Genomic DNA, 57,671 nt, shown 5'->3' with positions numbered 1-57,671 from the left:
GTAACCTTGTACGCATCGGCAGCCTGCTTTTTGGCGCCCGCTCCAAGCCCTGAGATCGACCATTTCTACCGATTCATCTTACAATAGCACGCAACCACCGAATAAATTATACATACCGCCCCCGAGGCGGTATTTTTACTATGCAATCAGGATATAAGATAGTGTTTTTCATAGGTTATTGATTAATGGTTAAGGGCTGTGTCTACAGCTCTTTTTTCTTTTTATACCCTCCTGGTACCATCTACTTAATACCCTTTACAGGGCCGCGCTATTGACTTATGCAGGTATGATTTTTACAAAAACTACGGCTTTGGTTCATTCAACGCAGATAAGATGGCAATCATCGAATAGATTATAGAAGCGCCTCGTTGATGTGTAATTTTACGGTAGATATTAAAGGTAAAAGATAGTGTTTTTCATAGGTTATTGATTAATGAATACAGGGGCTGTTTCTACAGCCCTTTTTTAATGGGATAACCGGGAATGCCGGCTCCCAATACGATATCACGCGTAGCGATCAGCAGGTCGTTGCGGTTGCTGGTGCGCACAATGCCACTGCCGCCATAACCAGGCTGTTTAGCCCGTTCTTCTGGTGTCAGCAACGGATCATCGTCAAACAGCCACTCATCGACATAATACGGTTGCATATCTGCCTCCCGGATAACAGGATGGATATGGGCAGGTATCTTGTCATTCGGGTAGGCAGCCGGTCGCAACGTGTAGAACGCATAACGTCCATCTGCACCGGTGCGGATCCATCCCCGGATATACCCATGCCGCTTTACCCAGCCTGTTTCGCCCCCACGCGTAGCATACAAGCCCCGTTGATCGGTATGATAAATATACAATACCACATTGCGGGCCGGCGTCTTACCATCGTATTCATAGATCACACCCGTCACCAGCATTTTGGGGCCAGCCTCCGAAAAGTCGGGCAGGGTGTCGACCGCATTGAGTTGTTCGAAAGGTACCGGCGATTCATAAATGGCTTCGCAGCCCTCGCAGGGCATGCTGAATGCTTTGCGTTGGGCAGGTTGTGCACAGGCCGATAGCCCGAGCAGTTGGGTCAACAGGAAAACATAGAAGTTGCGCATAGTATAAATAGTTGAAGGTCCTCAAAGAGAAGTCAGCTGGCCCGCCTGGCGAAATGGATTACACGACCTGCCGCCGGGCCTTGATGAACCGCTGTACAGCAGCCCGGGAAGGCGCCGGTTGCGCGGTGTGTACAAAAGGCGGCCCTGGCTTTGCACGTTCGCAAAGGCGATGGTGTAAACATGACCGACCGCCAATCTGCAGTTCATGTAGCCGGCACACCGGAAGGTGTAAGAAAAAGCACCGGCCGGTTTTTGTATATTTAATTTGCGATATGCAAGAAGTTTCTTTTTTCAGGCGCTATAAATTGGACCATCTGCTGGGCTGGCTATTACTGTTTGCAGGCTGGCATTTCTTTCGTTACCAGGATTACCCCCGCAATACGGGATGGATCATTACCGCCCTCAAAGTGGCCGACCTGGCGTTGATGGTATACATCACCAACTACCTGCTCATCCCTCGCCTCCTGTACCGTAAGCAATATGTTTTGTTCGCGCTGGTATTCCTGGTCGTCGTCACCGCCTGCAGTTGGTTGAAATTGTACCTGGAAGGGCAGATCATGCACCGGCCAGCCCTCTTCAATGTATTCAACGAAACCAAGCGGCGCTTCTACGACAATGTCATACCGCATATCCTGCTCGTGAGTACCGGTGCCGCCATTAAATTGCTGGTAGATTATGCCCGCGCGCAACGCAGGCTGGGAGAGGTGTCGAAAGAGAAAGCAGAAGCCGAGCTCAATTTCCTCAAGTCACAGATCAACCCACACTTCCTGTTCAATTCGCTCAACGCGATCTATTTCCTGATCGATAAGCAAAACACCACGGCGCGGCAAACCTTGCTGCAGTTTTCGGACCTGCTGCGTTACCAACTGTACGATTGTAATGCCGATACCATCGATATTAGTCAGGAAGTGGCCTACCTGCAGGATTATATTCGTTTGCAGCAATTGCGAAAAGACGAGCAGTATGAGGTACAGGTAACGGTCGACCCGGCCGTGCAGGGGTTTTCGATAACGCCCTTGTTACTGATCCCATTCGTGGAGAACGCATTCAAACACTTGTCGCATTACCCGGACCGGCGCAACTTCGTACACCTGCACCTTTCCAAAGTCAGGGACCGTTTTCACTTTTCGATCGTGAATTCGAAAGAGCCCCACCAGCGCAGTACCGAGCCGCGGGGTGGTATCGGGTTGAACAACGTGCGGCGGCGCCTGGAACTGTTGTACCCGGGTAAATATGACTTGCAGATCGAACACAATGATGCTACCTTTACCGTAGCGCTAAACCTTCAAGTGTCATGACACTACAGTGCCTCATCATTGACGATGAACCGATGGCCCGCACCGGGCTGAAGGAGTATATCCAGGATGTTGCTTTTCTGCAGCTGGCCGGCGAGTTCGACAATCCCATGAAGGCCATCGATGTACTACAGCAACTGACCATCGACCTGCTCTTTCTCGACATCCAGATGCCGCGGATGACCGGCCTGGAATTCCTGAAGACGTTATCGCATCCGCCCCTGGTGATCTTTACCACGGCCTATCCCAACTATGCCGTCGAGGGATTCGAGCTCAATGCCGTCGATTACCTGCTGAAGCCTTTCTCGTTCGAACGGTTTTGGAAGGCTGTGACACGCGCCAAAGCCCTGCGCGAACAGGCCGCCGCAGGCAGTGCCACACCCGCGAACGCCGATGACGACTATTTCTTCATCAAAAGCGATAGCAAGCTCATCAAGATCCGTTACGATGAGATCCTGTTCGTAGAAGCCCTCCAGAACTACGTGGCAGTCTATACGACCGACAAAAAATACATCACTTACCTCACTTTCCGCAGCGTGGAAGAGTACCTGCCCGCCGGTCGGTTCGTACGCACCCACAAATCGTACATCGTGGCTGCCGGCAAAGTCGAAAGTATAGAAGGAAATGATATACGTATCGGGCAGCACCACATCCCCATTAGCCGCACCGAACGGGACGCCGTACTGCAGCAACTGCTCCAAAACCGCCTGCTGAAACGCTAATATTTCGTACATTCGCCACCACCATATGCCACGGGCGTCGACCGACCGTGGCATCTTTGTAAATACGGCACCATGACTGAGATTAAAAAGACAGAAGAAAAAAGCCTCAATTTCATCGAAGAGATCGTCGAGGAGGACCTGAAAGCGGGCAAATACAAATCCATTGCTACCCGTTTTCCGCCAGAACCCAATGGCTACCTGCACATTGGTCACGCAAAAAGCATCTGCCTCAACTTTGGGTTGGCCCTCAAATATGGCGGTACCACCAACCTGCGCTTCGACGATACCAATCCTGTAACAGAAGACACAGAGTATGTAGACAGCATCAAAGCCGACGTGCAATGGCTCGGATTCCAATGGGCCAACGAATTATACGCCTCCGATTATTTTGACCAGCTGCACGGTTTCGCCGTAAAGCTGATCGAAAAGGGACTGGCTTATGTAGACGACTCGACTGCCGAAGAGATCGCCAAGCAAAAAGGAACACCTACCACGCCCGGTAGCCGCAATCAATATGCCGACAGAAGCACGGAAGAGAACCTGCGTTTGTTTGAGGAGATGAAAGCCGGAAAATACAAGGATGGAGAAAAAGTATTGCGCGCAAGGATCGATATGACTTCGCCCAATATGCACTTCCGCGATCCCATCCTGTACCGCATCAAACATGCCCATCACCACCGTACCGGTGATACCTGGTGCATCTATCCGATGTACGATTTTGCACATGGTCAAAGCGATTCGATCGAGCATATTACCCATTCCATCTGTACGCTGGAGTTTATTCCACACCGCCCCTTGTACAATTGGATGATCGAGCAACTGGAGATCTTCCCGTCTCAACAATATGAGTTTGCGCGTCTCAACCTCAACTACACCGTGATGAGCAAGCGCAAGCTGAAGCAACTGGTGGAAGAGAAACACGTAACCGGCTGGGACGATCCCCGTATGCCCACGATCAGTGGTTTCCGCCGCCGTGGTTATACCCCCGAGTCGATCCGCGATTTTTGTGATCGGGTAGGGGTAGCCAAAAGGGACAATATCATCGAATATTCCCTGCTCGAGTTCTGTATCCGCGAACACCTCAACAAGATCGCTCAACGACGGATGGTGGTATTCGATCCGCTGAAGGTAACCATCACCAACTTCGTCGCGGGCGAGGTAGAGATGCTGAAGAGTGAAGACAATCCTGAAGATACCAATGCTGGTCACCGCGATGTACCCTTTTCCAGCGAACTGTACATCGAGCGGGAAGATTTCATGGAGCATCCGCCCAAGAAATTCTTCCGCCTGGCACCCGGTGCCATGGTGCGCCTGAAAAGTGCTTATATCATCAAATGCGATGAGGTGGTGAAGGATGAAGCCGGAAATGTGGTAGAACTGAAATGTACCTATATTCCCGAAAGCAAGAGTGGTTCCGACACCTCGGGACTGAAAGTGCAAGGCACCTTGCATTGGGTCAGTGTAGCACAGGCCATCAGCGTAGAGGTAAGGGAGTATGATCGTTTATTCAAAGTGGAAGATCCCGCCAGCGAAGAAGGTGATTTCAAGGAGTACATCAATCCTGATTCACTGCGCGTGGTGGGAACTGCGTATGCAGAACCTGCTTTAAAGACAGCTCGCTTTGAAGAGCGTTACCAATTCCTGCGCAAAGGGTATTTCTGCCTCGATCGCGATACCTCCGAAGAGCGCATGATCTTCAACCGCACCGTGACCCTGAAGGACGCCTGGGCAAAGGAAGTAAAGAAAGCAAAGTAAATTACTGTTTGTAATAGCAAGTGGGCCCCCTGAACAGGAGGCCCGCTTTTTTGTGACATGATTCATCTGCTAACTTTCTTCATACCGGAATATCGCGGCGATATCGGAGCGCTCCGGCATCTTCCTCCGGTCAATGTAAAACACTTCACCACCTGTCATGAGTGTATGGGTAATGGTCAGGTCAAGCAGGTCTTCATTGCTGCCCGTACTCGTCCCCTCGATATTCAATACATTCGTTTCTTTGTCGAAACTGCCCCATAGCGGTTCTTTGCCGGCAACAAACAAGTGCGAGATCCTGCCATAATGAGCGGCCGGAATGATCTCAGCCAGGTTGACCGAGGCCAGCGCTGTCACCGAATGGTTGCGGTATAATTGCAACGCTTTGTTTTCACGCTCTTCGAACCAGGGCTGCATCAGGGCACGTGCCTTGGCGTACAGGCTGCCCGTCTCTTCTTTTTCATGGCTGCCGGTAAGTGCTGCTTGCCACAGGTGTGGGTAGTCGTTTACGGATCGATAGATCGGCAATACGGAATCGACACCTGCCAGCAGCAATGGCACCTGTTCATTGTTGAGCACGGCGGTTTTCAATGCGTCGTTGACCTGTTTAAAAAACTGGTGGGTATCGGTGGAAGAACCGCTGATGCCGTAGAATTCACTCTCAGCAATGGGGCTTCCATCGGCAGCCGACCACGGCACGGCCACATCGCTGCCGGGCAGGTTGGCTACTGGCACATACGACATACCATAGTCGTCGGCCCGGAACAGCTTCGCCTGCTTTTTACTCATGACCAGCAGGTAAAAATATTCGGCGCGTGGAAGTTGCCCGATTAGCGGGGCCAACGAAAAACTTTTATTGATATAGGCCTTCTCAACCGGTGCCTGCTGCAGGTGAATATAACTGCAGAAGTTATCGCCGGCAAACAGGGCCAACCCCTTGTTCTGCCGCTTCCAGAAGGCGGTATCCTGGTAGAGTTCATAGGCAGGCTGCAGCCAGGAAGTAATGCGGTCGTCCTTATATCCAGCCTTTTTAAGTTGCTTCGTGGCATCCTGGAGCAGGCTTTTAAAGCGAATGGCATCCTGCTCTTCATTGACGGCCATGCCCGATGGGTGGGTAGGCATATAGATCGAGATGCAGGCTTCGCTGCTGATGGATTGTAGTTGAGTCAGTATTTCTTTGTTAAGAAGGGGAGGCAGTTCTATGGCGGATGATAACCGCGTGGCTATCTGGGCGTCGTTTTCGCCGTCTGCTGGCGGTTGTTGACGGTTTTTGGTATTGTCGCGCGCATTGTCGGCGCCTTTATTGACGTTTCTATTTGGGTGGCGGACGGTTATGTTATTGGTCAGCTCATCCGAATGGGTGCGGTGTTTGTCAAATATTGGTTTGCTCATACGGTACGATTTTACCGGAATGGGAACAAACAGCATGCCCTCCGTTACACCGCCTGAACCGTGCAGCGACTGTGCAACACGTTGAGGATAAATGCCCCGGTATGGGGTGGCATGCCTCAGTCGCCACCACCACAACCACCGCCGCAGCCGCCACTGCATCCCCCGTCGCCGGAACAACCACTATGGCTGTCGCTGCCGGCGCACCCTCCGCCGCAGCCACCGGAGCAGCCCGATCCGCCCTGGCGGTTGCGGTTAGGGGTCAGGATCACGAATCCCACAAACCCCAGGAGGACGAATACGCCGAAGTTGGAGAACAGCCAGGCTAATACGATGCCTGCAAGGATCAGCCAGATACCATGGTAATTCCGCTTCCACGCTGGTTTGTGTATGAGCCAGTGTGTGCTGGTATTGGTTCTTACAAAATGGTTGTGACTAAATCTTATTTCGCTGGGCGGCCATATGTCGTCGGGCGGTGTCTCGTTGAAGGTGAGCCGGTAAAGCTGGAGGGTGGCTTCGTAGAGGTCGAAGAATTTCTGTCGCTCGGATGGGCCGCCTTCTGTAGGTGTGTGGTGAAGGTCTTTTTGGAGAATGTCGCGGCAGAGATCGTTCCAGTAGGATTTGGTGTACACAAGGTGCAGGTGCCAGGCCTGGTCTACTTCATCAGAGGGCGTCACGGGGTGGGGACTGATCGTGCAAAGGAATAAGAACTTTTTGTACTCGTTGATGACCCGTTCGGTAAGGTGCGGAGACCAACCATTTTCCCGGGCCAAACGCTGCGAAAAGGTAAGTGCGTCATTGGGGTTGTCTGGAGAATAAGCTTCCAGCTTACTCCACAATGGGGAATCTTGCATTAACATAAAGAACTCTTTTTCAAAAATAGCTCGCCAGTATTACCCCAATGTTAACGGAATGATCTTTTTAGAACTAATGCAGATCAGCATTCGTGCCATCAATCTTTTACATATTGTTTCGAGTAGAGCAGTTGTCCTGATTGGTATTTTTCTACTTTTAGCGTATCGCCATGTTTTGTAAAGTAAGTCCAGGTGCTGTCCTTTTTGAAGGCAGCTTCTCCCTGCGTAGCATAGTCCAGAGAGTCGGCTATGAAATACTGTACCAGGTATCTTGGCTGTTTGGACGATGAATAATTCCAGGACCCCACCTTATATATTTTTCCATTTCGGGGATGATAAGCGCTTGAGGGGGACCATGTTGTGGGTTTAAATTGAATGGCTACTGCCAACAAAGGAAGGGGCGTGCAAAAAAGCAATGTCAATATTGTCCACTGTGTCATTCCCTTCCTGAATAGCTCCCGGCGTCGAACAATCGCCAGGACGATCGATGCCACTGCGGTTGCAATAAAAACAGCGGGCAGCCAAATCACCGCAAATGCTAAACCAAGTCCTGATCCCCCTGGTTGACTGGCCGCATACCCAAAGAAGGCCAGGATCAATAGATGGGTCAAGATGGCAATAATCAGCAAAGGCAGGAGTCTCCTCATTTCTTGCCGGGGTTTTGTACACCGGCGCCGCTTTTCAACCGCGCATAATCAAACACGAGCTGACAAAATCCCTTCACGCCTACATCTAACCGGCTGTCGTCGATAAAGAAATCGGGTGTATGGTGGGGCGGCGCTTTCTGACGCTCAGTGCCTTTGGGGCGACCACCAATGAATAAAAAGAAGGTAGGGGCTTTGGTAGTGAAATATGAAAAATCCTCCGACCCGGTCATCCATTCCCGCGCACTCACATTGTCTTTGCCGGCAGCGGCTTCCAATGATGGAACCATCATCTTGACCAGCTCCGGGTCATTGTAGGTCACCAATGTTTTGGTATCGATGCTGACTTCTGCCACAGCGCCCATGGCGTCGGCCACGGTAGTAGCTACTTTGCGGATGCGGTCATGGGTTTCCTGTTGCATCTTGCTATCGAGTGTGCGGATCGTGCCTTCCAGGAGGGCTTCTTCCGGGATGATGTTGTTGCGTACACCGCTGTGGAATTTACCCACAGTGATCACCACGGGCCCCTTGGTAAGCTCCGATTGACGGCTGACGATGGTTTGAAGCGTACTAATGATCTCGGTACTGACGACGATCGGGTCAATGCCTTTCCAGGGTTGCGAGCCATGGCTTTGCTTGCCCTTCACCTTGATGGTGAACCAGTCGGAACTGGCCATAAACGCACCGGGTTTGTATTCGAATTTGCCGACCTCGATGTCGGATTGAATATGAAAGCCAAATACGACGTCTACTTTGGGATTGTCCATCACGCCCTCTTTCACCATCAGTGGAGCACCGCCTTCTTCAGTGCCGGGCGGACCTTCTTCCGCTGGTTGAAAGAAGAACTTCACGGTGCCGGGCAGGTCTTTCTTCATCGACGCCAATACTTCCGCAGCGCCCATCAGCATGGCCATATGGCTATCATGGCCGCAGGCATGCATCACAGGTACGGTTTGGCCCAGGTAGTCGGCCGTTACAGTTGATTTAAAAGGAATGTCCACACGCTCCTGTACCGGCAATGCGTCCATATCTGCCCGCAGGGCAATCACCGGCCCGGGTTTGCCACCCTTGAGTATTGCAACGATGCCCGTTTTGGCAACACCGGTTTGCACTTCCAGTCCCAGTGACTTTAGGTGGGCAGCCACATATTCGGCGGTCTTGAATTCGCGGTTGGATAATTCCGGATGCTGGTGCAGGTAACGCCGCCACTCCACCAATTTGGGTTGCAGTGCCGTCGCTTTCTGTTCGATGGTGGCAGTAAGGTTTTGAGCAAAGCCCGGCAAAGAGACCAGCAGGAGGGCGGTTAGTTTGGTAGCAGCGCGCATGAACGAATGTTTATCCATCAATATAGTCAATTACCGCCAATCCCACACCACGATATTCCAGGTGTCGATGGCATCGGGGTAAGTATAGATCGTTTCAAAACCGACCCGCTTGTGTGCCTGGATCGACCGTGTGTTGGAAGTGCTGATCTCGGTAATGATAAAATCGAACCGTGGACTATAGACTGTTTTGTGGTGGGCATAAAGCTGGTCAAACAGGCCCTGGCCGCGGTGCGCCTTGCTGACGCACACCTGTCCCATCACGTAAAAGGAGTAATCGTGCAGGGGTTTGCCTTTCCATTGGGCCTGGTCGAAGCTGGCAAACATCGCATCGATCTGTTTGTACAAAGGGCGGCTTTCGAGTAACACGGTCATCGCATAGGCCACCACCTCGTCCTGGTGCTTAATGATCACACTGGGTGCAATGGCATGCAATTGCTGCAGTAGGGGCAGGTCGAATTGCACGGTGAGAAACCCTTGCTCTTGCTTCTCTTCGGGCGAAATAAATTGCTTAAGGTTCTGGCGCTGCAGTTCGAGGATCTGTTCCAATTCCTGGTCAGTGCTGACGGTAGTGGCGGTGTACATGCTGCAATATACGAAGACTGGTCCGGCGTAAACGGGCGGCGGCCTTCCTACTTGTACTCACCATACACCTCGCGCAACGTATCGGCAATTTCGCCGAGGGTGCATTTCTGCTCAACCGCTTCGATAACGGTGGGCATGATGTTCTCGTCGCTGCCCGCCTTATCAGACAGCAACTGCAGCAACTGATCGCATTTGGCATGATCGCGCTGGTGCCGCAGGGTAGCGAGTTTTTCGCTTTGTACCTGACGGATGGAATCGTCGATCTTGAAGGGCGGTGGGGTATTGGTATCTGTTGACTGGAACTTGTTGACGCCTACAATAATTTTTTCATTACGCTCTACCTGGCGTTGATAATCATAAGCGCTGCGTGCAATCTCGTCCTGGATAAATCCCTGCTCAATAGCGCTCACGCTGCCACCCATCGCGTCGATCTTGCCGATGAGTTGCCAGGCGGCTTCTTCCACTTCTTTGGTCAGTGCTTCTACGAAATAAGAGCCTGCCAGCGGGTCGACCGTATCGGCTGCGCCGCTTTCAAAAGCCACGATCTGTTGGGTGCGTAAGGCGATGCGGGCCGCCTCTTCGGTGGGCAGGCTAAGCGCTTCGTCGTACCCATTGGTATGAAGCGATTGGGTGCCGCCCAATACGGCAGACAGGGTTTGGACCGTTACCCGGGCGATATTGTTCAGGGGTTGCTGGGCCGTGAGCGTACTGCCACCGGTTTGGGTATGAAAGCGCAACATCATGGCCTTGGGGTCGGTAGCGCCCAGTTCCTTCATCATGGTAGCCCACATGGTGCGGGCTGCGCGGAACTTGGCGATCTCCTCAAACAGGTTGTTGTGGGCATTAAAGAAGAACGACAACCGTTTACCGAATACGTTGATATCCAATCCCTTTTCAAGGGCTGCTTTAACATAGGCTTTACCATTGCTCAGTGTAAAGGCGATCTCCTGCACGGCCGTACTGCCCGCTTCGCGGATATGGTAGCCGGAGATGGAGATGGTATTCCACTTGGGCAGGTCCTGGGCACACCACTCAAAAATATCGGTGATGATGCGCATGGATGGTTTGGGTGGATAGATATAGGTACCGCGGGCGGCGTATTCTTTGAGGATATCGTTCTGGATGGTGCCGCTGATCTTTTTCAGATCGGCGCCCTGTTGTTTGGCCAAGGCTACATACAGGCTCAGGAGAATGAAGCCGGTGGCGTTGATGGTCATGGAAGTAGAGACGTCTTCCAGCTTAATGCCTTTGAAGAGGGTTTGCATATCCTCGATGCTGTCGATGGCAACGCCTACTTTGCCCACTTCGCCTTCTGCCAGGGCATGGTCGCTATCGTACCCGATCTGCGTGGGAAGGTCGAAAGCTACGCTAAGGCCCATGACCCCTTGTGACAGCAGGTAATGGTAGCGCTTATTGCTTTCTTCGGCGGTACTGAAGCCGGCATATTGCCGCATGGTCCACAGCTTACCCCGGTACATATCGGGCTGAACGCCCCTGGTAAAGGGAAATTCGCCGGGTGGGGGCGAGGCAGGTATTCCAGCAATGCTGCTGGCATCGTACAATTCGTTGATTGTTATTCCGCTATCGGTCGTTACCTTCTTTTCTGGCATAAGCTATCATTGTTTAAGAACGCAGCGATCCTCAGGCCATGAGCTTGCGGGCTTCATAGCTTAGGGCATCCGCCACGATAGTGTGCAGCGATGCTTTGGGATTCTGCACGAGCATTTCGAGAATGGCCCGGCTCAGGTCCTGGCCGCTGGAGTCTGGTGGCAGGAAAGAGGTGATCTGGTTTACGATCAGCAGGTTCTGGTCTTTCAGGTTGCGCACGGCTTCCCAGGCATCCTGGCTCACGTACATCTGTTGGGTGACATTGTATTCGAACTCGCCTTTGATCTGCTGGATCAGTACGGCCTGCAGGTCGCGGGCGCTGAAATTAGGATCATTCAGGCGGTTGATGATATTGGGTAGGGCAATGCGGTCAACGAGCAGGATGAGTCGCTCATAGGCCTGCAATTGCATTTGCTTGGAGGTGGCTACCTGGTTCGTTTCCTGGTTTTCTGCTTTCTTGCGGTCTTCCATGGCGAGTTTGGTTTCCTTGCGCTGTTTCCAGAACAAAAAAGCGAGGGTGCCGCCCAAGGTAAAGGCGATAATCAGTTGCCAGATGAGTTCATTTACGGAAAGAGATCCCATTAGGGGTAGTTTTTAAAAGTCAACAAATGTAGTGAATTCGAATTGAGTTCCCTTTAACGGTTGAACGGGTAGTTATAGTCTGCCAGGTCGTATGATTGTCAATTGTTTGTTGGGCCATTGACCGTATATGGCAAACTTTGTATTTTTGGGCAAACAGGAAGAACATGGAAACAGTGACAGCCCCCGTACAATTTACCCCCAGTGCCCGTACCGAATTACTCCGCCTGATGAATGATCCTGGTTTCGATACCAGCAAGTTCTTACGGATCGGCGTAAAAGGTGGTGGTTGCTCGGGCATGAGTTATGTGCTGGGCTTCGACGACCGCCAGGAGGCGGATCAGCTGTATGAGGTAGACGGACTACGTTTTATCATGAACCAATCACACGGCCTGTACCTGGCCGGTATCCAGATCGACTGGCTGGAAGGACTCAATGCCCGCGGCTTCTCCTTCAGTAACCCCAATGCCAGCAAAACCTGCGGTTGCGGCAGTTCCTTTGCCGTGTAATATGCGTGTGAAAAGCCTGCGGAATGCAGGCGGAGAGTACGCGGAATGTATGCGTACTATTCAGAAAAAGCTCCGGAATAGCTTTGGTACTATAACCAGACTATACAGGGGTTTAGTACATGCGCAGTGCTCTCTCCGTGCTATGCCCGTGCATTACCAGTACCTCCTATTTACATTCAAGTACACGACGGCTGCTCGCGTCGTGGTAACCGTATGTCGCCTGGGTTTTTCCTGACTAAGTTCACTGTGTAAGGCTGATTGGACCTCAGATCCTACTCGGCTTCCGAGGACCTACACTGGACCTACACCGAACCTATCGAGGACCTACAACGCTGCACGAGCTCGGCAGTAGCTCGGCACCACCTCGGCATGAGCTCGGCAGTAAATTGTCATATATGAATAATACGGTATTTGTTTGGCACTTATAACCTGTTGGCTACGGGTTTTTAAGGCCGACTCCAGAGCACGCTGCCGGGATGGTGAGATTGCTTAGGGGAAATGATTGAACTTAATGAGTATCAGCCCAAGCCTATTTCAGCAGTTTTTTGGTAAAAACGGCGCTGCGCTCCACGCAGGCCAGGTCATTGGGGATATAATTGTTGCCCTGCTCCACGTACATATGTTGCACGCCGGCGTCGGCGGCATAGGGTAGTATTTTGGTAAAATTAATATCACCATCACCCATGGTGGTATGTAATTCGGGATTGGTTTTGTCTTTGTCTTTCAGGTGCCAGAGCGGGAAGCGGCCCGGGTGTTTTTTGAACAGCGCTGGCAGATCTTGTTTCATGAACGTAGACCAGTACAGGTCGAGCTCCAGCTTCACGTATCTCGGATCGCTATCACGCAGCAGGATGCCGTAACCGGTTTCACCATTCTGCTCGATGAATTCGAAATTGTGGTTATGATAGGCAAACTGTAAACCTGCCTTTGTGACTTTCTCGCCGACCTTATTCAACGCAGCGACGACTTCCTTAAATTGCTCGATAGGACGCATCGGTTCATCGACCCAGGGCCACACGATATAGGTTTGTTTCAGGATCAGCGCGCCTTGAATACAATCATCGACATAGCGGTCGAGGTCTTCGGGTTTGGTACCCGGACCAATGTATTTATTGAGTTCGTAATGACCACTGGGACTGGTCAGGTTGTTGTTGTTGAGCAGTAGTTTGAACTGGGCCGGTGTATGTTTATAATATTGCCGGTTGTAGCCATAGGTCTCTACTTCTTCATATCCGTAGGATGCGATCTTCGCGAGCGTGCCGCGGGTGTCTTTGGCCATGGCATCGCGAATGGTATACAACTGAAGGCCGAGCTTGTATTTGGGTTTCAGGGTAAAGGCCGAGCCCATCATTACGGCTGAAGTCAATACAGCCGATTGGCGGATAAAATCTCTACGGTTGGTCATGCAGGCGTGAATTTGAACAGTAAGGATACTGAATTTATTTAACAAATCCTTGTACGGGAAGGTACTGCGATGATATTAGTCGGGAGAAAAATCCCATTGACCGATGCTTTGTAGGCGTGCTATATCGCAACCAATAGTTTCGTTGCATGGAACAATGCTACACTTAATTATTACCGCAATGATGACACCTGCAACACAGACCCGCCCGGCCGCAACAACCGGCCCCCTGAAGCCTCTATTGACGAGTTTTATCATCCTGTTTACAACGCTTGGCTGGCTCAGCGCCTGCTCTGACAAGGCCGCTGCCGACGAAGCGACTACCGGTAGTACGACGGCCACCATCGACAGTACCGCCATCACCAGTGGTACGGCAGAAGGTGGCACCCAAACCGGCTATGATGCAGAAGACATCCTGGCCAATTCGACTTTCGGCAGCATCGTGACGATCAACTTTGGCAGTACCGTGACCATCAGCAATCCGTTATCGGCCGCCGGCGTGACGATTGTGCAGTCAGGGCAGGACCTGACGGTGACCTCTACTGTGGCCGGAGTAGAATACCAACTGTCGGGCACTACCACCAATGGATCGGTGAAGATCTACAGCGACAAGAAATTCAAGCTCACGCTCAATGGCGTCAATATCACCCATGCCGATGGTCCGGCCATCAACATACAATCCTCCAAAAGAGCTTTTGTGGTGATCAATGACAATACGACCAACTCCCTGACGGATGGAGCCAGCTATGCCACGTCTGCGGAAGATCAGAAAGCCACCTTCTTCAGCGAAGGACAGCTGGTGTTCAGTGGCCATGGCAGTCTCGACGTGAAAGGCAATTACAAGCATGGCATCGCCAGTGATGATTATATCCGCGTGATCAGCGGCACGATAACGGTTACCGGCGCTGTCACTGATGGATTTCATACCAACGACGCGTTTATCGTGGATGGTGGCACCCTGAAGGTGACTGCCGCCAGTGATGGCATCGAATGCGAGGAGGGGTATGTGATTGTCAATGATGGCAACCTGACGTTGAATACGGGTGATGACGGCATCGCGGCCTCGTATGAAGAAGAAGATGCCAGCATTGATCCGTATGTGACCATCAATGGTGGTACCATCAATGTGACCTCAACCGCCGGTGAGGGTATCGAGAGCAAAAGTGTATTGACTATCAACAAAGGCAATATTACCGTGAAGACAGCCGATGACGGCCTCAATGCCGGTACAGCCATCTACATCAATGGGGGTAATGTCTATGCGTACAGCACCGGCAATGATGCGATGGACTCCAATGGGATCTTTACGATTACCGGTGGTAAGATCTTGGCGGTAGGAGCGAGGGCGCCCGAAGCCAGTATCGACTGTGATGCGCGGACGCTCAAGATCACGGGAGGTATCCTGGTGGGGATAGCGGGCGCTACGAGCGGACCGACAGCATCGGTGTCGACAGTGCCATCGGTCATTTTGGGTAGTGGCTCCGCCAACCAGGTGATCCATATCGAGGCGGCTGATGGTACAGAGGCCCTGACCTTCCAGGCGCCGATCGCTTACAGCACGATGATCTACGCCAGTGCGAAACTGAAAACGGGCACCAGTTACCGGGTCTACACCGGCGGAAGTGTTACCGATGGAGTTTCGTTCAATGGACTGTATATGTCGGGTACTTATAGTAAAGGCAGTTCTTCTACTTCATTTACAACCAATACCATGGTTACCCAGGTGGGTGGATCGATGAGCCGGGGATAAGGAATTAGTCTATAGCTCCGCAGCTCTATCAACTTTTTCAGAACGGCGCCTTCGGGCGCCGTTCGTCATCGTATAGCTGCCGTCTGGCGGGGGCAGAGCGGCCAACGCCGGATAAAGGCTATCAGCCCCTGGTTTTGTCGCAATAGCACCGGCGGAATGCTGGGATATACCAGTATGTTTGTAGTCACCAAAATTGACTACCTTATGGCCAAAGCTGCCGCCACCGTTTCCCGCCTCCCAAAGTCGACTGCACCATCAAACACCAAAGCTGGTAATAAATCGCCTGCCGGTAAAAAGACGGCTACTAAATCGGGGGTTCCTAAGCCTGCGGCTAAAAAGGCGGCCACGAAATCCGCCATCCATAAGCCTGCGGCTAAAAAGGCCGCCGTAAAATCCATCTCGCCGAAAAGCGTCAAGGCTGCCTCGGTTAAGACCGCTGGCAAAGCTGATCTGACTGCCCGGGTCTTTATCGATACCCTGATGACCTACCAGTCGGACGCAGAACTCAAGAAATACGAACGTTATTTTAGTTTTAATGACGAGAAGCCATTGGTGGGGGATCAGTTTGTAGGGGTGCGCATGGGGCATGTTTTTGAGGTGGCCAAGCTGTTTGTAGACATGCCGGTCAAAGAGATCGAAAAGTTGATGGAGCATGCCGTACACGAGATGCGGGCGGGTGCCATGAGCATCATGGGTAAAGCGGCGAGTGCCAAAAAGGTGACGGAAGAAAGGCTGAAGGAACTGTACGACCTATACCTGCGCAGGCATGACCGGGTAAACAGCTGGGACCTGGTGGACCTGGCGGCGCACCAGGTGGTGGGCAGGTATTTGTATGATAAGCCGCGTAAGGTGCTATACCAACTCGCGCAATCGAAGAACCCCTATGAGCGGAGAACGGCTATATTGAGTACTGCGCATTTTATCCGCCAGGGCGAGGTGGACGAAACATTCCGGATTGCAGCCCTGCTGATGAAAGACACGGACGAGACGGTCAACAAAGCCACGGGCTGGATGCTGCGGTATGCCGGCAAGGACCGGAAACAGCTCAAGACTTTCCTGGATAAACATGCTGCTACGATGCCGCGCTCGGCCTTGCGCAATGCGCTGGAGCATTTCGACAGCAAAGAAAAAGCACATTATATGGGGTTGAAGAAGGGGTAGGTGCGACATCAACTCCTGAACGATAGCACATCGACAGCAAAGATAATGCGGATTATATGGTGTTGAAGAAGGGGAGGCGCGGCAGCAACTGCCGAACGACAAATACCCACAGCTCGCTTCAAACTGCCTGGTTGTTTCGCTGGCCAGTGAAACAGGTCTTTACAAAAAAAAACCGGAAACCCGGCTTTTACTGTTATATCAATTGCATTTTAGCAACCTTGGGATCAACTTCTACCCGGTCGTCATCGAAGTTGAGTTTGATGCGCCATTTCTGCATGGTGGCAGCGCCGATTATCGCCTCTTCACTTAACCCGGGCACTACGAGGAACTCATCGCTGAGGAGTACATCGTCAATATAGAAGTCTAGGGTGATGCGTTGCTTAACTTCGATAAAATGACCCTCACTGGCCGTAGCGATGCGCCTGATTTTACCCAGTGATTGCGCACCTCCCAGTTCCTCCACGTAATCTGGATTTATGCACGACAAATTAGCTCCACCGTCAAATAATGTGTAGAGATTCTTTTCACCTGTGGAGCCTACGTATAATAGCGGATGTTTCAATATTGACATGAATAATGCTTTGACGAAGATACGAAAAATTGCGGGGCCTGGATGTGGTGGGGCTGGCGGGCCAAAGGGGGCTTTAGAAGGACGGCATCGAGAGTCGGACATTAACGCAAAAAGCCGGCAATTGCCGGCTTTTTGTCTATCAATAATAGCTGACTATTTCAGTTTAGCGAGGGCAGCGATGATGCGCTTCCAGGCTTCTTCGATCTTCTCCATGCTGTTGGCAAATGAGATACGGATCGCAGTAGGCTCACCGAATGCGCGACCAGTAACGGTGCTCACGTGTGCCTTGTTCAGCAGGTACATGCAAAGATCATCGGCATCCTTGATGGTCTCTTCGCCATCGCTCTTGCCAAAATACTGGCTAACGGTGGGGAATACATAGAACGCACCATCAGGCTCAGCATACTTCAGGCCGTCAATGCCGTTCATGATCTCGATCACACGCTTCTTACGACGCTCGAACTCCACATTCATTTCCTGTGAAGGACGGAGATCGCCGGTGAACGCTACGATCGCAGCACGCTGGGTGATGCTGTTGGCGCCGCTGGTGATCTGACCTTGCAGTTTTTCACAAGCCTTCACTACATCGGGATGAGCAGCTACTACACCAAGACGGTACCCGGTCATGGCGAAACCTTTACTGAGACCATTTACAATGATCACACGGTCTTTCAGGTCGTCGAATTGTGCAATGCTCTCGTGTTTGCCTACGAAGTTGATGTACTCATAGATCTCGTCGGAGAGGATGAATACCTTGGGGTACTTGCGCAGTACCACGGCCAGGCCTTCCAGCTCGGCTTTGCTGTATACGGAACCGCTGGGGTTACAGGGGGAAGAGAACATCACCAGACGCGTCTTCTCTGTAATAGCTGCTTCCAGCTCACCAGGGGTGATCTTGTATTTGTTCTCGATAGAAGTGGTGACCAGCTTTACAACGCCTTCGCCCAGCTTCACGATCTCGGAGTAAGTAACCCAATACGGCGTAGGGATCACTACTTCGTCACCGGGGCTGATCACCGCCCATACCGCGTTGACCAAACTTTGTTTGGCACCAGTTGATACGATGATGTTTTCGGGTTTATAATCGAGGTTGTTGTCGCGCTTCAGTTTTACACATACAGCCTCGCGGAGGTCCATATAGCCGGCTACGGGTGTGTAGTGGCTATAGTTATCGTCGATGGCTTTCTTAGCGGCATCCTTGATGTGTTGTGGGGTATCGAAATCGGGCTCCCCCAAACTGAGGTCGATAACATCAATGCCTTTGGCTCTCAACTCGCGGCCGAGTTTCGCCATCTTCAGCGTTTCAGGCTCGCTGAACCATGTTAATCTGGATGATAATTGCATAATTAATAAGTGTCTGTTGCTTGCTTTTTTAAACGAATGGCGCAAAAGTAATACAGTTTGCGGTTTTTTTGTTAGCCATTTTTGCGTGTCATCCGGACATATTTTGACCTCGCGGATACTAAAAAGCCCTGCAGCCGGAGGGCGTGCAGGGCCGATATCGAAAAGTAGAAAGGCTTAATCGTTGCGCAGCGACTGCGAAGGGCTTACCAGCGCGGCTTTGATGCCATGGAAACTGACGGTGGCCAGCGCAATAATCACCGTAGCGATGCCTGCCACGGCAAACATCCACCAGGACAGCGAAATGCGGTAATCCATGTTTTGGAGCATACTGTGCAGCGCCCAGCCGGCCAGCGGCGTGGCCAGCACAAACGCGATCAGCACCGGTTTCAGGAAGTCTTTGGATAAGATCATCCAGACCTGGGTGAGACTGGCGCCCAATATTTTGCGGACACCCACTTCTTTTTGCCGGCGCTCTGCCAGGAAGGCCGACAGGCCAAACAATCCCAGGCAGGAGATGAAAATGGCCAGCACGCCTATCAGGTTGGTCATCTGGCTCGTAAACCGGATGCCCTGAAAACGTTTCTGGTATTCTTCATTCACGAAATGAAACTCAAAGGGAAACAGCGGATCGGTCTTTTTGATCGCTTTTTCGATGCCTGCCATGGTTTTCTTCCACTGGTCGTCGTTTTTGATGCGGATAAACAGGTGGTTGACTGTTCCGCGGGTCAGTTTGATCAGCATGGGCTTGGGCGTCGACAGGGGATTGTTGTACACGAAATCTCCTACCACGCCCACCACCGTACCACCACCTACCCGCTGACCTACTACGGGGGATACCAGCCTCATTTTCTTCACGGCTACTTCGTTCAGTAGCACTGCATTGGTGTCGGTACCGTAGGCGGGGTCAAATTCCCGGCCTTCCGCCAGCGGTAATCCCGCCGTTTTGGCCCAGTCGTATTGCACGTCGGTCAGGGTAACCCACATGCGGTCGTTGGGTCCCTGTCCGGGCCAGGTGACCCCATCGGTGGCGCCGCCAAAGCGGAGGATGTTGTTGCCGCCGCCCGAAACGCTTTCTACGCCTGGTACCTGCGACAGTTCGTTTTTCAGCAACGCATATTTGTTGACGATCTCTCCGCGCAATGGTACCTCTACCAGGTTTTCGGCAGTATAGCCGATCGGGCGGCTTTCTGCATGGCGGAGTTGTTTATAGATAACGATGGTGGCCAATATCAGGCAGATCGACACCATGAACTGGAAGGTGACCAATCCCTTGCGCAGGATGGAGGCGCCCCGCCGGTTGACGATGATGCCTTTCAATACCAATACCGGCTTGAAGCTGCTGAGGAAGAAGGCTGGGTAGCTGCCGGCCACCAGTCCCGTAAACAGGACCATGCCCGTCAAGGAGGCCCACAGTTGCCAGTTCATGAAATCGAAGCTCAGCTCTTTTTCCGTAAAGTAATTGAGCAGGGGCAATGCTAGCCGCGCGAGCAGTAAAGCGACGGCCAGGGAGATCAGCGATAACAACATGGCTTCGCACAGGAACTGCGCGATCACCTGCTTTCTGAAAGCGCCCATCACTTTGCGGACACCTACTTCCCGGGCCCTACGCTCAGACCGGGCGGTAGAGAGGTTCATGAAGTTGATACAGGCGACCAGCAATACAAAAATCCCGATCGTGGCAAACATCCAGACGGCCGAAATGCGGCCACCACTGGGCTTGCCGTCCTGGAATTCGCCGTGCAACCACATGCGGGAGAAGGGATAGGCAAAAAGTCCGGCTTCTTCATTGTTAAGCCTGGCCTTGATCAGCTTTCCCAGCTTGGCATTGACCGCCGCCAGGTTTACGTTGGGCTGCAGCTGCATCCAGGTGGCGATCTGGTTATTGTCCCATTTGTTGATCCAACCGCTGTTTTGCTGTTCGTATACTTTAAAAGGAATGATGACATCGAACTGCGCGCTGCTATTGGCGGGGATGTCGTGAATAACCGCTGCTACTTCCAGGGGAAACTGGCTGTTGTAGGTGATCAGTTTGCCAATGGCGTTGACGGTGCCAAACAACTTCTGGGCGGTGCGCGCGGTGATCACCACCGAGCCTGATCCTTCCATCGCTTTTACGGGATCGCCGGAGAGCGCTGGGAAGGTCATCATGCGGAAATAATCGGGTTCTGCAAAGACGGTGGTTTCATAGACGCTTTTCTCCTCGGTGGTGATCAGCGTTTGTCCGCTACCGGCAAAACGGGAAATGCGTTGCACTTCCGGCAAATTGGCCTTGACGTCGGCCGCCAGCGGTCCGGGTACACTGGTACCTACACCGATTTCGCCGCCCACCTTGTGGGTATTCATCAGCGAATAGATGTTGGGCATGTTCTGGTGAAACTTATCGTAGCTGATCATATCGAGCACGGCGACCATGATCAGGATGCCGATGGCGAGGCCTACGGCCAGGCCGCTGATATTGATAAAAGAAGATATCTTATTTTTGGCCAGGCTGCGCCAGGCCATCTTGAGGTAGTTTTTTAACATAGCTGTCTGAATAGGTCGATGGTAAAGAACAACGCCGGTGCCAGAATTGTAACTGCCTGATAAATAGCCATATTCTGAGGTGCCTGCGGTTGCCCACTGTACAGTTTTGATACAATGGGTGTACGCGTGCAGGCGCAAAAAAAGCCCTGACACCACAAAGGTAATCAGGGCCGCTATAGGAAGAGAAAAGGCGTCGTGGGTAGCAGCCGGGGTGTGGCAGAAGCCCTGCCCTTGAGCAGCTGCGTTGCTATTGCTTAGGCGGATTGGCCTTTACCTTCATCGCCAGGTACGGCGGAAGGGTAGTGGCGGCTGCAGTTAACCTGGCAGCTTTTGTGTAAAAGCCCCCGTTGACGGTGCTGTAACGGGCATACGTGAGGTATACATAATACATCAGCACGCGGTTGAAGTCGTCGAGCGTCGGATCGCGGATCATGCCCAGCATGGCCGCTTCCATTTTGGCGGGCTCTTTGGTCTCCGCCAGCGCACGACCCAGGCGGCCAACGCTGCCGGCGTAATGGTTTGGCGCCGCATTGGACACGCGCAGTGCAATGCCGATCATGAGATCGGGCACGTTGATGTCGAGCACTTCCAGTTCGCGGATATAGGTGCCCCGTATGGCCTGTCCATAACTGCTGGTGGCCATGCTTTGGAAATGATCATTCATGATATCGAGGTGGGCCCGCAAAAAGGTCTCCCAGTTCACGGTGGCTGCAGAGAGCCGTGCTATCTCCACCGCATGTTCGCGGGGGCGCTGGTCCATACTGCACCGGCCATATACCAACCGGTTGCGTTTCAGCCCGAGACTGGCCTTGGGTGATAAAAATAACTCTACCAGTTTTTCAAATTCATCTTCCGACTGGCGGGTACGCAGGGCTTCTTCATAAGCCTGCAACAGCATAGGCTGAAATTCGGGCATCCGGGAGATGCTTTTCCTGATCAATTCCCATTTGAGGGTATTCCAGTTCTCCACTTCCTTCACGTAGCCGGCGTAGACATGTTTGTCGAGCACATCGTTGGCATTTTTGAGGCGCGGAGCTGCCGCCAATTTACTCCTCACGAACTGGAGGAATGCATATACTTTGGAAGGCGTGCTGTCGGCAAGGTGGGCATACCCGGTATAATAGCCCTCGTCGTTGGCTGTAAAGAGCTTGCTGGTCGTGTCGATCAGGCAATCTACATACAGTACCTGCCGGGCATATTTGGTGGGCACGGCCGGGCTATGGAGGTTGGACGCGAAATAATAGGCCTTTAATAGGGCTTTCCCTTTTTGGTAGTCGTAAAACTGGTACACCCACCGGCCTTTCAGCGGTGTAGCATACTTAGCAGGATCGCCTGTTAATTCCACATATTCCGATTCGGTCCCAAAGCCGGCCGAGGAGAATTGGGTGATGGTATCTTTGCGGATAAACCCGGTTTCCCGGATCACCAGTTGGTCCTTCGAATAGGTAGCCGCCGTGTATTTGGCCTGGAACTGATCGAACGTGATCTGCCGGTCGATGTCCTGGCGGGCCTGCCAGGCTTGCTGATCACGCAGGGTAATATAATGGGCCATGCCCTGGGGTTGGGCATAATAGGTTTTGTTGAGGTCACACACCTTGAAACGCAGGTTGAGCGAATCGACGATGTGTTTTAACTGCCGCATGGTAGAGTCGGGGTAGATGAGTCCGTTCTCGCTGAGGCCAAATTCCGTTTGGGTGGTGGATTGGGCGCCGCTCGCCAGCGCGCCCAGCTGCAGGATGAAGGCTGTCAGGTAAAACTTCATGGGATGGTTATTTACCGCACCAGATGCAGGAAAAAGAAAATTACACATTCTTATTTGGAGAAAAATGTTAAATTGAGGCCTTTACGACCTGATTCAAGTTATTAACCAAGAGAATTTTATGTTTGATGCTGTGCACTATGAGGCTGGCACCCGCCGGCCAAGGACAACTGCGAATGACCTGCCTATCTCCGGACGATCCATTTCATATCTCCTGAATGATTAAACCCGGTTATCCGTATACGTCGACGGAAACCTTCTATAAGCCTCATTTTCAGGCTTATTTTGCTGTTTCCTATTCTGTTTGAAAACCCTATCTTTGCCAACTCCTAAAAAATAAACAACATTGCAATGAGAGCACTGGTTAGCATTTTTGCTGGATTATTGATCCTGATATCCCTTTACCAGCTATCCTTTACCTGGTTCGTGAACAAACATGAGAAGAGTTTGGAGACCAAAGCTGTTGCTTACATCAAGAAAAGCTACACGCCTGCCGACCAAAAATATCCTGGCGATAAAGAAGCGCAAGCTGTTTACCAGGCTCAGTTAGATGAGTACAAAGCTAATTACCTCGACAGCCTGCGTAACGCAACCAAAGAAACAAAGATCACCTGGTGGGGACAAACCTATCAGAAAGCCAAGGAGAGCGAACTGTTGCTCGGTCTTGACCTGCAAGGTGGTATCAACGTGACGATGGATATCGCGCTTGATGGTTTGATCAAAGGTCTTACTGTCAACCCCAACGATCCCCAGATCATCAAAGCCATAGCAGAAGCACAGAAATTGAAGCTGACCAGTGACCAGAACTTCACTACGCTGTTTGTGAATGCTTTCAAGAATGTAAACCCAGGTGCTAAACTGGCTCCTCATTTCGCCAAGCCCGGCAGCAAACTGACTGCTGCCTCTTCCGATAACGAAGTAGTTGCGTACATCAATGGCAAAGCCAACGCGGCGATGTCGCAAACTTACCAGGTACTGCGCAAGCGTATCGATAAGTTTGGTGTTGCCCAGCCTACCATCAGCCTCGATGAGAGCAAGGGTATCATTACGGTGGAACTGGCCGGTGCCAGCGACCCCGAGCGTGTAAGAAAATACCTGCAATCTACTGCCAACCTCCAGTTCTGGGAAGTATACACCCTCAATGATGGTGTGATGCAGACCAGCATGATGAATGCCGACAAAGCCCTCGAGGCCTATTTATATGGTACTTCACCCGCCGACAGTGCTGCCAACGCTATTCCCGATTCTCTGAAGGGTACAGCTAAGGGTGATTCGCTGAAGAAAGTGGCTGACAGTGTGGCCCTCGCTTCCCGCAAGAATCCCCTGTTCCAGGTGCTGATGCCTGCCCGTCCCTACCAGAACGGTGGCCTGCCTGGTTATATCGGTATGGCGATGCTGAAGGATACTGCTAAAGTAAACCAGTACCTCGCCCTGCCTAATGTTAAGAACAACTTCCCCGGCAACGCCAAGTTCCTGTGGGGCAAACAAGAGCGTGACGACAAAGGTGCGCTGAGTCAGGTACTGACCCTGTACGCCGTGAAGACCATTCCCGGTAAAGAAGGTGCCCGTCTGGAAGGTAGCGCGATCGAAGACGCTAACCAGGACTTCAACCAAATGAGCAATGAAGTACAGGTAACGATGGACATGACCGAAGCCGGTGGCCGTATCTGGTCTGATATGACCGAGAAGAGTGTCGGTAAGCCCATTGCCATTGTACTCGATGATATTGTTTATACAGCTCCCAACGTAAACCAGAAGATCGATGGTGGCCGCTCTGTGATCACCATGGGTAGCGGTGCCGGCAAAAACAGGGCCCTCGTAGTAGAAGAAGCCCAGGATATTGCCAACATCCTGAAATCTGGTAAAGTAGAAGCTGCTGCCAAGATCGTACAGGAGCAGGTAGTAGGACCTACCCTGGGTGAAGAAGCCGTTAAGGGTGGTATGTTGTCATTCGCGTTGTCTTTCGCGGTGATCTTCATCCTGATGGTGGTGTATTATAATACGGGTGGTATGGTGGCCAATATCGCCCTCATCCTCAACCTGCTGTTTACCGTAGGTGTATTGAGTGCCATGGGTGCAACCCTGACTGCCCCCGGTATCGCCGGTCTGGTACTGACTATCGGTATCGCGGTAGATACCAACGTTATCATCTTCGAGCGCATCAAGGATGAACTGGCGCATGGTAAATCGCACGAACAGGCTGTAAAAGACGGTTACCGCCGTTCATTGCCGCCGGTGCTCGATGCGCACATCACGCAGTTGCTGACTGCCGTTATCCTGGCGGTGTATGGTCTTGGTCCGGTACTCGGCTTTGCTACCACTACCATCATCGGTATCCTCCTGTCGCTGTTCTGCGGTATCCTCGTATCCCGTCTGATCACCGATTTCTATACCAACAACAACCGTCACTTCAAATACTTCACCAACATCTCCAAGCGCATCTTCCAACATGCTGCTTACAAATTCATCGAGTTCCGCAAGGTAGCCTATGTGATCTCTGCGATCGTACTGGCTCTTGGTGTAGCTGCCGTGTTCCATGGCTTCGATGAAGGCGTGGAGTTCAAAGGTGGACGCAGCTATGTGGTGAACTTCGGCAAGCCCGTTGACGAAGAGCAGGTGAGAGGTGCACTCGAGAAGGTGTTTGAAAAAACTCCCCAGCTGAAAACGTATGGCAATGCCAACAAGCTGGAGATCGTAACCGACTACCGCATCAACGAAGAAGGTCTGACCGTCGACTCTGCTGTCAGAAACACGCTCTTTGAAGGCCTGAAGCCTTACCTGCCTGCTAACCTGACTGCAGCTGAGTTTGCTACCACTAAATATGTAGAAGGTACCAAGAAAGTAGATCCTACCATTTCCGATGACCTGAAGTCTGGTGCTAAATGGGCTACGTTCTGGTCACTGCTGATGATCGCCGTGTATATCTTCCTGCGGTTCCGTGACTGGCGTTTCTCGCTCGGTACTATCGTGGCACTGATGCACGACGTATTGGTGATCCTGATCGTATTCTCCTTCTTTAAAGGCATCGTGCCCTTCCCGCTCGAAATCGACCAGCACTTCATTGCGGCGATCCTGACGGTGATCGGTTTCTCGATGAACGATACGGTGATCGTCTACGACCGTGTACGTGAGTACAGCCACAACATGCGCGGCGTCACCAAAGCACAGATCATCAACAAAGCTATCAACGATACGCTGAGCCGTACCATCATGACCTCACTGACCGTGTTGCTGACCATCCTGATCCTGTTCCTGGTAGGTGGTGAAGTAACCAGAGGTTTTGCCTTTGCAATGGTAATCGGTGTGATCACTGGTACGTACTCTTCTATCTTCGTAGCTGCTCCGATGCTGATCGACCTGGCGAAGGACAAGCCCCTGGGTGAGGCTGATGCGCAACCCGGTACCGCGGCTCCAGCTGCTAAGGCGAAGACGCCAACTGCCAAAGCATAATTTGACTGTCCTGATATAGAAAAAGCCTGTGGCAACGCCACAGGCTTTTTTATTGCCCTGAACTGTAACGGGGGCGTTACAAAAAGAAACGTCGCCCACCCACGGACGACGTTCATAAACCCTAACAAAACCGACCTTGCTTTATCTAAAGAGGTATAATGAGATGTATTATTTGTTGCTGGAATAAAGCTAGCCTATAAATGTTACCGAAGCGGTTTTAATGGACTGCTTAACTGGCGTTTAACTTGTGTTAATGAATTGTTGATGAGGCCGTGAAGTATTTGTAACTTTCCTTAACTATCGATTAACCAGATAAAAAATATTAGATAAATAATGCGTAGCAAATTTGCCGGAGGTATTTATGTAAACGGTATGCGTTCTTCAACCCTCAGGTGGATTATATTACTGGCAACATTTCTCGTTGCGCTTATTGCAGGTGTGCAACTCTTCTGGCTCAACAAGGTCTATTCATTCGAACACAAGACTTTTAACACCAATGTGGTGAAGAGCATCCGGGGCTTGTATGAAGACCTGGACATTGCCGATTCGCCGGCCAATCATCTCCAGGACCTGATCGAGCACCCGGCCCCCGACTACTTTCTGTTCCGGGTAGGTGCCCGCGAAGTGCCTTACGACTCCCTGGTCTTTTACCTCAAACATGAGCTGAATGATTTTGACGTACTGACTGATGCCTATATCAGTCTGTACAGTGCCCGGACCGGTAAATATGTGGCCCAGGAGTATGTAGCGGCGGCGGCGGCTAGGTACGATCCGTCCAACATTGCCCTGCCACTGTACCCACGCCCGCATGACTATGTATTGTTGTATTTCCCCCACCGGAATAAATATGTACTGGCGCAGATGAATTTCTGGTTCATCAGCACGGCCATCCTGTTCATCGTATTGATCGGCCTGGCGGTGATCCTGTTCTACTTTTATCGCCAGAAATTCCTGGCGGAGGTTCAGAAGGATTTTGTCAATAACTTTACCCATGAGTTCAAGACCCCCCTGGCGGTCATGAAGATATCGGCCGAAGTGCTGCTACAGGACAAGATCGTACAACAACCAGAGCGCCTGTTCAAATATGCGCATATCATTCAGCACCAAACCGCGCACCTGCAGAGCCAGGTCGAGCGGCTCCTGCACATCGCCTCGACCGACGGGCATAAGATTCCGGTGGAAATGGAGCAGGTACCCGTCAAAGAGATCATCGAGCAGGCGGTAGCCAAGGTGCAGCCCCTGGTAGAAAACCGGAACGCGCTGGTAGAGATCCAAAACCTGGAAGAACCGGATTTCGAGATCCTGGCAGACCGGGTACACCTGGAGCTGGCCGTCGTCAACCTGCTGGAGAACGCCCTTAAATATTCCACCAACCCCCATGTCATCATCAGTACCGGTCAGGAAGACGGTCACCTGTTTATATCAGTGAAAGACAATGGGATCGGCATCGAGAAAAAGTACCAGAAAGATCTGTTCAAAAAGTTTTACCGGGTGCCCACCGGCGACGTACATAATGTAAAGGGATTTGGGCTTGGGTTGAATTTTGTAAAAAGGATCATCGACGCCCACCACGGCAGCATACGGGTGAATAGCCTGCCGGGTATTGGCACGGAATTCAAAATGCTATTCCCACTCTAACAAAAACACCTACAATCATGGCAACAAGAAAAGGGAAGGTTTTATTGGCCGAGGACGATCTTGCTTTGAGCTACGTGATCAAGGACAACCTGGTAGATGCCGGGTATGAAGTGACGGTATGTCCCGACGGTCAATCGGCCATTGAACAATTTGAAAAAGGACGCTTCGATATCTGCCTGCTCGACGTGATGATGCCCTATAAAGATGGCTTTTCTGTAGCCAAGAAGATAAGGCAGCACAGTGATGTGATCCCCATCCTGTTCCTCACCGCCCGTTCGATGGAGGAAGACCGTATCAAGGGTTTCCTGTCGGGGGCCGATGACTATATCACCAAGCCTTTCAGCATGCAGGAATTGCTGCTGCGTATGGATGTATTCATGCGCCGTACCCGTAAGCTGTCGGCTGATACCGTACAACAATACGTGATCGGTAACCTGACCTTCTCGTACACCGACCTGCGCCTGAATGCGCCCGCCGAAGGGTTTACCCTCACCCAAAAAGAAGCTGACCTGCTCAAGTTTCTCTGTGAACATGCCAACCATATCCTGAAAAGGGAAGAGGTGTTGCTGAATGTATGGGGAAAAGACGATTACTTCCTGGGCAGAAGCATGGATGTATTCATGACCAAGCTGCGCAAATACTTTAAAAGCGACCCCAATGTGGTGCTGGAAACGATCCACGGGGTAGGTTTCCGTTTCAATGCAGCCGTTCAGGTGCCCGCCTGATGGTTCAGCCGGCCGTAAACAATTCGTTGATGAACTGCGCGATACCTTCCGGCGACAGGATGGTATTGGCCACGCCCTGTGCGATCGCCTGGGCCGGCATGTATTCCACATCGGCCGTGGCAGGGTCCTGCACGATACAATAACCGCCTAAACGCCTGATACGTTTCATGCCTTCTACACCGTCGGCATTGGCGCCCGACAACAACACCGCTACCAACGAGGGGCCGTAGACTTCGGCCGCCGACTCGAAGGTAATGTCGATGCTGGGCCGGCTGTAATTTACCTTCTCCGATACATCGAGTGAAAAGCTATGATCTTTTTCCAGCAACAGGTGATAGTCTGCCGGTGCTACGTAGATATAGTGGGGGAGTACTGGTTCTTTTTCCTCGGCTTCTTTTACGGGCCAATTGCTCTTCGTATTCAACAAATCGACCAGGATGTCGTCGTTGGATGGCTTGCGGTGTGTAACCAGTAAGATAGCTACCGGCAGGTGCAACTGCAGGGCCGGAATGACCTTCAGGATCACTTCCAGGCTACCGGCAGAGCCGCCGATCACAATGAGTTGGGGTGTTGCTTTTACGTGATTTTCCGCCATATCCTGTCTTTGTTGTCAAGCTGCCTGTATTTTTTGTAGATGGACGAATACTTCAGTTGCTCCTTGGCGCCAAGGGCCAGGAAGCCCAGGGTGTCGAGGCTTTCGTCGAATAACTGCAGGGCGCGATCTTGCAGGTTCCGGTCAAAGTAGATCAACACATTCCTGCAGAAGATGAGTTGAAATTCGTTGAACGACCGGTCGGATACGAGGTTATGGGTAGCCACGACCATTTTGGCGGCCAGTTGTTCATCGAACTTGGCCCAATCGTATTTGGCGGTATAATACCTGGAGAAATCCTCCTTACCACCCGACTGGATATAGTTTTCCGAATACTGCTTGATGAACCGCAGGGGGAAGATCCCCTTGCGCAACCTGTCGAGCACACCCGGATTGAGATCGGTGGCATACAACAGGGATTTCTTGAGCAACCCGGCTTCCTGCAGCATAATGGCCATTGAATACACTTCTTCGCCGGTGGAACAACCGGCATGCCAGATCCTGATGAAGGGATGCGTAGCCAGCACTGGTAATACTTCCTCACGCACAGTGCGGTAGAAGGCCGGGTCACGGAACATCTCCGTTACGTTGACCGTGATCTCCTCCACAAAGCGCCGGAAATAGGTACTGTCTGTTTGTATCTGTTTCCGGAACAACGAAAAGGACGGGAACTTATCCAACATAAACAACCGGTTGATCCTTCTCTTGAGTGAAGCCCTGGAATAATCCGTAAAATCATACCCGTAGTTATCCAGCAGGTCCTGCAGCAGTATTTCTATTTCTTCATCGTTGATTTCGAATTCCACGGCTATTGTTTTATGATATTGGATCACTTACCGGCATCGTACAGCCAAACCCGCAACAGCGACAGCAACTGATCGATGTCGACCGGCTTGCTGATGTAATCGGAGGCACCGGCCTCGATACATTTCTCCCGGTCGCCGGTCATGGCCTTGGCTGTTACCGCAATCACCGGCAATTTACGAAATGCCGGATTGGCCTTGATACGTTTGGTAGACTCGTAGCCATCCATCTCGGGCATCATCATATCCATGAGCACGATATCGACTTCAGGGTGCTCCTGCAATTGCTTCAGCGCATCCTTACCGTCTACGGCCGATACCACTTTCATCTGGTAGGTTTCCAGGGCCTTGGTCAACGAATAGATATTGCGCACATCATCGTCGGCGATCAGCACGGTTTTGCCCTTCAATACCTCCTGCAAAATGCCTAGGTTGTTGGTGGGTTTGGCAGGAAGACCTTTTTCTTCTACCAGATGCAGGAAGAGGGATACTTCATCCAGGATACGCTGGTAGGAGTGGGCTGTTTTGATGACGATGGAATCTGCATACTGTTTGATCTTCGCTTCTTCGGGGCGCGAGAGGTTCTTGCCTGTGAAGATGATGATCGGAATGTTTTCCAGTCCGGGTGTTTTCTTCACCTCGTCCAGCGTATCATACGAACGCTGGTTGGGAATGCCCATATCGAGGATCACACAGTTTACTTCTTTCTGCAGCAACGCCTGTACACTGCCCACGACGGTATTCTTGATCTCGGTATTGACCTGGAAGTTCTCGAGGTAGTAGGCAAGGGCTTTCGCATGCTTCATATTCTCCTCTACGATGAGCACCTTGCGCGGGTTGTTGGTGAGCATATGTTCGATGCGGTCGAAGATATTGTGCATCTGGTCAAAGGCTACCGGTTTGTTGATGAAGTCGACGGCGCCTTTGGATAAGCTCTTGTATTTACCATCGTAAGCACTCATCATGTGTACGGGAATATGGCGCGTGGCTGCATTGTTCTTGAGTTCCTCCATAATCTCCCAGCCATCCTTGATAGGCAGTTGTATATCGAGCAGGATACCGACAGGCATGAATTGCTGGGCGAGGGGCAGGGCCTCGTCGCCACGAACGCAGACGACGCCTTTGTAGCCCTTGCTACGGGTGTATTCCAGCAGTGATTTGGCAAAATTGACATCGTCTTCCACGATCAGGATCACACGGTCACGATGGGTGATGGCATCGCGGTCGTCGGGAACATTATCGGGGATCACATCGCTCAGGTAACGCTGGCGTGGTTCACGGGACGCGGGCATCGGTACAGCGGGAATGGCTCGGACGGAGGTGTCCATGGTTTCAGCGGCGTCATCGGATCCGGTATGTTCTGCTTCTGCTTTCGATACCGGGATACTGAGCGAGAAGGAGCTGCCGCGACCAGGTTCGCTTTCGAGGATGATCTCCCCACCCAGCAGGCGGGCCAGTTCGCGGCTGATCGACAATCCCAGGCCGGTGCCGCCGTACTTGCGGCGGGTAGAGCCATCGGCTTGCTGGAAGGCTTCGAAGATCACTTTTTGTTTATCGGGTGAGATGCCGATGCCGGTATCCTTCACGGTAAATACGATACGGTGATCGTTGCCGGCCGGAACGGAAATATTGAGTTGTACATATCCTTTGGCCGTAAATTTCAGGGCATTGGCGATGAGGTTTTTGATGATCTGCTCCAGGCGCTGGCGATCGGTTTCGATCATGCCCCGTACTTGCTCTTCGATATGCGTGGTAAAGGCAATGCCTTTTTCTTTGGCGATGGGGGTAAACAGGGCAGTCATATCCTGTACAATGTCCTGCACCGCTACGTCGTGGTATTGCAGTTCCATTTTCCCGGCTTCGATACGCGAGAGATCGAGGATCTCGTCAATGAGGGACAGTAATCCCTGTCCGGAACTCTGGATGACACGGGCGTATTCTACCTGCTCATTGTTGGAATGGCTGTCGGCGTTTTCCGACATCAGGCGGGACAGCAACAGGATCGAGTTGAGGGGTGTTCTCAATTCATGCGACATATTGGCCAGGAACTCCGATTTGTAGCGGGTGCTCAACTCCAGTTCTTCCGCTTTCTTCTGGATCTCGAGGTTGCGTTCAAATACCAGCTGGTTCTTTTCTTCGAGCTGACGTGCCCGTTCTTCCAGTTCGCCATTGGCCTCTATCAATTCTTCCTGCTGTACTTTCAATTCTTCTTCCGACGCCTGCAGTTTTTCGGTCTGGGCTTCCAGTTCGCTGTTGATGTTTTCCATCTCATTGTGCTGAGCCTGTAGTTCTTCTGCCTGCGACTGGGTCTCTTCCAGCAGTTCCTGCAAGCGTCGGCGGTTGTCGATGCTGTTGATGGCGGTACCGATGCTGTGTCCGGCATTTTCGAGGAAGGCTACTTCCTTCGCCGTGTAGGGTGTAAGAGAAGCCAGTTCAATGACGCCTACTACCTTCTTCTCATGGAAAAGGGGAATGGCAATGATGTTTTGCGGCCTGATGGAGCCGGTAGCATGACTGATGGCGATCAGTTGCGGCGGTACGTCTTCGAGGTAAATGGTCGAGGCATTGGCCGCTGCCTGTCCGGGTACGCTTTCGCCGAAGGCGATACGTTGTTTGGCGGGGTCAGTGCTCAGGGCATAACCACGTATCAATTTGAGTGAGGTATTGTCTTCTGCTACATACAGCGCGCCGACCTGGCTATTGGTGTATTGGGCAACATGGGTCAGTACCTGGGCCGACAATACGGGCAATTCATTTTCTCCGAGCATCTTGTCGTTGAGGGTAGCGATACCGGTCTGTAACCACTCTTTATCGGCCAGCGTAACAAAAGAGTATTCCAGGTTGGAGGCCATTTTATTCAGTGCCACCGACAGGCTGCCCAGTCCATCGGCCCCTTCATCCTGCACGCGCACGGTGTAGTCGCCGGCAGATACTTTATTGGCGACACCCTGTATAATATTGATGCGGCGGGTTATCTCGATGTCTTTGGCGGCGAGTTCTTCCTGCAGTAAGGTGGTCTTTTCAAAGTCGCTGTTGACACGTACAAAGGAGATGACGGTAATGATCAGGGAGAGCATGGCGGCGATCACGATCAGGATAGGCGTGTAGGTGGCGAACTTATTCATTTTGGCCGAGCGCTCTTCCAGCAGCAATTCTTCCGACAGTGACATGGCATTGACGATACTGCGCGCCTGGTCCATGTGCACTTTCCCTTCCAGCAGTTTTTCGGCCGTTGGCTCTATGCCATTCCTCTTTTCCTGGATACGCTTGGCCAGGCTCGAGAGGCGCAGCACGACTATTTCATGCAAACGATTGGCGCGGTCGAGTTGCTTGTCATTATCAGACACCAGGCGCTTGAGGGTCATCGCGTCATTCTTGGCGCTGTCCATGGAGCCATTGTACGGAGCGAGGAACCGGTCATCGCCGGTAAGCAGGAAACCGCGTTGTCCCGTTTCAGCGTCTTTCAGCGTCGACAGGATCTTTTCTACCAGTTGCTTGACCTGGTTGGTATGCTCCACATCGCGGGCGCTCGACAACAGGTTGCTGATGCTCACAAAGGAGGCCACCGAGCTGATGATCAACAGCAGCAGGGAAACACCGAAGCTGATCAGGAGGTTCCGTTTGAAAGTAGATTTCATGGTGTATTAGTCAATTCCGTTTATATGGTACTACTTAATTATTGCTGGTTTGCCGGCCGGGGAGGATCATGATGAAGGTACTGCCTTTGCCTTCCTCACTACGGGCGGTGATAAGCCCGTTGTGTGTATCCATGATCTTCTTCACGATGGCCAGTCCGATGCCGGTTCCTTCATATTCTTCTTTGGAATGCAGGCGCTGGAAGATGGAGAAGATCTTGCTCAGGTAGATCTCGTTGAAGCCGATGCCGTTGTCTGTCACCGTAATGCGGCACCAGGTGCCGTTTGCCTCCGGGGTAGCTTCAGGACTTTTGTCGGCCACCCATTCGGCGTGGATATGGATCACGGGTTTCTCCTGGCTGTTGGAGAACTTCAGGGCGTTACTCAGCACGTTCTGGAATACCTGCCGTATCTGCGCCGGAATTACTTCCAGCGCGGGTATACTGACGGTGTGTATGATGGCCTGCTTTTCCTGGATCAGCAATTCCATGTCGACCAGTATCTCCTGGATGACCAGGTTGATGTTGGTCGATTCAAATTCGCCTGAGATGGACAGCCGCGAGTAGTCGAGCACGTCGGTGATCAGCTTGTTCATGCGTTCGGACGAATGGATCAGGCGATTGATATAACTGACGGCGTCGTCATTGCCCAGCAGGAATTTGTCTTTGATGAGGTGGCTGAACACCTGGATCTTGCGCAGCGGTTCTTTGAGGTCATGGGAGGCGACGTAGGCGAATTGTTGTAATTCGTGGTTGCTCATCTCCAGTTCCTGGTTGGCTTGTGTTAGTTCCTGCGTTCTTTCAGTAACCCGTTGTTCGAGCAACTGGTTGACCATGCGTTGCTCATGAATATCGGTAAAGATACCCACCCATTTAAAGATTTGGTCATCTTTTTTGACGGGTGTCAGCGTCAGCAGGTGTGTTCTGTATTCCTCCGACTTAAGTGGCCGGATGCGCACTTCGGTTTCCTGCTGTACAGCTGTTTTGATGGCGTTTTCAATGCAGGCTTCGATGGCGGGGGTACCTGGCTGGGCTGGCGGCAGCATGTCCTTACCGAAGGAATATAAATGCCAGTACCGGTTTACAAATTCAAGTGTGCCGGAGGCATTGAAGGTAAAGGCGATCTGCGGGATTGATTCCAGCACCGAGCGTAGCTCTTCGACGCTCTGGTGCAGCGCTGTCTGGGCCGCTTTCCGCACTTCAATCTCTTCCCGCAATGCTTTTTGGATATCGTTGAGTTCACGCGTTTGCTGGTGGAGCCGGTAAAAGGTCTTTACTTTCAGCAGGAGAATATCCGGATCGAATGGTTTGGTGACATAATCGATGGCGCCGGACGTATATCCTTTGGTGATGAAACGTTTTTCGGTATTGACGGCGGAGAGAAAGATAATGGGAATATCTTTTGATTTGCTGTACCCGGAGATCGCTTCTGCCACTTCAAATCCATCCATGCCCGGCATCTGTACATCGAGTATGATCAGAAAATAAGATTGCTTCAGTACTTTTCGCAAGGCTTCTTCCCCGGATGCCGCCGTATCGACCTGGAACTGGTGTATTTCCAGCAACTTTTGTAAAGAAAAGAGGTTTTCAGGTCTGTCGTCGACGATGAGTATCATAAACAGCTAAATAATAATAAATTGGGCATATAATACGAGATGGGGCAAAAAAAACCGTGTAGATTTATATCTACACGGTGTCAATATTCTTCCACAGAAAATCTCGTGCCACCAGTAAAACCGGGCATTACAGCAATATTATCAGCAAGGAGGAGGATAGAATAACTACCAGCCTACCGGCACTTCATTGACCTCCATATAGGTGTTCATGAAGAAACGTTGGTGAAGATTCTGAATGGCGGTATTGCCACATTTTTGGTCATCCATTTCAATATAGCCACAGCCCAGGGAATGGCCGGTATAATTGTCCATGACGATGCGGACAGAAGTTACTTTACCGAATTGCAGAAACAGGTGGAATAGCTGACGAGCAGTCGTTTTTCTGTTGAGGTTGGCAACATAAATGTTCATAGAAATGGTTTTTGACAATGGCAAGGACTACGGAGTAAGTATCAAAGGGGATGGTTGATGAAGATATACCAAATAGTACATACAATCCTAATTTGTTTTGAGGCAGATCGGCAAAGCGGCCAAAATAAGGCTGATGCTTAATTATTTACAAGTAGATTAATTAAGTATTACCAACTTCATCAAATATTCCCGTAAATTGCCTGAACCGGTTTGCCGGCTTCGGACTTCCAGAAAAGCTGGGCCCTGGCGCTAATCTTTTTTGTGGGTTTGGAAGGTCACAGAAGTGGATCATATCTCAACCATGTTGAATACGTGATATTGATCGACGTGATAGTATCTTTGTCTATATTTAAAATCAGGTTGACCCTAAGATGCACAGAACCATTATAACAGGCACAGGCAGTTATATACCCTCGATTATTAAGAAGAATGATGATTTTCTCCCTAACAGGTTTTTTACAGAAACAAAGGAGCCGATCGACCGGCCACAGGCTGAAGTAGTTAAGAAATTCCAACAGATTACCGGTATCGCCGAACGCAGGTATGCGGCAGGTCAAATGACTGCCTCCGATATGGCGATCGAGGCAGCGCGCCTGGCTATTGCCGACAGCGGCATCGATCCGGAAACGATCGACCAATTGATCGTAGCGCATAACTACGGGGATGTACTGCCCGGAACCAACCAGGTAGACGCCGTGCCTTCACTGGCGTCGCGGGTAAAGAAAGGTTTGGGGATCAATAATCCTAATTGCATTCCCTACGATCTATTGTTTGGCTGTCCCGGTTGGTTGCAAGGCCTGATTCAGGCAGATATTTTCTGCCGGGTGGGCGCGGCGCGGAGGTGCCTCATCATCGGCACCGAGACATTGTCGCGCGTGATCGATGACAGCGACCGTGACAGTATGATCTTTTCGGATGGGGCAGGGGCCTGTATTCTGGAGATCTCCCCTGCGGATGATGGCCGTGGTGTGCTCGGTACAGCCACGAGGTCCGATGCCATTGACGGAGCCGACTATATCTATTTCGGCGAGTCGAATGCGCCGGGGTCCGATGAGCACCTGCGTTTTATCAAGATGAAAGGCCGCAAAGTGTATGAATATGCGGTGAAGCATGTTCCGGCAGCTATGAAAGATTGCCTGGACAAAAGCGGCGTGACGATACAGGAGGTAAAGAAGATCTTCATCCACCAGGCCAACGAAAAGATGGATGAAAGTATCGTCCGTGCCTTCTATGCGCTGTACGGTATGACCGCTCCCACGCATATCATGCCCATGTGCATTCAATGGCTGGGCAATAGTTCAGTGGCTACAGTGCCTACCTTGTATGATCTCGTTCGTAAATCCCAAATGGCCGACCATGCGCTGCAGCCTGGTGATGTTATCCTCTTTGCCTCGGTGGGTGCAGGGATGAACATCAATGCTGTTTGTTACCGTTATTAGTACCGTATTTAATAATTGACGATTGGCAGTGTGCTAAAATAGCTTAGCAGGCTGCCAATTGTTGCTATATGTCCATGCGAGGAATATCGTTATTTCAAGGGTAATTAACCATCAAACCAAACTTGCATGCATATGAAACAATGTTCCATCGATTACTCCTGAGTATCCCGCCCTTTTTTTGTTCGTTACCACGCTATAGATGAATAAAACGCTGACAGGCCAGGTGCTGCGCCTGGACCATGCCTGCGCGGAATGATCGTGTTCTGCCGGTACTGGCTATGCTATCTGCTGAAGAGGCTTTTGTCTTCGGCCCGGTATCGTATTATTCATACTTAAACCTTTATGATGATCCAACTGTATCTTCATTCCTTATGGCGCGCTTACTGGCGGCTGATGAGCCTGTTTACAGTCAACCTGATGACTGTTCTGGCCGCCCACAGTGCCACCATCAACGTATCTTCTTTATCGGCCCTGCAAACGGCCATCAACAGTGCGGTGGCCGGTGACACCATTGTGCTGGCCAATGGCGCGTACAGCGCTTCCTCCGACATTAACGTCAACAGACAGGGGACGGCGGGGCAACCCATCGTTATCCGGGCACAATCCGTTGGCGGTGCCATTATCGGCGGCACGAATGGCTTTAATATCGTGAGCCCTGCCCGCTATGTCGTGATCCAGGGATTCAAGTTTACCCATGCTGCTTCGCAGGCTACCATGGCGACGGGTACCAGCTTTTGCCGGTGGACCCGCAATATTTTCGAGACGCCCGGCGATGGTGAAAACCTCTTGCTGAATGGCAATGACCATGAGGTGGACTATAATACGTTTCAAAACAAGAACGCCCTGGGACGTTTTATTGCGGTGCGCGGCTCAGGCAGTCAGATCGCGCAAAGGTTGTATATCCATCATAACTACTTTTACAACCAAGAGCCGCAGACGGTCAACGGCGCAGAGACCGTTCAGTTTGGCCTCAGCGGCCTTAGCCTCTCTTCCAGCAACAGCATCATGGAGTACAACCTGTTTGAAAATTGCGATGGGGAGGATGAGATGATCTCTATCAAAGCCTCGGCTGTGACCATCCGGTACAATACGATCCGGAATTGTGTGGCCCAGTTTACGTTGCGGCACGGCAATTTTTGTGAGGTGTATGGCAATTACTTCATCAATACACCGGGCATCCGCATCTTTGGGGATGACCACAAGATCTTCAGCAACCATTTTGAGAACTGCACCCCGGCCATCAATATTGGCAATGGGGATGGAGAGGTAGCAGATGGCGATGCGCTGACCGTGCATGATCGCCCTGATCGTGTGCTTATTGCATTCAATACGTTGGTGAATAATCCAGAGAACATCAAACAAAGCAACCGGAGTGGCGGGAATGGCGCTACCGCCATTACGGTCGCCAACAACATCATACAGGGAGGGGGTGCTGCTGCTACAATCGCTGGCCCGTATACCAGTGGCGTATGGAGTGGTAACCTGTTGTACAGTACGACGGGTGCCGGAGCGATGCCTTCCGATGGCTATACGACGGCTGATCCTTTGCTGGCCAGGGATGTCAACGGCACTTTTCATTTGCAGGCTGGCAGTCCGGCCATCGATGCAGCCGTGGGCACCTATACAGCCGTAACGGTCGATATGGATGGGCAGGCACGTTCGGCACCGCTGGACAAAGGGGCCGATGAAGTGTCTGGCGCCACCTCAGTGGCCCGGATACTAACTACGGCCATGGTGGGGCACGCCGGCAATTACACACCGCCTGCGCCGGCTTGTGTACCGGTGAGCGCAAGTGCTGATGACGGCAATGTACCGGCCAATGTACTGGACAATGACCTCAACACGCGCTGGTCGGCGAGTGGCGACGGTCAATGGATCCAGTTTTGCCTGGACAGCGTAACGACGGTAAATGGCGTACAGATCGCTTTCCTGAATGGGAATTCACGCGTATACACATTCGATGTATTGACGGGCAGTGATGGTCAAAGCTGGACGACGGCGCTGGCGGCACAAGCCAGCAGTGGCACCAGTCTGGCCTTGCAGACCTTTGCCTTTGCCGCCCGCCCGGCCAAATATGTCCGCATTGTGGGGCATGGCAGCAATGTCAATTTCTGGAATAGTTATACAGAAGTGAAAGTGCAACGGCAGTCTATGACCGGTGCCACCACGTTGACGCCGACGCATGATGCCTATGTACGTAATGCGGCCTATGCCGATATTACCCACGGTACCACGGACCCTGCTGTGCTGCTGTCGAAGTTGAACAGCAATCCGAGTACAGGCAATGACCGGCAGACCTTCCTGCAATTCAATACCAGTTCGGTTACCGATCCCGTCATCTCGGCCGAACTGCGTGTCTATGGCGGGCTCGACAACAATACAAACACGAATGTGCCGGTGAATGTCTATGCGGTGGGCAATACGACATGGACCGAATCGGCCATTACCTGGAACAATAAACCGGCCACCGGCGATTCGCTGAAGCGGGTGGTGGTGACGGACTCTGTGATGCGGTATTACACCTGGGATATTACGGCCTATTTGCAGGCAGAGAAGGCGGCCGGCCGGCATACGATCTCGCTGGCCTTGCTGTCGCGGATCGCGACCTCACCGCGTATCGCCTGGAATTCGAAGGAGACGGGCAGCAACCCGCCGCAACTGGTCATCACTACGGCCGCTGGCGTACAATTGTGGACGTCGTTGCCGGAAGTGCAGCAGGGGAGCGTAGGATCGATGGCGATCAGGGTCTACCCCAATCCCTTTCAACAGCAGAATACGATTGAATTCATGTTGAACAAAGCGGGGTTCACATCCCTGATTGTGTACGATATCACCGGCAGGCAGGTGGCGGTATTGGCCAACCAGGCACTGGCGGCCGGGCTGCACCGGTATCGCTTTTCACCCGGCAATGCTTTTCCGGGTATGTACATCATCCGGCTGGTACAGGACGGTCGGGTCATTAGCCGGCAGGTGATCCGTCAATAGGCACGTTTCTTTATCTATAGCAATCAGTGGCCGGGTACTTCTGTACCTGGCCTTTTTATCTCCAGGTGCCCGGAAGCGGCGCTTGCCGAAACTCGGCAGAGTCACTTATCTTTGCTGAAAATTTACAGTATGGGAATTGCCGATAAACTGTTCCAGCTTAAGAATGAAAAAGCGGCCGCTAACCTGAAGGCCGGCCAGGAGTTTCTCGATGCCAACAAAGAGAAACCTGGTGTGGTGAGTCTGCCCAGCGGACTGCAATACGAAGTGATCACCGAGGGTACTGGTCCCAAGCCAGCTGCCACCAATAAGGTGACTTGTCACTACCATGGTACGTTGATCGACGGCACTGTGTTTGATAGTTCTGTAAAACGTGGCCAGCCGGCTACTTTTCCGTTGAATATGGTGATCAAGGGTTGGACGGAAGGATTGCAGCTGATGCCCCAGGGCAGCAAATGGCGCTTCTTCATTCCTGCCGACCTGGGCTATGGTGACCGCCAGGTAAGTGCGCAGATCGGGCCCAACAGTACGCTGATCTTCGAAGTGGAGTTGCTCGGCATCTCTTAAGATAAGACTGATCTCATTGCTGTGTAAACAGCTTTGCCACAAATCGCATAAAAACTTATGCGATTTGTTTTTTTAAGAAAAGGATAGCAAGTATTTGATTATATTTAAGTTGTAAGACAAAATATTTCCTTCGCAAACCTTAAAATCAGATACTATGCAACACAAAACTTTACTGCGCGTAATGGCTGTACTGGTGGCTGTTTCGCTGTTTTTTGCGTGTAAAAAGGGCGATGAAGGTCCAGCCGGCCCCGCTGGTCCCGCCGGCCCAGCCGGTCCTGCAGGCCCCGCCGGAGCAGCTGGCAGCGCCAATGTGATCTATTCGAACTGGCTGGATGTGAAGTTTAATGTCGACAAAAATACAGCCGGTGATACACTGGGTTATTTTGCAGACATCACGGCTACGAAACTCAATGCTGATATTTTGAGCAAGGGTGAAATGAGAACCTACCTCAATGTGGGCACACCAACCACGCCGGCTGTTTATCCTTTGCCTTATTTTGATGTATATTCTTTCCTGAGCATCGATGTGGGTTATGTGAACCAAAAGATCTCACTGTACTCCAATATCGACGCCAGCACCGAGACCAATCAGCAAGGTGCCAAGGTATGGCAATATCGTTACGTACTGATTCCTGGTGGCACCGGTGCCCGTATCGGTGTTGACTGGAATGATTACAATGCCGTTAAGAAAGCGTTCAATCTTCCCGACTAAATGGCTGACCACACTAACAGACCGTAATTTTGCTACAATATTGACCCGGGCAGGCTTCCTGTCCGGGTTTGTTTTGCCTATATTCGTGGCATGTACGACTCCATCGACGAATCCATCTCCCGTTACGTGCACCTCGAGCCTGAGGAGAGGCAATTGTTTCACTCGCTGCTGAAGTATAAGAAGGTGAAGAAGAAAACCTTTTTGTTGCAGGAGGGAGAGGTGTGTGCGTTTGAAGCGTTTATTCTGAAGGGATGCGTGCGGTTGTATTTCATAGACAAAGAAGGGGTGGAGACCATCCTGTATTTCGCGGTAGAAGGGTGGTGGGTGAGTGACCTCATCAGCTTCATGGATCAGCAACCCTCGAACCAGTTTATTGAAACGATCGAAGATTGTGAGCTGCTGCTACTTGACTTCCGATCCAAGGTGACCCTGCTGGAGCGTGTACCCAAGATGGAGAAGTACTACCGGATATTATTGCAGCGATCTATAGGCGTACTGCAACAACGCTTCTATGCGTCAGTATCGCAAACGGCCGAAGAACGTTACCTGGCCTTCATCGAAAAATACCCGCAAGTGGTGCAGCGTGTTCCGCAGCACCAGATTGCCAGGTATCTTGGTGTTTCCCCTGAATTTCTCAGTAAGGTAAAAAGCAGCCTGTTTAAAAAGTCCTGACCCACTATGCCTGCCGGCCTGCCATCGCCATCATGATCTCATTCTCCAGCAGTCCGCTGCCACCTCCATAATGTCTTATCACCACTGCGTTGGGGTTGATCTGGGCCAACTGCTGCCTGATGCCTGCTTCTGCTGATTCATCGATCCCTGCACACAACATCACCAAATCAAATGTCTCTTCACGGCATGCTGCTATCGCTTCCTCATCCGTTGTAACGGCTCTTCCTGTTCTTTTGTCTGGCACATTGATCAACCGTTGCATCACCTGCATGATCTCTCCATTTCTTCCAATGGCCAGGATATTTATAGGCTGCTTAATCATTTTGTAAGCTAATATTAATTGAGCTGGTAAGTAAATTCTTCCAGTGCTTTACGCGTACGCGGCGTAATCTCACGTGTCTTGTAAGGTTCCTGCAGTTTGTCCGCCGCATCGGGATAACCCAGCGCGATCACACTCACTGTTTCATCTGTCGCTGGTAAGCCCAACAATTCGGCCAGTTTGGCTTTATCAAACCCGGCCATCAGGTGTCCGGAGATGCCCATGGAGTGCGCCTGCAACAGCATGAAGGAATTGAACATGCCTGCATCGTGCAGGTAATAATGGTTCTTCTGATTGGTATCCGGCAGTTCCTTGATACCAATGCTCACCACCAGTACCGCTGCCTGTCTGGTCCAGGGTTGGTTACCCGGCGCCAGCGTGCTCCATAACTTGTCGAATCCTTCTGTACCGCGGAATGCGTAAACATGTCTCCAGGGCTGTGTATTGTTGGCACTGGGCGCCCAGGAACCTGCTTCCAGAATGGTCAGCAAGTCTTTCTCTGCAATGGCTTTATCGGAGAAGGAGCGGGGGCTCCAGCGTTTCTTGATCAGGTCGAGTACAGGGAACTGTGTATTGGCTGTTTTAATATTGCTCATAGCTTTTGTTTTTGATACCTCAAAGTTACTACGGGTATAAGGGGCGATCCATTGAAGTAGTTTAAGAAATGAACTGTCAGTTTGTAGTATTCAACTGCAATATGACAGGTTCGGGTGTCAGTCTGTCTATGGTTGCATGGGTACTTCAATGAGCAGCAACCGGGCCTTGTCGCTTTCGGCTATGATGTTCACAGATGCAGCGCCTTCGATGGCGAGGGCATCTCTTTGATCCAACCGGTGCCCATCGATGGTGAAGCTGCCGTCAATCACGAACGCATACACGCCATGACCTGGCTCGTTCACGGTATATGTTTCCTGCCGGCCTGCATCGAACACCCCCAGGTTGAACCAGGCATCCTGGTGAATGGAGGTACCTTCCTTATTGGGTGCCGGTGCGATAATCGGCAGGAAGCGGTTGTTCATTTTTGCCTGGTCAAGGGTAACCTGGTCGTATTGGGGCGTAATGTTCAACTCTTTCGGGAATACCCAGATCTGCAGGAAGCGGGCTTCTTCTTCGGCGTTGTGGTTGTATTCGCTGTGGAATACCCCGGTGCCGGTGCTCATCACCTGTACTTCGCCCTCACCCACCACTTTGGTGTTGCCCAGGTTGTCTCTGTGCTCGAGTGCCCCACTCAGCGGAATGCTGATGATCTCCATATTGTCGTGCGGGTGTATGCCGAAGCCTTTGCCGCCGGCCACGATATCATCGTTCAATACCCGCAGCGCACCAAAGTTGATCCGGTCCGGGTTGTAATAACCGGCAAAGCTGAAACTCTGGAAGCTGGTGAGCCATCCATGATCTGCTTTGCCTCGGGTATCTGCTTTATGTGTTATATAAGTACTCATGTTATTGTTTTTATGTTTTTTGTCCTATTGCCACACAAAGATCGATCATCGGGCAGGGTGTAGCCATTAATCTGGTTTAAGAAATGGCCTTAATGTAGATTAATCCCCACAGGCCCTGCATTTACGAAAACGTATTCGAAAACGTTTCAGTAAATAAATTGCTGTTTTCTGAAAACGATTCCAGCTTTTTTTACCAAGTTTGATTTAGCTATATTCTAACATATAAACTGATTGCTTATGCCACAGACTCTCCACCTGCGGACCAAGATTCCCTTGTCCGTCATTCAGCTATTTTGTTTCCTACTATTACTACCGCTTTTTTCATCAGCACAACTGAAAACGATTTCAGGAACCGTCAAAGACGAAACAGGCGCTGCGTTGCCCGATATTTCCGTGTCGGTAAAAGGCGGCTCAGCGGGTACTAAAACGGACGACAAAGGGGCTTTTACCATCAGTGCCGCTATGGGCGCAGAGCTACTCTTTTCTTCTGCCACGCATGAACCGTTCAGCCTGAAAGTCGACGAGCGCAGCGAGTATTCCATCGCGCTCAAGCTCAAGGTGTCGGCCATGAGCGATGTGGTGGTAGTGGGGTATGGTCGTCAGAAAAAGGTCAACCTGGTAGGTGCCGTGTCTACCGTTACGGTTGATGAAAAGCTGACCAGCCGTGCCGTACCGAATGTATCTTCCGGCCTTAGTGGCCTGGTGCCGGGCCTGCAGGCCACCCAGTCTACCGGTATGGCGGGTCGTAACGGTGCCTCGCTGCTGATCCGTGGTCTCGGTACGGTCAACAACAGCAGTCCCCTCATCGTAGTGGATGGTATGCCGGATGTCGACATCAACCGCGTCAACGTGAACGACATCGAGACGGTGTCGATCCTGAAGGATGCAACCTCTGCTTCGGTGTATGGTTCGCGCGCCTCCAATGGCGTTATCCTCATCACGACCAAATCTGGCAAAGGGGCCAAGAAGACGAACATTACTTTCAACAGCAATATGGCGCTTAATAAGCCTGTCAAGGCTTATTCCTTCATGGCCGACTATCCGCGCGCCCTGCAGCTGCAACGGCAACGTACGGCGGTGAATACGACGCCCAATAACCAGCTGTTCAAATTGGGTACCATCGACCAGTGGATGGCGATGGGCATGATCGATCCGCTGCGTTATCCCAATACCGATTGGTGGGATGTCATCACGCGGGATGGTGCTTTTCAGAACTATAACCTGTCTGCTACGGGCGGTAGCGACAAATCGAACTTCTTTGCGTCTGTTGGCCTGCGCGATGAGCAGGGCCTGCAGATCAACAACGACTACAAGCAATACAATGCGCGCTTCAATTTCGATTACAAGGTCAAGAACAATATGAATACCGGGATCAAGTTCAATGGCAACTGGTCCAATTTCACGTATGCGCTGGAAGAAGGGTTCACCGATTCCGATCCGGCCAATACCGCGGGCTTCGATATGCAGTATGCCATTGCCGGTATCACGCCGTATGACCCGGTATCGGGCCGTTATGGTGGTGTGATGGCTTATGGTGAAGATCCCCAGGCGTACAACCCCTATACGGTGTACCAGAATACCCTGACCCGGCAGAACCGCCAAGAGATGAACGCGATGATGTACTGGGACTGGACGCCCTTCAAAGGCCTTACGGGTACCATCGACTACTCCCTGAATTACTACAACCAGTTCAACTGGCAGGCCAATATGCCCAACCAGGCTTTCAACTTCCAAACGAATGCCAATGGTACCCGGGTGTATGTAGGGCCCAATGCGCCGATCGTCAACAACACCTATACTGGTTACAAGACGATGCTGAACGGCCGCCTGAACTACAATACCAAGATCGGCGCCAACCATGATATCAGCGCGCTCTTTGTATACAGTGAAGAGTTTTGGTATGATCGTTTCCAGGGCTCTTCCCGTAATGACCGGTTGAATCCGCAGCTGCACGAGATCGATGCGGCACTGACCACGCTGGTGGGTACGGGCGGTAACTCGAACCGGGAAGGCCTGCGCTCTTATATCGGCCGTCTGAACTATACCGCTTATGGCAAATACCTGCTGGAAGGTAACTTCCGCGTGGATGGTTCTTCCAAGTTTCTGCCGGGCAGCCAGTATGGTTTCTTCCCTTCCGTTGCCCTGGGCTGGCGTTTCTCGGAAGAGGATTTTGTGAACAAGTTTGCCGGTAGCTGGCTGAGCAATGGTAAGCTGCGTATGTCGTATGGTACGTTGGGTAACAACAGTGGTGTTGGTCGTTATGAGCAACAATCTACGCTGGGCGCCAACCACTATATCATCAACGGCGAGGTACAACGTGGGCTGGTCAACAACAAACTGCTCAACCCCAATCTTACCTGGGAAGAGACTGCGGTGCTGAACTTCGGTATCGAGCTCGGTTTCCTCGACAGCCGCCTGACTGCGGAGATCGATTACTACGACCGTCTCACTACGGGCATGAACCGTCCTTCTGAACTGTCGATCCTGCTGGATGGTGCTTACAATGCACCCCGCACCAATATCGGCAGCCTGCGCAACCGTGGTATCGAGGGTACATTATCCTGGCGCGATAAGGCAGGTGGTATCAGTTATGGCCTTAGCCTGAACGCTTCTTACAACCGTACCAACCTGGAGAAATGGAACGAGTTCCTGACCCGGGGCTGGGTATTCCTGGATATGCCTTACCACTTCCTCTATACCTATGAGGACATCGGTATTGCACAGACCTGGCAGGATATCTACAATGCCACACCGCAAGGTGCTGCTCCTGGTGATATCCTCCGCAAGGACCTCAACGGCGACGGCCGTATCGATGGTAACGATATGAAGGCGGATGACAAGACACAGCGCGACCGGCCTACTACTTTCGCAGCGTTGAATGGCTATGTGTCGTGGAAAGGATTTGACGTGAGTTTCCTGTTGCAGGCAGCCGCCGGTCGCAAAGACTATTGGCTGAATGCTTTCAACAATACCAACTTCAGTGCTTCCCGGTATGCAGCCACCTGGGATCACTGGACCAATCCCTGGTCGATCGACAACCGTGGTGGTGCGTGGCCCCGCCTGGGCGGCAGTGGTAACAACCGCGCTGAAACAACTTTCTGGCTGGATAACCTCAACTACATGCGCCTGAAGAACGTGCAGGTGGGTTATTCGGTACCGGGTAGTCTGTTGCGCCGGGTGCATCTCAACAGCCTGCGCATTGCCGGTTCGGCCGAGAACATTGCTACGGTTACCAATTTCCGTGGTCTCGATCCGGAGAAGGGTGGTAACGCCAACAACATGTACCCGCTTGTAAAATCCTATGCCCTGTCTGTTCAACTGGGTTTCTAAAATTGCTGCAATATGAAAAAGACAATCTATCCCGTTATTTATACCGCTTTATTGATCCTTTCGGGCACGGTGCTACTGAGTTCCTGCCGGAAGGACCTGCTGGAGCAGCAACCCACTACCGAGGTGCTGCAGACCGAATTCTGGAAAACAGAAAGCGACGCTACAGTGGCCCTGTTGGGCGCGTATGCGTCTACGCGGCCCTGCTTTGATCGCGACTATTACTACGATGGTCAGGCCGAATACACCCGTGTACGGGGTACCAGCACCACCAGTGGTAACCTGCGCCTGGGTGATGCTTACAACGGCGGCAGCTTTGGTCCTTCGGGCTATGGCGGCGCCTTTGACAAAATGTACCGTTACCTGTTTGGAGCGGTGAATCGTGCCAATTATGTGATCGACAACATCAACATCATGATCGCTTCCAATGTCGGCAACCGCGGCAACCTGGAGGTCTTGATCGGCGAAGCCAAGGCGTTGCGGGCACTGGCCTATTTTCGTCTGATCTCCATGTGGGGCGATGTGCCTTATTTCACCAAGATGCAAAGCTCGGTGGCTACAGAGGCCAACAAAGAAATGCTAAGCCAGGCGAGAGTGCCCATTGGTCAGGTGCGTGATTCCATCCTGCTCGACCTGCAGTATGCGATCGACAAACTGCCGGTGAAAGCGCCTTCACTGGGACGCCTTGCCAAACCTGCGGTGATTGCCCTGCGTGGTAAAGTAAACCTGTTCTGGGCTTCGTGGAAAAAGAATGGCTGGCCCGAACTGGAAGGCTTCACCCAGGATGTGTCGGCAGCAAATGCGGCGTATGCTGCTGCCGCGGTCGATTTCAAGTCTGTGATCAATGATTTTGGATTGGGCCTTTATATGGGCGGCGATCCTGGTTATATTGGTCAGTTGGGAACGGCAGATACTTTGCCCAACTATTACCACCTGTTTACGCCCAAGGCGAACGGCAACCCGGAGATGCTCTTTGTATTTACCCATGGTGGTAATGCCACCAACCAGGGCGAAGAGCTGATGCGTGATTTTGCCGGTCGTTCGCACGAAGGTTCTCAGTGCTGGGTATCTCCCCGCTATGAGATTGCCGATCGTTATCAGTCGCTGACGACAGGCGACTTTGCTACCAAGCTGGTGGGCATGAACCCTACCAAGGTGGCCAATGCCCGTACGGCGGCCAATTCGGCGGTCAACCCGCAGTCTTATGCGAACCGTGACTACCGGATGAAGTCGACCATTCAGTGGGATTATGAAACGAGCATTGGTATGATTTCCCTGCAATCGACCGGCTGGTGCCCATTCATCTACCAAACCTGGGCTGCACCGGTAACGATCAATGGTGTCAACTACCTCACGTATAATACAGACGGTGTAAACTCGGGTTATGTGTTCCGCAAGTTTGTGCGCAACTATGCGGGCCAGGGCCGTAGTGATGGTGATTTTGCCTGGCCGGTGATCCGCCTGGCTGATGTATTCCTGATGTATGCAGAGGCTACCAATGAGACCAGCGGCCCGCAAGCCGATGCGATCGACCTGGTGAACCGTGTTCGCCGCCGGGGTAACCTGCCGGTGCTGACAGGTGCCATGACGGCCGATAAGGATGCGTTCTTCAAAGCCATCGAACAGGAGCGTATCGTAGAGTTGATCGGCGAAGGGCAGCGTGCTTTCGATCTGCGTCGCTGGAGAGCGATTGAAAGGGTGTGGGGCGGACCTGGTACAGCCGGTGTGTGGCGCAATGATACATGGGGCGATAACAAAGAGCGTTATTACCAGAATACAGCGGACAGGACCTACGAGCAGAACTATATCTTCCGTATACCTCCTTCCGAGCGCGACCTGAACCCCAATCTTACACAAAACAAGCCCTGGCGTTAAGGGTGGTGCTGAACCTTCTTGTACATTTTAAACAGTTGAACCAATGAAAAAGTATATCAATATTACCGGTGCCTTATTGCTGATTGCCTTTGCTATGGCGGCCTGCAAGAAAGATACACCGATCGATGAAGACGGTTTGCTGATCACTTCCCGCCAGGAATGTTTTGTCAGCAATTTCGAAATGCTGGGAACGGATTATGTGACGGTACGAACCAAGGCTGCCACGATCGATACGACGGCCCAGACCATCAATGTGACGGTGATGTTCGGAACCGATCTTAAGAACCTGTATCCACAGTTTACGTTGGCTCAGGACTGCAAGCTGGACCCGAAGATCACCGGCAGGACCGACTTCTCGGACCTGGCCAATCCCCGGGTGTACACCGTGGTATCGGGCAACCGGCAGATCAGGAAACCTTATAAGGTATTGATCACTGTACAGCCCCGTTAATCCATTTCCTCATTATTAAATCAGCTATCATGAAACTCATTTCCCGATATATACTTCCGCTGGCCCTGCTGGGTATGGTCTCTGCCGGTGTTACCAGTTGCGAGAAAAAGGATTATGCGCTGCCTACTGCCAAAGATGTGTTGCAAAACGATGCGATGAAGCGCACGCTGGGGCCCAGCATTGTAGGCGATACCGTTGAATTTGTATATGCGATGGGCATATTGCCCTCCAAAGGCAAACTGGTCTCTGCCGAAGTAGAAGCTTCTATTGAAGGGGCGGTTGGCACCAATATGGAGAACCGTTCTTATTACACCAACAGTTCGGGTGTAGATGTGGGCATCGAGATCGGTGGGCCTGCTACTACCAATAAGAATGTAACGACGGTTACGTTCAACAAGGATACTTCGGCGGCAGCGCTTCGTTACTACTATGTAGTGCCAGCTGCTGCGCGGGGTCAGCAAGTGACCTTTACTTTCCGCGGCAAGAGCAGCAATGGCGAATCGGTGTCGTACAAGCTGGGGCCTTATAAAGTGGCAAAGATGGATATGAAACGCCTGTTGACGGTGAATGATGGCACCAATATGTATATCTCCATCGAGGATATGGCGGTATACAATGCGGCCGGTGCTGCGGCGAATGCCAATAAGATCGACCTGGTGTATCTCTATCGTACGTACACCAGCACTTTCAAACATGCGTTGGTGGCGCCTGCGGCCGATCCTATGTATCTGCCCGATATTACCTTGCCGCCTGGGGTGAACAAGAATACGAAGATCCAGCGGGTGTTCAGTCTGCAGGATTATAACCTGGCCAGGTTGCAGTTTGGCATCTACATCGATGACCTGGACTTCGAGAAGCTCGACATCTCCAATGCCGTCAATTATGCCATCAACATGAAAGCAGAGGCGGGCATCTGGCTGAAGACGGCCGATAACAAGTACCTCGCGTATGTGTATTTTAATTCGGCCACCGATGGTACCAAGAGCGCTGTGATCAGTATGAAGCGCTACGCACTATAACCGGGTCTGCCGGGATTGCCTATTCCCTGTGAAGGATGCCAGGCAGCCCGGCGGCCAGGTTCTACTTCTGGCAGCAGTTAGTTATTTTATAGCTCCATCAAAAAAGAAAGCCCCGGTTGCGGGGCTTTCTGGTTTATAGGACGTGTCTGTTTGAATTGTAGGCGGCGGCTTGGATCGATCGCGCGTTGCGGATGTCGATGGTGCCTGGTGAATTGCACGATCGGGTCAAGCCTTTTCATTGACTTATTGTAGTCCCAGCTTCATCACCACGGTAGAGCCCGCCTGTTCGCCTTGCGGGAAGGCTATATCAAGCGAGGTGATTTTGCTGGGGCTGGTATGGTCCGTTTGGTGGGGTCCTGGTTTGCCATCGAATCCCGGATTGGCGGAGAGCTTCAGGCTGGCGAGCTTTTGTGTAGGATCGGATACCGACACCTGTTCCACCTTCTTGCCGTTCATCTTCAACAACAGGATGCAGGGCTTGTCGACGGACAAGGTCAATCCGTTGGGCAATTTGATGGCGCCTGCTTCGTAAAAGACGATGCCGGTTTGCTGCAGGCCGGTATGTTGTACGGCTTGCAAGGCAGGGGTATTGTCCAGTATCACTACTTCCTGTTTCTTACTGTACGCAGCAGCCTGCGCAGCATTGACATTAGGCAGGGTGATCCAGGCGTATGTAGCCGACTGTGGTTGTACGCCATGTTCGAACCAGAGGGTGAAGGTGTTCTTTTTCACCGGTTGGTCGGTTGCCCAGGATTGGTGGGTGATCTGCTTCCAGGAGCCAGTCGCTTCGTCGTTCTTCAGGTGCAGGGCTTTTACTGGCTGCGGGAAGATGTAGGCGATGCTGTCGTGCAATACCCAGGAGGTCGCCGGTAAGTCATGATTGCCATTTGGCAGCGGCTTGGTGCCGCTCTGCGTACCTACAGTTACGGTCCCGTGCAGGAGGCTTTGGTTGACGGTAGTGGCCACGGCCAATGCTGAATCGGTATGAATGCCTGCGCCTACGCAAACCACTTCTTTATCGAAGAAGAACCAGGCTTTGCGGGCGGTGAGGGGTTCGTGTACGCTTGCAAAATCAAAGGCTGCGACGCCGTAGCGGGCGTCGCTGGCGCCACCGGCAAACTCGGTCAGTCCTTTTTTTGCCAATTGTTTGAAGTGCGGGAAGCTTTCGCGCTGTATGGTGGTGACACCTGGCACTTTGCGCCAGTCCCAGACTGGAAATATATTGTCGTACTCTTTACCGGTGCGACTGATAAAGAACGAACCATCTCCATAGAAGTGATTCTTGATGCCTTCTTCGTTGTGAGGTTCCTCCATGTTGTTGGCGCGTGCCGAATGGAACCTGGCCGACGCATAATAGTTGGGCCGCTGGTGTGTGTAGTAATGTGAATACCAGAAGTAGCGATCACGCGTCAGGTCGGCTTTGAGTTTTCCTTCGCGGATGGCGATGATCTTCTGCAGTTCCGCTGAACGGTAATCGGAAGCCGCCAGCAGGTTGCGGGGCAGTTCAGCGCCTTCGGCATCGAGTGCATCGCGACGACTGATGTCCCGGTTCATGGCACCGGGATCGGGATAGGTAGCGTAGACGAGCGACTGGCAGATGCCGTCGAGGAAATAATCCGTTACCAGGTGCATCGCAGAATCGGAGAAGCTAAACCCAGCGCCGTTGATCTTGGCCGCCCAATAGGCAAATGACGAAGCATAGCTGCTGCCATAGGTGAGGGTGGAGATCACATTATCGGTACGGTGATGGAAACTCTTATCTGGTTTCATGCCGCGGCCGGTGCTGGTGTGCATGTCTGCCGCCATGGCGCGTAATGCTTTGTTGAGGGTGTCGGCATTGTTGAGAAACAGGCCTTGTTTGGCCAGCATACCGGCAATGGGCATGAGATCGCCACCCGGCCGCGCGCCAAAGGTTTCCATGTTGGCACGGTGGGCAATGGGGATGCCTCCTTCTTTTTGCTTTGGTGTAAGGTCGCTGTCCATGACGAGCAGGATATTGACCATGAGGTTGGGCGTACCCATCTCATTCCACCACCAGTTGTCGCAGCGGAAGTCGTTGGCGATCCAGCAGTCGAGGGCCGGGCCAAAGGCTTTCTTCACCCCTTCATTTTGATACAGCGGGCTGCCGGGCTTTTTATAGGCCCTGGCCAGTTCGAGCATGTTGTCGAGGTGTTGCCGGTGTTGAAAGCCGGTGCGGGATACGTCTTTGTAATCGATACCGGGCCAGGTGCCATCGGGTTGGATGGTGCTGACCAGTTTCTGCATAGCAGCCGTATTAACGGGCGGTGCCAGCAGGTCATCGACTACGCGTTTTTTGATGAGGGCGGTGTTTTGTGCCTGCGCAGCAAAGGCCCCTGCTGTGAATACTGCGGCCAGAGCATAGTGCGTTATTCGTTGTTGGTACATATGGATCGTAACGTTAATGAGTGATCAATTGGGGTTTCGCTGTTGGTGTAGTCATATCGTACGGCAGCATGAATACTTTTCCGCGATCGTTGGCAAAATACAATACAGAACGGGATAAGGTATCGGCATTGCCGTCGGCCCAGTAGGCATAGAAGTCCGACCGGGCATGCAAGGGACGACGGGCATAGGAATGGTTGCGTGTGCTGTTTTTCGTCAGCTCCCGGGTGGCTTTCCAGGTGACACCATTGTCTTTACTTTCCCACTGCACCATTTCACCGCCGGTACCCCAGGCTTGCGGGCCTTTGCCGGTGGGGCCGATGATGGTCCAGTGTTTGCCTTGCACATAGAGCGATCCCATATCGTAGTTGTGGGTGGAGGTGCATACTGTTTTAATGTCCCATTGGTTGTTCTTCCAGTGCATGGTGACCCATTCGCGGGGATCGCCGTTGGGGCCGGGCTTGAAATCGCGGCTGATGACGGCCAGTACGATGGGATTGCCTTCACGATCAAAGTTGAGGTCGTTGATGTATACCAGTTGTCCGGCTGCTTCATAATCTTTGATCAGGGCCAGGTTGGCTTTATCGGTCAGCGGGGTGGTGATGGGTTTGCCATCGATGGTGGTCCAGGTGGCGCCCATATCGGCCGATTGCAGCAGGTAGGCATTGGTGCGCTTGTCTACATTGCCTCCGGGGTGATAGTTGAAGACCGTATAGAGTTTACCGTTGTGCATATTGCTTACCTGGTAGTGGCCACCCATGCCGGCCAGTTTTTGATCGGGATGCCATTGCCGGCCGTCTTTGCTGGTGGACCAGTACAACTCTCTTCCATTCGTGTATTTGGTAAGGAGATGGATGAAGCCTTTGCCGGGCACATACCAGGGCTGCGGATAGGTGATCCCCGCTTCCGTTACTTTGTCGAAGTCGTCGATGCTGTACGGCGCTTTGCTTTTAAAGATAAGTCCCAGTCGGGAGGTGTTACGGCCGCTGACGAATACCCAGATGTATCCCTCCTCATCGATGGAGAGGGAGGCATTGTCATGCGGATCGTCGACGCCTTGTTTATCGTAGACGATCACGGGCTTGGGCACTACTTTGTTGGTGTGATCGTAATACGATAGCATGATGAGCAGGTGCCGGTCTGCGGGGCCGGTGGTTCCTCCATAGGTGAAAAAGGTTTTGTTGACGGCTTTGGCATAAATGGCCATGGGTACATGGCTGGCCGTATAGGTGCCTAATCCGCCGGAATATTTATCGCCGTAGGTAGAGAATTGCCCCAGTGTATACCAGATGCCTTTATAGCCATCGGCCCGGGGCAGTTGTGCCTGGGTACGGGTGTTGATCAACAAGAGGAGGATGGCGGTAACCATCGTTTGGTATCGGATCATGCGTTAGTCTTTTTTCCAACTGGTCAACGGACCCAGTTTTTTGGTTGCCGTCTTAATAGCCTTTGCAGGTTTCAGGCTAGTGACGATCGTTGCCTGTGTATTGGCTGGTATGGTTACCTCAAAGCCTGTGAGGATGGTGCCGGGGTTGGGGGCGTCATAGCTGTTGGGCGGGTCGGTAGACCAGGTCTTCATGGTCACTTTTCCGGGTGCGTTTACTTCGAGTTGTAGCTGCTTACCGTCTTTCGTAAGCAGGGCGGTGTTGCTGCCCGTGATCTGTACACTGGCTGGTGTCAATAAGGTAAACCGTATGGTAGCGGCTTCGTTGGTGGTGATCACTTCATCCTGTACCAATACATAGGCTTTGTCGACGATGGCGATGCCACGCTGGGCGCCTGCCAGCTGACCGGCATAGACGGTGCTGAGGTCGGTGGTTGCCTGCATAAATGCCGGGGAGGAAGACGCGGCAGTAATGGGTGCTGTGCCGGACAGGCGTTGGTGCTGGTTGTTGACGGCAAGGGTATTGTGTACGAGGTTGGTGAGGCGGAAGACGGTCCAGCGTTGGGCATCCTGGGTACGGCCAAAAAGCTGGATGCCTTTCGATTCCAGCGATTCGTAATCCTGCATACCAAAGTCCATGGCCCAGCGAACGCCGTCGGCTTCCATGACGAAGGAGCCGATATCCATGTGTGCGTGATTGACGGACGCGGAACCGCCTTTCATGGCGACGTAGATAGCATTGGAATCGGTCCACGAGGTACGCATCAACGCTACGGGTACTTTGCCATGACCCACCCACATGGTCTTATCTGGTGCGGGTGCTTTATCGATGTGTGTGCCGGCGCCCCAGATCATGATGGCGGGCAGGATGCGGTCGCGGGTATGCGAGGCCGGTGGGGTGGTTTGCAGGCGTTTTTTCTCTACCCAGAGCAGGCTGGGATCTTTGCGTTTGTTGGCAAACCAGAACATGGCGGGTTGCAGTCCGCCGCCGTTGCCGGCATCGGAATAGTTGAAGGGACGGCCAGAAGGACCGGTCATGTTTTCGAGGTAACCAGCGGTGCTCAGGAAGCCGGGTTTGTCGGACAGGCCGAAGCTGGTATTGAATAGTTTCTCGATGGCACTGTTGAAGAGTACGTTGAAGCTGGTGCCATATCCCCAATACCCATAGCCTTCTGGATAAGCGCCGTCGGGGGCATAGTCGGCCATGGGTTTGGCGATGCTTTCGATGGCGCGGTTGATGATCTGGCGTGAGAGGACGGGCTGGTCTTCAAAGATAGCGATGGCGCCGTAGGTCATACCGGCGTTACATACCTGGTTCCAGTTGTTCTCCACGCGCAGCCAGCTGTTGTATTTGTTGTCGAGCGAGGGTTCGATGCCTTTCTTGAGGATGGCCTCTCGGATGGTGGCGCGGGAGGCATCGGGTAACTGATCGTAGAGCCAGTCGTAGCCGATGGCCATGGCCATGCTCATCTCGGCCACGTCGAGGAAGTGGGAGGGGTTCCAGTCGGAGAAGCCGGCGATGGTGAGCATTTCTTTTTCGGCGCGGGTGGCATAGGCCTGGTTGCCGGTGAGGCGATAAGCGTATGACAGGTAGAAGAGGCGGCGAATGGCTTCCCGTGATTTATCGAGCAGGCGGCGGCCGATCTGTATGCGCTCCAGTGGTGGCAATGGAATGATCTCATCGGCCGCTTTGAGTAGTGCCTGGTGTAGCTGACTCCAGGTTTTGTCGCCGGCGACGATCTTTTTAATGCCTTCTTCTTCGCCCTTATACAGCAATAGCCGTGGGTGGGCCGGCAGTGATTGGAAGTCGCGGATATGGTCTGTCTGGGCAAAGGCTGGTACGGTTACCAACAAGGCCAGGCTAAGCAAGCCGGGCAGTAGTTTTTTGTTGAGCATATGGCAGTAAGGTTTCGCAATCAAGGATTTCACTTGGAAATTAGACATTCTCGCCCAAAGCAATCCTGCGCACGGTCGTTATATTTTTACGAAAACGTTTCAGTAAATAAATAGCCCTGTTCTGAAAACGATTCCAGCTTTTTTTACCAAGTTTGAAAAGGCTATTTGTAAACCATAAACGATTGCTTATGCTATTGACGCCTCCGTGTGCCAACAGCGACCTGCTTGTTGGTGCCCCAGCAAAAGCACTTCACGGAATACGCACAGCCTGATCAATCTGGAAACGATTTCAGCGCTTTTGAAGCATGGCCTTGTCCGGCGGCTTCTTACTGTGAATGCCTGCCATCTATGAAGAAAAAGAACCCTAAAAAGCAGTCCATACAACACATTGCAGCGGCCCTGCAATTGTCTCCTGCTACGATCTCCCGCGTCCTCAACAATCACCCGCATGTACATGAAGCCACGCGCAGCAAAGTGATGACGATGGTAGAGCAGGTGGGGTATAAGCGCAATGTGATGGCATCGGGGTTGCGGACCAATAAAACGCATACGATCGGTCTGATCGTACCGCGTATTTCCATGTTTGTGCATACGGAGATCATCACCGCCATACAGAATGGCTTGCATGCGCATGGGTATAACCTGATCATCTGTCAATCGAACGATTCCCTGGCGATCGAGCAGGACCTGGCGCAGACCTTGTATGCCTCGCGGGTGGATGCGGTGATCGTGGCTTGTACCTTGTTTACTTCCGACTTCAGTCATTTCGATGTGCTGACGGATAACGATATTCCCGTGTTGTTTTACGACCGGGTGCCAGTGAAGCCTTATCCGGCCTGTATCATCAAGGGCGATGATTTTCGCGGGGCTTACCTGGCCACGGCGCATTTGGTTGAGCTGGGTAGCCGGCGTATCGCTTATATCTCGGGCCCGATGAGTTGCAATATTTACATCGACCGGTATGCGGGATTCGAGCAGGCTATGCGGCAGCATAGGGTAGACATCGACCCGGATAGGATCTTTTACCATGAGTTGACCGTTGATAATGCGCGTAAGGCGTTGCACCGGTTGTTTGCCCGCCGGCCTTACCCGGATGCGGTGTTGTGCGCCAATGATCTTACGGCGTTGACGGTATTGACCTTTGCAAAAGAGAAGGGAATCTCCATACCACAGGAGCTGCGGATCGTGGGGTATAGCAATGATCCGCGTTCATCGATCGTGACGCCTTCTATTACCACGGTGGAGCAGTTTCCCGGGCGTATTGGACAGGTGATCGTGAGTGAGGTATTGAAACTACTGAAGCATGGCCGTGAGGGGCTGTTGCAGGAAATGGCGCCGATCGTGACGCCGGTGGAGTTGATCAGGCGGATGAGTACGTGAGGCAAGGCATAAAGGCAACGGAAGAAAGGCAACAAGGCACAGAGGCACCTAGGCAACGGAGGAAAGGCAAT

44 protein-coding genes (1 of these 44 running past the window's edge) are annotated in these 57,671 nt (G+C 52.0%); 20 read left to right on the top strand and 24 right to left on the bottom strand.

What is annotated here, in order from left to right; genetic code table 11:
• Positions 1 to 53, top strand: partial view of a YggS family pyridoxal phosphate-dependent enzyme gene (locus P2W70_RS17690; protein ID WP_276482832.1) — the 3' end only. It extends 706 nt beyond the left edge of the window; 53 of the gene's 759 nt are visible here — the last part of the coding sequence; the start codon falls outside the window, past its left edge; the stop codon is at positions 51 to 53.
• A gap of 399 nt (positions 54 to 452) precedes the next feature.
• On the opposite strand, the gene P2W70_RS17685 is transcribed toward P2W70_RS17690, so the two are convergent.
• Positions 453 to 1,094 carry a dioxygenase family protein gene (locus P2W70_RS17685; RefSeq protein WP_276482831.1) on the bottom strand — a complete coding sequence of 214 codons (642 nt, stop codon included), beginning with the start codon at positions 1,092 to 1,094 and terminating at the stop codon, positions 453 to 455.
• Between the two features lie 272 nt (positions 1,095 to 1,366).
• Here P2W70_RS17685 and P2W70_RS17680 point away from each other — a divergent pair, with 272 nt between their 5' ends.
• From P2W70_RS17680 to P2W70_RS17670, 3 genes are all read left to right on the top strand, one after another.
• Positions 1,367 to 2,392 (top strand): sensor histidine kinase, encoded by a 1,026-nt coding sequence (locus P2W70_RS17680; protein ID WP_276482830.1) that lies wholly within the window; start codon positions 1,367 to 1,369, stop codon positions 2,390 to 2,392.
• Positions 2,389 to 3,111 (top strand): LytR/AlgR family response regulator transcription factor, encoded by a 723-nt coding sequence (locus P2W70_RS17675; protein ID WP_276482829.1) that lies wholly within the window; start codon positions 2,389 to 2,391, stop codon positions 3,109 to 3,111. The genes P2W70_RS17680 and P2W70_RS17675 overlap by 4 nt, the downstream gene beginning before the upstream one ends.
• A 72-nt stretch (positions 3,112 to 3,183) precedes the next feature.
• Positions 3,184 to 4,866, top strand: a complete 1,683-nt coding sequence (locus P2W70_RS17670; RefSeq protein WP_276482828.1) for a glutamine--tRNA ligase/YqeY domain fusion protein — start codon at positions 3,184 to 3,186, stop codon at positions 4,864 to 4,866.
• Between the two features lie 69 nt (positions 4,867 to 4,935).
• On the opposite strand, the gene P2W70_RS17665 is transcribed toward P2W70_RS17670, so the two are convergent.
• From P2W70_RS17665 to P2W70_RS17635, 7 genes are all read right to left on the bottom strand, one after another.
• Positions 4,936 to 6,255 (bottom strand): baeRF3 domain-containing protein, encoded by a 1,320-nt coding sequence (locus P2W70_RS17665; RefSeq protein WP_276482827.1) that lies wholly within the window; start codon positions 6,253 to 6,255, stop codon positions 4,936 to 4,938.
• Between the two features lie 116 nt (positions 6,256 to 6,371).
• Positions 6,372 to 7,112 carry a glycine-rich domain-containing protein gene (locus P2W70_RS17660; protein ID WP_276482826.1) on the bottom strand — a complete coding sequence of 247 codons (741 nt, stop codon included), beginning with the start codon at positions 7,110 to 7,112 and terminating at the stop codon, positions 6,372 to 6,374.
• A gap of 92 nt (positions 7,113 to 7,204) precedes the next feature.
• Positions 7,205 to 7,735 (bottom strand): hypothetical protein, encoded by a 531-nt coding sequence (locus P2W70_RS17655; protein ID WP_276482825.1) that lies wholly within the window; start codon positions 7,733 to 7,735, stop codon positions 7,205 to 7,207.
• Between the two features lie 14 nt (positions 7,736 to 7,749).
• Positions 7,750 to 9,093 carry an amidohydrolase gene (locus P2W70_RS17650; protein ID WP_276482824.1) on the bottom strand — a complete coding sequence of 448 codons (1,344 nt, stop codon included), beginning with the start codon at positions 9,091 to 9,093 and terminating at the stop codon, positions 7,750 to 7,752.
• A gap of 12 nt (positions 9,094 to 9,105) precedes the next feature.
• Complete coding sequence (locus P2W70_RS17645; protein ID WP_276482823.1) at positions 9,106 to 9,657, bottom strand: GNAT family N-acetyltransferase; 552 nt, start codon at positions 9,655 to 9,657, stop codon at positions 9,106 to 9,108.
• Between the two features lie 47 nt (positions 9,658 to 9,704).
• Entirely contained in the window at positions 9,705 to 11,267 is a 1,563-nt protein-coding gene (locus P2W70_RS17640; protein ID WP_276482822.1) for an acyl-CoA mutase large subunit family protein, read from the bottom strand.
• Between the two features lie 31 nt (positions 11,268 to 11,298).
• Positions 11,299 to 11,847, bottom strand: a complete 549-nt coding sequence (locus tag P2W70_RS17635) for a DUF7935 family protein (protein WP_276482821.1) — start codon at positions 11,845 to 11,847, stop codon at positions 11,299 to 11,301.
• A gap of 164 nt (positions 11,848 to 12,011) precedes the next feature.
• On the opposite strand from P2W70_RS17635, the gene P2W70_RS17630 reads away from it, so the two are divergent.
• The gene (locus P2W70_RS17630; protein ID WP_276482820.1) at positions 12,012 to 12,353 is read left to right on the top strand and encodes a HesB/IscA family protein; all 342 of its coding nucleotides are present in this window, start codon (positions 12,012 to 12,014) and stop codon (positions 12,351 to 12,353) included.
• 529 nt (positions 12,354 to 12,882) lie between these two features.
• On the opposite strand, the gene P2W70_RS17625 is transcribed toward P2W70_RS17630, so the two are convergent.
• On the bottom strand, positions 12,883 to 13,758 hold the full coding sequence (locus tag P2W70_RS17625; RefSeq protein WP_276482819.1) for a sugar phosphate isomerase/epimerase family protein: 876 nt from the start codon (positions 13,756 to 13,758) through the stop codon (positions 12,883 to 12,885).
• Between the two features lie 178 nt (positions 13,759 to 13,936).
• Between P2W70_RS17625 and P2W70_RS17620 the strand changes: the two genes are divergently transcribed.
• Both P2W70_RS17620 and P2W70_RS17615 read left to right on the top strand, forming a co-directional pair.
• Positions 13,937 to 15,505, top strand: a complete 1,569-nt coding sequence (locus tag P2W70_RS17620) for a carbohydrate-binding domain-containing protein (RefSeq protein ID WP_276482818.1) — start codon at positions 13,937 to 13,939, stop codon at positions 15,503 to 15,505.
• Between the two features lie 204 nt (positions 15,506 to 15,709).
• Positions 15,710 to 16,666, top strand: coding sequence for a DNA alkylation repair protein (locus P2W70_RS17615; RefSeq protein WP_276482817.1), 957 nt, complete (start codon positions 15,710 to 15,712; stop codon positions 16,664 to 16,666).
• A gap of 193 nt (positions 16,667 to 16,859) precedes the next feature.
• Here the strand turns inward: P2W70_RS17615 and P2W70_RS17610 are convergent, their stop codons facing one another.
• From P2W70_RS17610 to P2W70_RS17595, 4 genes are all read right to left on the bottom strand, one after another.
• Positions 16,860 to 17,237 carry a retropepsin-like aspartic protease gene (locus tag P2W70_RS17610; RefSeq protein ID WP_276482816.1) on the bottom strand — a complete coding sequence of 126 codons (378 nt, stop codon included), beginning with the start codon at positions 17,235 to 17,237 and terminating at the stop codon, positions 16,860 to 16,862.
• 153 nt (positions 17,238 to 17,390) lie between these two features.
• Complete coding sequence (locus tag P2W70_RS17605; protein ID WP_338119856.1) at positions 17,391 to 18,530, bottom strand: pyridoxal phosphate-dependent aminotransferase; 1,140 nt, start codon at positions 18,528 to 18,530, stop codon at positions 17,391 to 17,393.
• A 225-nt stretch (positions 18,531 to 18,755) separates the two neighbouring features.
• Complete coding sequence (locus P2W70_RS17600; RefSeq protein ID WP_276482814.1) at positions 18,756 to 21,104, bottom strand: ABC transporter permease; 2,349 nt, start codon at positions 21,102 to 21,104, stop codon at positions 18,756 to 18,758.
• 247 nt (positions 21,105 to 21,351) lie between these two features.
• Complete coding sequence (locus tag P2W70_RS17595; protein WP_276482813.1) at positions 21,352 to 22,866, bottom strand: hypothetical protein; 1,515 nt, start codon at positions 22,864 to 22,866, stop codon at positions 21,352 to 21,354.
• Between the two features lie 348 nt (positions 22,867 to 23,214).
• Between P2W70_RS17595 and secDF the strand changes: the two genes are divergently transcribed.
• The 3 genes from secDF (at position 23,215) to P2W70_RS17580 (ending at position 28,676) form a co-directional block, all read left to right on the top strand.
• Positions 23,215 to 26,313: a protein translocase subunit SecDF gene (gene secDF, locus P2W70_RS17590; protein ID WP_276482812.1), complete on the top strand. Its 3,099-nt coding sequence runs from the start codon at positions 23,215 to 23,217 to the stop codon at positions 26,311 to 26,313.
• A 333-nt stretch (positions 26,314 to 26,646) separates the two neighbouring features.
• Positions 26,647 to 27,951, top strand: coding sequence for a sensor histidine kinase (locus tag P2W70_RS17585; RefSeq protein WP_276482811.1), 1,305 nt, complete (start codon positions 26,647 to 26,649; stop codon positions 27,949 to 27,951).
• Between the two features lie 17 nt (positions 27,952 to 27,968).
• Complete coding sequence (locus P2W70_RS17580; protein ID WP_276482810.1) at positions 27,969 to 28,676, top strand: response regulator transcription factor; 708 nt, start codon at positions 27,969 to 27,971, stop codon at positions 28,674 to 28,676.
• Between the two features lie 4 nt (positions 28,677 to 28,680).
• Here the strand turns inward: P2W70_RS17580 and P2W70_RS17575 are convergent, their stop codons facing one another.
• The 5 genes from P2W70_RS17575 to P2W70_RS17555 all read right to left on the bottom strand — a co-directional run bounded on the left by P2W70_RS17575 (position 28,681) and on the right by P2W70_RS17555 (position 35,732).
• Entirely contained in the window at positions 28,681 to 29,271 is a 591-nt protein-coding gene (locus P2W70_RS17575; RefSeq protein ID WP_276482809.1) for a chemotaxis protein CheB, read from the bottom strand.
• On the bottom strand, positions 29,253 to 30,074 hold the full coding sequence (locus tag P2W70_RS17570) for a CheR family methyltransferase (RefSeq protein WP_276482808.1): 822 nt from the start codon (positions 30,072 to 30,074) through the stop codon (positions 29,253 to 29,255). The genes P2W70_RS17575 and P2W70_RS17570 overlap by 19 nt, the downstream gene beginning before the upstream one ends.
• Before the next feature lie 23 nt (positions 30,075 to 30,097).
• The gene (locus P2W70_RS17565; protein ID WP_276482807.1) at positions 30,098 to 33,709 is read right to left on the bottom strand and encodes a response regulator; all 3,612 of its coding nucleotides are present in this window, start codon (positions 33,707 to 33,709) and stop codon (positions 30,098 to 30,100) included.
• Positions 33,710 to 33,743: 34 nt separating this feature from the next.
• Positions 33,744 to 35,321 carry a sensor histidine kinase gene (locus P2W70_RS17560; RefSeq protein WP_276482806.1) on the bottom strand — a complete coding sequence of 526 codons (1,578 nt, stop codon included), beginning with the start codon at positions 35,319 to 35,321 and terminating at the stop codon, positions 33,744 to 33,746.
• A 165-nt stretch (positions 35,322 to 35,486) separates the two neighbouring features.
• Entirely contained in the window at positions 35,487 to 35,732 is a 246-nt protein-coding gene (locus P2W70_RS17555) for an RNA recognition motif domain-containing protein (RefSeq protein ID WP_276482805.1), read from the bottom strand.
• Between the two features lie 371 nt (positions 35,733 to 36,103).
• Between P2W70_RS17555 and P2W70_RS17550 the strand changes: the two genes are divergently transcribed.
• From P2W70_RS17550 to P2W70_RS17530, 5 genes are all read left to right on the top strand, one after another.
• Positions 36,104 to 37,171: a 3-oxoacyl-ACP synthase III family protein gene (locus tag P2W70_RS17550; protein WP_276482804.1), complete on the top strand. Its 1,068-nt coding sequence runs from the start codon at positions 36,104 to 36,106 to the stop codon at positions 37,169 to 37,171.
• Between the two features lie 342 nt (positions 37,172 to 37,513).
• Positions 37,514 to 40,156: a CBM96 family carbohydrate-binding protein gene (locus tag P2W70_RS17545; protein WP_276482803.1), complete on the top strand. Its 2,643-nt coding sequence runs from the start codon at positions 37,514 to 37,516 to the stop codon at positions 40,154 to 40,156.
• Between the two features lie 129 nt (positions 40,157 to 40,285).
• A complete protein-coding gene (locus P2W70_RS17540) occupies positions 40,286 to 40,720 on the top strand; it encodes a BamJ family beta-barrel-assembly machinery protein (RefSeq protein ID WP_276482802.1) in 435 nt (144 codons plus the stop codon).
• Between the two features lie 154 nt (positions 40,721 to 40,874).
• The gene (locus tag P2W70_RS17535) at positions 40,875 to 41,432 is read left to right on the top strand and encodes a hypothetical protein (protein WP_276482801.1); all 558 of its coding nucleotides are present in this window, start codon (positions 40,875 to 40,877) and stop codon (positions 41,430 to 41,432) included.
• Between the two features lie 90 nt (positions 41,433 to 41,522).
• On the top strand, positions 41,523 to 42,104 hold the full coding sequence (locus P2W70_RS17530; protein ID WP_276482800.1) for a Crp/Fnr family transcriptional regulator: 582 nt from the start codon (positions 41,523 to 41,525) through the stop codon (positions 42,102 to 42,104).
• A gap of 4 nt (positions 42,105 to 42,108) precedes the next feature.
• Here the strand turns inward: P2W70_RS17530 and P2W70_RS17525 are convergent, their stop codons facing one another.
• The 3 genes from P2W70_RS17525 to P2W70_RS17515 all read right to left on the bottom strand — a co-directional run bounded on the left by P2W70_RS17525 (position 42,109) and on the right by P2W70_RS17515 (position 43,865).
• On the bottom strand, positions 42,109 to 42,426 hold the full coding sequence (locus P2W70_RS17525; RefSeq protein ID WP_276482799.1) for a hypothetical protein: 318 nt from the start codon (positions 42,424 to 42,426) through the stop codon (positions 42,109 to 42,111).
• 14 nt (positions 42,427 to 42,440) lie between these two features.
• Positions 42,441 to 43,019: a nitroreductase family protein gene (locus P2W70_RS17520; RefSeq protein ID WP_276482798.1), complete on the bottom strand. Its 579-nt coding sequence runs from the start codon at positions 43,017 to 43,019 to the stop codon at positions 42,441 to 42,443.
• A gap of 126 nt (positions 43,020 to 43,145) precedes the next feature.
• Entirely contained in the window at positions 43,146 to 43,865 is a 720-nt protein-coding gene (locus P2W70_RS17515) for a pirin family protein (protein ID WP_276482797.1), read from the bottom strand.
• A gap of 237 nt (positions 43,866 to 44,102) precedes the next feature.
• Between P2W70_RS17515 and P2W70_RS17510 the strand changes: the two genes are divergently transcribed.
• The 4 genes from P2W70_RS17510 to P2W70_RS17495 are packed head-to-tail and all read left to right on the top strand — an operon-like array spanning position 44,103 to position 50,537.
• The gene (locus tag P2W70_RS17510) at positions 44,103 to 47,195 is read left to right on the top strand and encodes a SusC/RagA family TonB-linked outer membrane protein (protein ID WP_276482796.1); all 3,093 of its coding nucleotides are present in this window, start codon (positions 44,103 to 44,105) and stop codon (positions 47,193 to 47,195) included.
• A gap of 12 nt (positions 47,196 to 47,207) precedes the next feature.
• Positions 47,208 to 49,067: a RagB/SusD family nutrient uptake outer membrane protein gene (locus P2W70_RS17505; RefSeq protein ID WP_276482795.1), complete on the top strand. Its 1,860-nt coding sequence runs from the start codon at positions 47,208 to 47,210 to the stop codon at positions 49,065 to 49,067.
• A gap of 43 nt (positions 49,068 to 49,110) precedes the next feature.
• Positions 49,111 to 49,518, top strand: a complete 408-nt coding sequence (locus P2W70_RS17500) for a hypothetical protein (protein WP_276482794.1) — start codon at positions 49,111 to 49,113, stop codon at positions 49,516 to 49,518.
• 29 nt (positions 49,519 to 49,547) lie between these two features.
• On the top strand, positions 49,548 to 50,537 hold the full coding sequence (locus tag P2W70_RS17495; protein ID WP_276482793.1) for a DUF4466 family protein: 990 nt from the start codon (positions 49,548 to 49,550) through the stop codon (positions 50,535 to 50,537).
• A gap of 243 nt (positions 50,538 to 50,780) precedes the next feature.
• Here the strand turns inward: P2W70_RS17495 and P2W70_RS17490 are convergent, their stop codons facing one another.
• Genes P2W70_RS17490 through P2W70_RS17480 form a run of 3 tightly spaced genes read right to left on the bottom strand, consistent with a single transcriptional unit; the run spans position 50,781 to position 56,220 of the window.
• Positions 50,781 to 52,943: a polysaccharide lyase family 8 super-sandwich domain-containing protein gene (locus P2W70_RS17490; protein ID WP_276482792.1), complete on the bottom strand. Its 2,163-nt coding sequence runs from the start codon at positions 52,941 to 52,943 to the stop codon at positions 50,781 to 50,783.
• A gap of 13 nt (positions 52,944 to 52,956) precedes the next feature.
• Positions 52,957 to 54,327, bottom strand: a complete 1,371-nt coding sequence (locus P2W70_RS17485; RefSeq protein WP_276482791.1) for a BNR-4 repeat-containing protein — start codon at positions 54,325 to 54,327, stop codon at positions 52,957 to 52,959.
• A gap of 3 nt (positions 54,328 to 54,330) precedes the next feature.
• Positions 54,331 to 56,220 (bottom strand): heparinase II/III domain-containing protein, encoded by a 1,890-nt coding sequence (locus P2W70_RS17480; RefSeq protein ID WP_276482790.1) that lies wholly within the window; start codon positions 56,218 to 56,220, stop codon positions 54,331 to 54,333.
• A 348-nt stretch (positions 56,221 to 56,568) separates the two neighbouring features.
• Here P2W70_RS17480 and P2W70_RS17475 point away from each other — a divergent pair, with 348 nt between their 5' ends.
• Positions 56,569 to 57,600 carry a LacI family DNA-binding transcriptional regulator gene (locus tag P2W70_RS17475; RefSeq protein ID WP_276482789.1) on the top strand — a complete coding sequence of 344 codons (1,032 nt, stop codon included), beginning with the start codon at positions 56,569 to 56,571 and terminating at the stop codon, positions 57,598 to 57,600.
• Positions 57,601 to 57,671 lie beyond the last annotated feature (71 nt).

This window comes from Paraflavitalea pollutisoli (assembly GCF_029360705.1).
Classification (GTDB): domain Bacteria; phylum Bacteroidota; class Bacteroidia; order Chitinophagales; family Chitinophagaceae; genus Paraflavitalea; species Paraflavitalea pollutisoli.
The sequence above is the reverse complement of the archived record's forward strand: the minus strand, read 5'-3'. Positions and strand labels throughout refer to the sequence as shown.

Excerpts from the sequence above, each read along its gene's own strand:
- P2W70_RS17685 (WP_276482831.1), bottom strand. The coding sequence starts at position 1,094 with ATGCGCAACTTCTATGTTTTCCTGTTGACCCAACTGCTCGGGCTATCG.
- P2W70_RS17680 (WP_276482830.1), top strand. The coding sequence starts at position 1,367 with ATGCAAGAAGTTTCTTTTTTCAGGCGCTATAAATTGGACCATCTGCTG.
- P2W70_RS17675 (WP_276482829.1), top strand. The coding sequence starts at position 2,389 with ATGACACTACAGTGCCTCATCATTGACGATGAACCGATGGCCCGCACC.
- P2W70_RS17670 (WP_276482828.1), top strand. The coding sequence starts at position 3,184 with ATGACTGAGATTAAAAAGACAGAAGAAAAAAGCCTCAATTTCATCGAA.
- P2W70_RS17665 (WP_276482827.1), bottom strand. The coding sequence starts at position 6,255 with ATGAGCAAACCAATATTTGACAAACACCGCACCCATTCGGATGAGCTG.
- P2W70_RS17660 (WP_276482826.1), bottom strand. The coding sequence starts at position 7,112 with ATGTTAATGCAAGATTCCCCATTGTGGAGTAAGCTGGAAGCTTATTCT.
- P2W70_RS17650 (WP_276482824.1), bottom strand. The coding sequence starts at position 9,093 with ATGGATAAACATTCGTTCATGCGCGCTGCTACCAAACTAACCGCCCTC.
- P2W70_RS17645 (WP_276482823.1), bottom strand. The coding sequence starts at position 9,657 with ATGTACACCGCCACTACCGTCAGCACTGACCAGGAATTGGAACAGATC.
- P2W70_RS17640 (WP_276482822.1), bottom strand. The coding sequence starts at position 11,267 with ATGCCAGAAAAGAAGGTAACGACCGATAGCGGAATAACAATCAACGAA.
- P2W70_RS17635 (WP_276482821.1), bottom strand. The coding sequence starts at position 11,847 with ATGGGATCTCTTTCCGTAAATGAACTCATCTGGCAACTGATTATCGCC.
- P2W70_RS17630 (WP_276482820.1), top strand. The coding sequence starts at position 12,012 with ATGGAAACAGTGACAGCCCCCGTACAATTTACCCCCAGTGCCCGTACC.
- P2W70_RS17625 (WP_276482819.1), bottom strand. The coding sequence starts at position 13,758 with ATGACCAACCGTAGAGATTTTATCCGCCAATCGGCTGTATTGACTTCA.
- P2W70_RS17620 (WP_276482818.1), top strand. The coding sequence starts at position 13,937 with ATGATGACACCTGCAACACAGACCCGCCCGGCCGCAACAACCGGCCCC.
- P2W70_RS17615 (WP_276482817.1), top strand. The coding sequence starts at position 15,710 with ATGGCCAAAGCTGCCGCCACCGTTTCCCGCCTCCCAAAGTCGACTGCA.
- P2W70_RS17610 (WP_276482816.1), bottom strand. The coding sequence starts at position 17,237 with ATGTCAATATTGAAACATCCGCTATTATACGTAGGCTCCACAGGTGAA.
- P2W70_RS17605 (WP_338119856.1), bottom strand. The coding sequence starts at position 18,530 with ATGGCGAAACTCGGCCGCGAGTTGAGAGCCAAAGGCATTGATGTTATC.
- P2W70_RS17600 (WP_276482814.1), bottom strand. The coding sequence starts at position 21,104 with ATGTTAAAAAACTACCTCAAGATGGCCTGGCGCAGCCTGGCCAAAAAT.
- P2W70_RS17595 (WP_276482813.1), bottom strand. The coding sequence starts at position 22,866 with ATGAAGTTTTACCTGACAGCCTTCATCCTGCAGCTGGGCGCGCTGGCG.
- secDF (WP_276482812.1), top strand. The coding sequence starts at position 23,215 with ATGAGAGCACTGGTTAGCATTTTTGCTGGATTATTGATCCTGATATCC.
- P2W70_RS17585 (WP_276482811.1), top strand. The coding sequence starts at position 26,647 with ATGCGTAGCAAATTTGCCGGAGGTATTTATGTAAACGGTATGCGTTCT.
- P2W70_RS17580 (WP_276482810.1), top strand. The coding sequence starts at position 27,969 with ATGGCAACAAGAAAAGGGAAGGTTTTATTGGCCGAGGACGATCTTGCT.
- P2W70_RS17575 (WP_276482809.1), bottom strand. The coding sequence starts at position 29,271 with ATGGCGGAAAATCACGTAAAAGCAACACCCCAACTCATTGTGATCGGC.
- P2W70_RS17565 (WP_276482807.1), bottom strand. The coding sequence starts at position 33,709 with ATGAAATCTACTTTCAAACGGAACCTCCTGATCAGCTTCGGTGTTTCC.
- P2W70_RS17560 (WP_276482806.1), bottom strand. The coding sequence starts at position 35,321 with ATGATACTCATCGTCGACGACAGACCTGAAAACCTCTTTTCTTTACAA.
- P2W70_RS17555 (WP_276482805.1), bottom strand. The coding sequence starts at position 35,732 with ATGAACATTTATGTTGCCAACCTCAACAGAAAAACGACTGCTCGTCAG.
- P2W70_RS17550 (WP_276482804.1), top strand. The coding sequence starts at position 36,104 with ATGCACAGAACCATTATAACAGGCACAGGCAGTTATATACCCTCGATT.
- P2W70_RS17545 (WP_276482803.1), top strand. The coding sequence starts at position 37,514 with ATGATGATCCAACTGTATCTTCATTCCTTATGGCGCGCTTACTGGCGG.
- P2W70_RS17540 (WP_276482802.1), top strand. The coding sequence starts at position 40,286 with ATGGGAATTGCCGATAAACTGTTCCAGCTTAAGAATGAAAAAGCGGCC.
- P2W70_RS17535 (WP_276482801.1), top strand. The coding sequence starts at position 40,875 with ATGCAACACAAAACTTTACTGCGCGTAATGGCTGTACTGGTGGCTGTT.
- P2W70_RS17530 (WP_276482800.1), top strand. The coding sequence starts at position 41,523 with ATGTACGACTCCATCGACGAATCCATCTCCCGTTACGTGCACCTCGAG.
- P2W70_RS17525 (WP_276482799.1), bottom strand. The coding sequence starts at position 42,426 with ATGATTAAGCAGCCTATAAATATCCTGGCCATTGGAAGAAATGGAGAG.
- P2W70_RS17520 (WP_276482798.1), bottom strand. The coding sequence starts at position 43,019 with ATGAGCAATATTAAAACAGCCAATACACAGTTCCCTGTACTCGACCTG.
- P2W70_RS17515 (WP_276482797.1), bottom strand. The coding sequence starts at position 43,865 with ATGAGTACTTATATAACACATAAAGCAGATACCCGAGGCAAAGCAGAT.
- P2W70_RS17510 (WP_276482796.1), top strand. The coding sequence starts at position 44,103 with ATGCCACAGACTCTCCACCTGCGGACCAAGATTCCCTTGTCCGTCATT.
- P2W70_RS17505 (WP_276482795.1), top strand. The coding sequence starts at position 47,208 with ATGAAAAAGACAATCTATCCCGTTATTTATACCGCTTTATTGATCCTT.
- P2W70_RS17500 (WP_276482794.1), top strand. The coding sequence starts at position 49,111 with ATGAAAAAGTATATCAATATTACCGGTGCCTTATTGCTGATTGCCTTT.
- P2W70_RS17495 (WP_276482793.1), top strand. The coding sequence starts at position 49,548 with ATGAAACTCATTTCCCGATATATACTTCCGCTGGCCCTGCTGGGTATG.
- P2W70_RS17490 (WP_276482792.1), bottom strand. The coding sequence starts at position 52,943 with ATGTACCAACAACGAATAACGCACTATGCTCTGGCCGCAGTATTCACA.
- P2W70_RS17485 (WP_276482791.1), bottom strand. The coding sequence starts at position 54,327 with ATGATCCGATACCAAACGATGGTTACCGCCATCCTCCTCTTGTTGATC.
- P2W70_RS17480 (WP_276482790.1), bottom strand. The coding sequence starts at position 56,220 with ATGCTCAACAAAAAACTACTGCCCGGCTTGCTTAGCCTGGCCTTGTTG.
- P2W70_RS17475 (WP_276482789.1), top strand. The coding sequence starts at position 56,569 with ATGAAGAAAAAGAACCCTAAAAAGCAGTCCATACAACACATTGCAGCG.